General features: G+C 44.3%; 47 protein-coding genes and 2 pseudogenes (1 of these 49 running past the window's edge). 24 read left to right on the forward strand and 25 right to left on the reverse strand.

Annotated features, from left to right (window positions below; translation table 11 throughout):
• Positions 1-218: 218 nt before the first annotated feature.
• Positions 219-632: a hypothetical protein gene (locus tag ACE1CD_RS09145; protein WP_374789948.1), complete on the reverse strand. Its 414-nt coding sequence runs from the start codon at positions 630-632 to the stop codon at positions 219-221.
• 217 nt (positions 633-849) lie between these two features.
• Here ACE1CD_RS09145 and ACE1CD_RS09150 point away from each other — a divergent pair, with 217 nt between their 5' ends.
• Positions 850-1,149 carry a hypothetical protein gene (locus tag ACE1CD_RS09150; protein ID WP_374789950.1) on the forward strand — a complete coding sequence of 100 codons (300 nt, stop codon included), beginning with the start codon at positions 850-852 and terminating at the stop codon, positions 1,147-1,149.
• Positions 1,150-1,322: 173 nt separating this feature from the next.
• The gene (locus ACE1CD_RS09155; RefSeq protein WP_374789952.1) at positions 1,323-1,679 is read left to right on the forward strand and encodes a Spx/MgsR family RNA polymerase-binding regulatory protein; all 357 of its coding nucleotides are present in this window, start codon (positions 1,323-1,325) and stop codon (positions 1,677-1,679) included.
• A 207-nt stretch (positions 1,680-1,886) separates the two neighbouring features.
• On the opposite strand, the gene ACE1CD_RS09160 is transcribed toward ACE1CD_RS09155, so the two are convergent.
• Entirely contained in the window at positions 1,887-3,125 is a 1,239-nt protein-coding gene (locus ACE1CD_RS09160; RefSeq protein ID WP_374823379.1) for an RNA-guided endonuclease InsQ/TnpB family protein, read from the reverse strand.
• Between the two features lie 502 nt (positions 3,126-3,627).
• On the opposite strand from ACE1CD_RS09160, the gene mutL reads away from it, so the two are divergent.
• The gene (mutL, locus tag ACE1CD_RS09165) at positions 3,628-5,352 is read left to right on the forward strand and encodes a DNA mismatch repair endonuclease MutL (RefSeq protein ID WP_374789958.1); all 1,725 of its coding nucleotides are present in this window, start codon (positions 3,628-3,630) and stop codon (positions 5,350-5,352) included.
• A 167-nt stretch (positions 5,353-5,519) separates the two neighbouring features.
• Positions 5,520-6,776: a pentapeptide repeat-containing protein gene (locus ACE1CD_RS09170; protein WP_374789960.1), complete on the forward strand. Its 1,257-nt coding sequence runs from the start codon at positions 5,520-5,522 to the stop codon at positions 6,774-6,776.
• Between the two features lie 27 nt (positions 6,777-6,803).
• Here the strand turns inward: ACE1CD_RS09170 and ACE1CD_RS09175 are convergent, their stop codons facing one another.
• Positions 6,804-7,364, reverse strand: coding sequence for an exonuclease domain-containing protein (locus tag ACE1CD_RS09175; RefSeq protein ID WP_374789962.1), 561 nt, complete (start codon positions 7,362-7,364; stop codon positions 6,804-6,806).
• Positions 7,365-7,379: 15 nt separating this feature from the next.
• A complete protein-coding gene (murF, locus tag ACE1CD_RS09180) occupies positions 7,380-8,747 on the reverse strand; it encodes a UDP-N-acetylmuramoyl-tripeptide--D-alanyl-D-alanine ligase (RefSeq protein WP_374789963.1) in 1,368 nt (455 codons plus the stop codon).
• Positions 8,748-9,293: 546 nt separating this feature from the next.
• On the opposite strand from murF, the gene ACE1CD_RS09185 reads away from it, so the two are divergent.
• Positions 9,294-10,601, forward strand: a complete 1,308-nt coding sequence (locus ACE1CD_RS09185; protein WP_374789965.1) for a hypothetical protein — start codon at positions 9,294-9,296, stop codon at positions 10,599-10,601.
• A gap of 291 nt (positions 10,602-10,892) precedes the next feature.
• Complete coding sequence (rpsU, locus tag ACE1CD_RS09190) at positions 10,893-11,072, forward strand: 30S ribosomal protein S21 (protein ID WP_190471310.1); 180 nt, start codon at positions 10,893-10,895, stop codon at positions 11,070-11,072.
• A 94-nt stretch (positions 11,073-11,166) separates the two neighbouring features.
• Here rpsU and pth read toward each other — a convergent pair whose 3' ends face one another.
• From pth to psbH, 3 genes are all read right to left on the reverse strand, one after another.
• On the reverse strand, positions 11,167-11,814 hold the full coding sequence (gene pth, locus ACE1CD_RS09195; RefSeq protein WP_374789967.1) for an aminoacyl-tRNA hydrolase: 648 nt from the start codon (positions 11,812-11,814) through the stop codon (positions 11,167-11,169).
• Positions 11,815-11,833: 19 nt separating this feature from the next.
• Positions 11,834-12,106, reverse strand: a complete 273-nt coding sequence (locus ACE1CD_RS09200; protein WP_374789969.1) for a TatA/E family twin arginine-targeting protein translocase — start codon at positions 12,104-12,106, stop codon at positions 11,834-11,836.
• A gap of 114 nt (positions 12,107-12,220) precedes the next feature.
• On the reverse strand, positions 12,221-12,424 hold the full coding sequence (psbH, locus tag ACE1CD_RS09205) for a photosystem II reaction center phosphoprotein PsbH (protein WP_374789971.1): 204 nt from the start codon (positions 12,422-12,424) through the stop codon (positions 12,221-12,223).
• Between the two features lie 172 nt (positions 12,425-12,596).
• On the opposite strand from psbH, the gene psbN reads away from it, so the two are divergent.
• Positions 12,597-12,728: a photosystem II reaction center protein PsbN gene (gene psbN, locus ACE1CD_RS09210; RefSeq protein WP_374789973.1), complete on the forward strand. Its 132-nt coding sequence runs from the start codon at positions 12,597-12,599 to the stop codon at positions 12,726-12,728.
• Positions 12,718-12,885, forward strand: a complete 168-nt coding sequence (locus tag ACE1CD_RS09215; RefSeq protein ID WP_374789975.1) for a hypothetical protein — start codon at positions 12,718-12,720, stop codon at positions 12,883-12,885. The genes psbN and ACE1CD_RS09215 overlap by 11 nt, the downstream gene beginning before the upstream one ends.
• Before the next feature lie 105 nt (positions 12,886-12,990).
• On the opposite strand, the gene ACE1CD_RS09220 is transcribed toward ACE1CD_RS09215, so the two are convergent.
• A complete protein-coding gene (locus ACE1CD_RS09220) occupies positions 12,991-14,352 on the reverse strand; it encodes an FAD-binding oxidoreductase (RefSeq protein ID WP_374789977.1) in 1,362 nt (453 codons plus the stop codon).
• Positions 14,353-14,861: 509 nt separating this feature from the next.
• Here ACE1CD_RS09220 and ACE1CD_RS09225 point away from each other — a divergent pair.
• The 4 genes from ACE1CD_RS09225 (at position 14,862) to era (ending at position 20,014) form a co-directional block, all read left to right on the forward strand.
• Positions 14,862-17,528 (forward strand): EAL domain-containing protein, encoded by a 2,667-nt coding sequence (locus tag ACE1CD_RS09225; RefSeq protein ID WP_374789979.1) that lies wholly within the window; start codon positions 14,862-14,864, stop codon positions 17,526-17,528.
• Between the two features lie 253 nt (positions 17,529-17,781).
• Positions 17,782-18,012 carry a hypothetical protein gene (locus ACE1CD_RS09230; protein ID WP_374823382.1) on the forward strand — a complete coding sequence of 77 codons (231 nt, stop codon included), beginning with the start codon at positions 17,782-17,784 and terminating at the stop codon, positions 18,010-18,012.
• Complete coding sequence (locus ACE1CD_RS09235) at positions 17,990-19,027, forward strand: RNA-guided endonuclease InsQ/TnpB family protein (protein ID WP_374823384.1); 1,038 nt, start codon at positions 17,990-17,992, stop codon at positions 19,025-19,027. Before ACE1CD_RS09230 ends, ACE1CD_RS09235 begins: the two co-directional genes overlap by 23 nt.
• Before the next feature lie 33 nt (positions 19,028-19,060).
• Entirely contained in the window at positions 19,061-20,014 is a 954-nt protein-coding gene (gene era, locus ACE1CD_RS09240) for a GTPase Era (protein ID WP_374789983.1), read from the forward strand.
• 505 nt (positions 20,015-20,519) lie between these two features.
• Here era and ACE1CD_RS09245 read toward each other — a convergent pair.
• Positions 20,520-20,744, reverse strand: a complete 225-nt coding sequence (locus ACE1CD_RS09245) for a hypothetical protein (protein WP_374789985.1) — start codon at positions 20,742-20,744, stop codon at positions 20,520-20,522.
• Positions 20,745-20,959: 215 nt separating this feature from the next.
• On the opposite strand from ACE1CD_RS09245, the gene ACE1CD_RS09250 reads away from it, so the two are divergent.
• Both ACE1CD_RS09250 and ACE1CD_RS09255 read left to right on the forward strand, forming a co-directional pair.
• Positions 20,960-24,067: a VIT domain-containing protein gene (locus tag ACE1CD_RS09250; RefSeq protein WP_374823387.1), complete on the forward strand. Its 3,108-nt coding sequence runs from the start codon at positions 20,960-20,962 to the stop codon at positions 24,065-24,067.
• Positions 24,068-24,163: 96 nt separating this feature from the next.
• Positions 24,164-24,655: pseudogene (locus ACE1CD_RS09255) on the forward strand (RNA-guided endonuclease InsQ/TnpB family protein); the annotation flags it as partial.
• A gap of 233 nt (positions 24,656-24,888) precedes the next feature.
• On the opposite strand, the gene ACE1CD_RS09260 reads toward ACE1CD_RS09255, so the two are convergent.
• Entirely contained in the window at positions 24,889-26,226 is a 1,338-nt protein-coding gene (locus ACE1CD_RS09260; RefSeq protein ID WP_374823390.1) for a GTPase, read from the reverse strand.
• Positions 26,227-26,385: 159 nt separating this feature from the next.
• On the opposite strand from ACE1CD_RS09260, the gene ACE1CD_RS09265 reads away from it, so the two are divergent.
• Positions 26,386-28,164, forward strand: a complete 1,779-nt coding sequence (locus ACE1CD_RS09265; RefSeq protein ID WP_374823393.1) for an NB-ARC domain-containing protein — start codon at positions 26,386-26,388, stop codon at positions 28,162-28,164.
• Positions 28,165-28,184: 20 nt separating this feature from the next.
• Here ACE1CD_RS09265 and ACE1CD_RS09270 read toward each other — a convergent pair whose 3' ends face one another.
• The 5 genes from ACE1CD_RS09270 to aroB all read right to left on the reverse strand — a co-directional run bounded on the left by ACE1CD_RS09270 (position 28,185) and on the right by aroB (position 32,388).
• Positions 28,185-28,874 (reverse strand): cyanoexosortase A system-associated protein, encoded by a 690-nt coding sequence (locus ACE1CD_RS09270; protein ID WP_374823396.1) that lies wholly within the window; start codon positions 28,872-28,874, stop codon positions 28,185-28,187.
• A gap of 9 nt (positions 28,875-28,883) precedes the next feature.
• Positions 28,884-29,711 (reverse strand): cyanoexosortase A, encoded by an 828-nt coding sequence (gene crtA, locus ACE1CD_RS09275; RefSeq protein WP_374823399.1) that lies wholly within the window; start codon positions 29,709-29,711, stop codon positions 28,884-28,886.
• A gap of 115 nt (positions 29,712-29,826) precedes the next feature.
• Entirely contained in the window at positions 29,827-30,462 is a 636-nt protein-coding gene (locus ACE1CD_RS09280) for an RES family NAD+ phosphorylase (protein WP_374823402.1), read from the reverse strand.
• A complete protein-coding gene (locus ACE1CD_RS09285) occupies positions 30,463-31,203 on the reverse strand; it encodes a hypothetical protein (protein WP_374790004.1) in 741 nt (246 codons plus the stop codon). It lies immediately after the preceding gene.
• Between the two features lie 75 nt (positions 31,204-31,278).
• Positions 31,279-32,388, reverse strand: a complete 1,110-nt coding sequence (aroB, locus tag ACE1CD_RS09290) for a 3-dehydroquinate synthase (RefSeq protein ID WP_374823405.1) — start codon at positions 32,386-32,388, stop codon at positions 31,279-31,281.
• Between the two features lie 32 nt (positions 32,389-32,420).
• On the opposite strand from aroB, the gene ACE1CD_RS09295 reads away from it, so the two are divergent.
• Positions 32,421-32,516, forward strand: coding sequence for a cytochrome b6-f complex subunit PetL (locus tag ACE1CD_RS09295; RefSeq protein ID WP_190470299.1), 96 nt, complete (start codon positions 32,421-32,423; stop codon positions 32,514-32,516).
• Between the two features lie 159 nt (positions 32,517-32,675).
• Here ACE1CD_RS09295 and ACE1CD_RS09300 read toward each other — a convergent pair whose 3' ends face one another.
• From ACE1CD_RS09300 to ACE1CD_RS09315, 4 genes are all read right to left on the reverse strand, one after another.
• Entirely contained in the window at positions 32,676-34,241 is a 1,566-nt protein-coding gene (locus ACE1CD_RS09300) for a B12-binding domain-containing radical SAM protein (protein ID WP_374790008.1), read from the reverse strand.
• A gap of 52 nt (positions 34,242-34,293) precedes the next feature.
• Positions 34,294-36,642 carry an NAD-dependent epimerase/dehydratase family protein gene (locus ACE1CD_RS09305; RefSeq protein WP_374823408.1) on the reverse strand — a complete coding sequence of 783 codons (2,349 nt, stop codon included), beginning with the start codon at positions 36,640-36,642 and terminating at the stop codon, positions 34,294-34,296.
• A gap of 47 nt (positions 36,643-36,689) precedes the next feature.
• A complete protein-coding gene (hemE, locus tag ACE1CD_RS09310) occupies positions 36,690-37,754 on the reverse strand; it encodes a uroporphyrinogen decarboxylase (protein WP_374823411.1) in 1,065 nt (354 codons plus the stop codon).
• An 85-nt stretch (positions 37,755-37,839) separates the two neighbouring features.
• Positions 37,840-39,114: an RNA-guided endonuclease InsQ/TnpB family protein gene (locus tag ACE1CD_RS09315; protein WP_374823414.1), complete on the reverse strand. Its 1,275-nt coding sequence runs from the start codon at positions 39,112-39,114 to the stop codon at positions 37,840-37,842.
• 28 nt (positions 39,115-39,142) lie between these two features.
• Between ACE1CD_RS09315 and ACE1CD_RS09320 the strand changes: the two are divergent.
• Both ACE1CD_RS09320 and ACE1CD_RS09325 read left to right on the forward strand, forming a co-directional pair.
• Positions 39,143-39,244, forward strand: a pseudogene (locus tag ACE1CD_RS09320) (transposase); the annotation flags it as partial.
• Complete coding sequence (locus ACE1CD_RS09325) at positions 39,216-39,491, forward strand: transposase (protein ID WP_374823446.1); 276 nt, start codon at positions 39,216-39,218, stop codon at positions 39,489-39,491. The pseudogene ACE1CD_RS09320 and the gene ACE1CD_RS09325, both read left to right, overlap by 29 nt.
• 108 nt (positions 39,492-39,599) lie before the next feature.
• Here the strand turns inward: ACE1CD_RS09325 and ACE1CD_RS09330 are convergent, their stop codons facing one another.
• On the reverse strand, positions 39,600-47,093 hold the full coding sequence (locus ACE1CD_RS09330; RefSeq protein WP_374823417.1) for a PAS domain S-box protein: 7,494 nt from the start codon (positions 47,091-47,093) through the stop codon (positions 39,600-39,602).
• A gap of 764 nt (positions 47,094-47,857) precedes the next feature.
• Here ACE1CD_RS09330 and gvpA point away from each other — a divergent pair.
• The 3 genes from gvpA to ACE1CD_RS09345 all read left to right on the forward strand — a co-directional run bounded on the left by gvpA (position 47,858) and on the right by ACE1CD_RS09345 (position 50,697).
• Positions 47,858-48,076 (forward strand): gas vesicle structural protein GvpA, encoded by a 219-nt coding sequence (gvpA, locus tag ACE1CD_RS09335; protein WP_190463961.1) that lies wholly within the window; start codon positions 47,858-47,860, stop codon positions 48,074-48,076.
• A 215-nt stretch (positions 48,077-48,291) separates the two neighbouring features.
• Positions 48,292-48,849, forward strand: a complete 558-nt coding sequence (gene gvpC, locus ACE1CD_RS09340) for a gas vesicle protein GvpC (RefSeq protein ID WP_374790015.1) — start codon at positions 48,292-48,294, stop codon at positions 48,847-48,849.
• A 669-nt stretch (positions 48,850-49,518) separates the two neighbouring features.
• Complete coding sequence (locus tag ACE1CD_RS09345; protein ID WP_374823420.1) at positions 49,519-50,697, forward strand: RNA-guided endonuclease InsQ/TnpB family protein; 1,179 nt, start codon at positions 49,519-49,521, stop codon at positions 50,695-50,697.
• Between the two features lie 57 nt (positions 50,698-50,754).
• On the opposite strand, the gene ACE1CD_RS09350 is transcribed toward ACE1CD_RS09345, so the two are convergent.
• The 3 genes from ACE1CD_RS09350 to ACE1CD_RS09360 form a co-directional block, all read right to left on the reverse strand.
• Positions 50,755-51,957, reverse strand: coding sequence for a hypothetical protein (locus ACE1CD_RS09350; protein ID WP_374823422.1), 1,203 nt, complete (start codon positions 51,955-51,957; stop codon positions 50,755-50,757).
• Positions 51,958-52,047: 90 nt separating this feature from the next.
• Positions 52,048-53,004, reverse strand: a complete 957-nt coding sequence (locus ACE1CD_RS09355) for an LD-carboxypeptidase (protein ID WP_374823425.1) — start codon at positions 53,002-53,004, stop codon at positions 52,048-52,050.
• A 90-nt stretch (positions 53,005-53,094) separates the two neighbouring features.
• Positions 53,095-54,537 (reverse strand): APC family permease, encoded by a 1,443-nt coding sequence (locus ACE1CD_RS09360; protein ID WP_374823428.1) that lies wholly within the window; start codon positions 54,535-54,537, stop codon positions 53,095-53,097.
• A gap of 297 nt (positions 54,538-54,834) precedes the next feature.
• Here ACE1CD_RS09360 and ACE1CD_RS09365 point away from each other — a divergent pair, with 297 nt between their 5' ends.
• Together ACE1CD_RS09365 and ACE1CD_RS09370 are read left to right on the forward strand one after the other, a co-directional pair.
• Complete coding sequence (locus ACE1CD_RS09365) at positions 54,835-55,116, forward strand: protein kinase (RefSeq protein ID WP_374823431.1); 282 nt, start codon at positions 54,835-54,837, stop codon at positions 55,114-55,116.
• A gap of 131 nt (positions 55,117-55,247) precedes the next feature.
• A complete protein-coding gene (locus ACE1CD_RS09370) occupies positions 55,248-55,502 on the forward strand; it encodes a hypothetical protein (RefSeq protein ID WP_374823434.1) in 255 nt (84 codons plus the stop codon).
• A gap of 85 nt (positions 55,503-55,587) precedes the next feature.
• On the opposite strand, the gene ACE1CD_RS09375 is transcribed toward ACE1CD_RS09370, so the two are convergent.
• Together ACE1CD_RS09375 and ACE1CD_RS09380 are read right to left on the reverse strand one after the other, a co-directional pair.
• Positions 55,588-56,976 carry a hypothetical protein gene (locus tag ACE1CD_RS09375; RefSeq protein ID WP_374823437.1) on the reverse strand — a complete coding sequence of 463 codons (1,389 nt, stop codon included), beginning with the start codon at positions 56,974-56,976 and terminating at the stop codon, positions 55,588-55,590.
• Positions 56,977-57,078: 102 nt separating this feature from the next.
• Entirely contained in the window at positions 57,079-57,546 is a 468-nt protein-coding gene (locus tag ACE1CD_RS09380) for a hypothetical protein (protein ID WP_374823440.1), read from the reverse strand.
• 95 nt (positions 57,547-57,641) lie between these two features.
• Here ACE1CD_RS09380 and ACE1CD_RS09385 point away from each other — a divergent pair.
• On the forward strand, positions 57,642-57,671 hold part of the coding region annotated (locus tag ACE1CD_RS09385; RefSeq protein ID WP_374823443.1) for a caspase family protein (this coding region is incomplete at its 3' end). The annotated region continues 3,396 nt past the right edge of the window; 30 of 3,426 annotated nt are visible.

A 57,671-nucleotide genomic window follows, 5' to 3' on the forward strand; every position in this document is an offset into this window, starting at 1 on the left:
AGGGTTGTTAATAGTTTAACTTGGAGTTAACTCTTTTGTCAAACTATATTGATTCGCTACGCTCAATTAATTAGCTGGTCGCAATTCATCTCCCGTTAAGCTAACGCTATAACGGGAGTCTTCTTGCGACATTAAGATAAAAGCCATCCCCAGATACGGGAGAACACCAGTTAAATTCCAATCGGGGCTGAGCCACTTTAGCGAATCCTTCGATCTGATCAAGAACGTCCGCCACTATTCGGTAAAGCTATCGGACGCACCTGCGGCGCAGCAGCAGCACCGTAATTGACTCGACAACCGATATTAAAAATGCTCGATCCGCATTCCAGGGGTACGACTTCACCTCGAAGCATAGCGCTGCAACTTACATAGCCATCATCGTTGGAGTCTTTAATCATACACTCGATCGGTGCCGCGCCAGCACGCTTTGACCAATCTTTCATCCCCATACCCGCAACTATGTGCGACCAAAAGAAATTGAATACAAACACACCAATAATCAGGGAGATAAGTGCAGTACCGATTAAGCCAGCCTTGACTTTCCAATTGGACATAAATTCTCCTACCTTAGCTAGAGGACTAGGTTGTACGGGAGTATATACATTTGGTTGTTCGTTTTGAGCTTCTGTCATAGTGGGTAAATCTCGTGAGCCTAAAGAAATAATTTCGAGGTTTTGAGATGCGATCGCACATCTTGCGCTTAAAAAACCCGCTCTTCTGCACTTATGATAGCTTAAAATCTTAAATAGGCTCAAATCCTTGTTTTTCAAAGATTTTCCTGCACTTATCCCCTGCGTGCGATCGAGCCAAATTACTTAACAAATCCTTCCCACAACAAACCGATGAAATATGTCACGCCACCAAATTATCCAACTTACGTCAGCACAAGTAGCGCGACTCCCAGATTACCTTGAAAAATGGACAAAAATCGCACTGTCTGCTGAGCCAATTAATCGTCAACAAGTAGCCGAAGCAGTTATATCAATTTATGATGCCCTTGGTTTAAAAGCTCCCCAAATACTTATATTTGAGAATATTTACCCGGCTGTGAGCGAAATAGTAAAATTTTTAGATAACCCATTTCAGATGGAAATAGGAAACAAACTAAAGATAACTCAAATCTTCTTCAGGAACGAGGAGAAGCCATAATTTTCTTGCCGAAGACACGATTGCCAAAGTCTCGGTAAAGCCTTAAGATGATCGATCGCATTACCGATCGACCCGATCGCACAACAAATATTATCAAACCCTTGATTCTACTTTCTTCTTCCCCTAACCCCTAACCCCTAACCCCTAACCCCTAACCCCTAACCCCTAACTATATGTCGCTCAAAGTTTACGGAATCCCCAACTGTGGAACCTGCAAAAAAGCCTTAAAATGGCTTGAAGATAACGGCATCGAGTCCGAATTCATCAACACAAAAGAAAATCCACCCACTCGCGAAATGTTGGTTGATTGGGTGAAAGCTTTGGGAGCGAAACCGATGCGAAACACATCCGGACAATCTTATCGATCGTTAGGAGAAGAAAAGAACTCTTGGACAGACGATCGATGGATTGAAGCATTTGCCCTAGATGCGATGCTGATTAAGCGTCCGCTGTTCGTTAAGGATGGCATAGCTGTACTCGTCGGATTCAGAGATAAAGAAGACTCAATCCGCAAAAAGTTGGGTTTATAAATATCTTAAATTCAAAATATTGTGGATATTTTCCACAATATTTTGACATCCTCCCCTACCAAATCAAAAATTATATTGGGGGATTCTCAGCAATGCAGACGATCGGGTAATATCGTGTCCGGTAGCATCCATCGTTTGACATCCTCCCACCACTAATTCGGAGTACCGAATATAGTGGGGGATTCCCAAGAGTCCTTGGTTCGCAGTTCATCGAGCCAACAAGCGAGCAAGAACGTCTCCGTTCTTGAGCCAGAGGTTAGTTTCTCCCTGCGCTTTTGAGCTTTTGGCTCCAGATTCCGTATGCCCTACGGTACTGTTGTTTAAATATTCAGCTAGCAGTTTGAAGCCCTTTGCCAAGATGTTTTTTGCGGCGTTGTGGTCACGGTCTAAGACTGTACCACACTTGTTACATCTATGAGTTCTAGTACTAAGAGCTTTCTTCACCTTTGCACCACAGCACGAACAATCAACAGTCGTGTTGTGTGGTGGTACGGCGATGACTATAACACCATGAACCTTGGCAAAGTATTGAAGCCATTGCGTGAATTGATACCAACTTGCATCGCTAATAAATTTAGCTAAGTGGTGATTCTTCACCATGTTTCGTATCTTCAAGTCTTCATAGACAATTAGGTCGTTAGATCTAACTAGCGCCAAAGCATCCTTACGAGCTTTGTCTTCACGCTGTCTAGTTATCTTGAGATGTTGATTGGCTAAAGCCTTACGTGCCTTATGGTATCTATTGGACTGCTTTTTCCCCTTGACGTGTTTTTTAGAAACCCGACGAGTCAGCATTTTTAATCTTCGTTCAGACTTCTTCAAATAACGAGGGTTCTCTACAGTATTCCCATCGGAATCGGTATAGAACTCTTTGAGTCCTAAATCGATTCCAACCATTTTCCCTTGAAGTTCATGCTCTTCTCTCCTCTCCCAATCCACTAGGAACTGAGCATAGTAGCCGTCAGCACGTCTTATGACTCGAACCCTAGAGATTTGTTGTTCTGAGTACCAGACCAAATCTCTAGAACTCCATAAGTCCATCGTTCCAACTTCAAAACCATCGGTGAAGGTTATCTGTCTTCTGTCGGCAGATAACTTCCATCCGCTGTTTTTGTATTCAACGGAACGACATCCCTTCTTGTATTTTGGGTAGCCTTTCTTTCCGGGCTTGCCCAGCCTACAATTCTCATAAAAACGCCCAATGGCAGACCACGCTCTATCAGCGTGAGCCTGCCTAGCTTGAGAGTTGAGCTTTTTAGCCCAAGGAGTTTCTTTGTTCTTAGCTAGCACCGAGCAAAGCTTTTGGAGGTCGTTTCTAGTGACCCCAATGTTATCTTCCCAATGACGCAAGCAAGTATTTCGGATGAATTGTCCTGTACGGATTACCTCATCAAACTTGTTGTACTGTGACTGGGTTCCTTTTAGCTTAGCTTCGACGACTATCATGATAGGATGATATCACATTTTACCTGCTACGAACACGGGTAGAACTATAATGATTCGCTATCGCTCAATTGTTAGCTGGTCGGCATTCATGAGGTAGGCGATGCCGGAACCACTTCCGGCATTCAAGCCTACCGTCTCACCACTAAACCATTGGCGGTACTCGGCTGCGCCTCGATAGATCCGCCTCGGTTATAGCGGGAGCTTTCTGCCGACATTAAGGTAAGAAGGATTGTCTGCACAGAATTTGTGGTTAAATTTTCACCACAGATGAACACAGATAAACACAGATGAACACAGATGCGATCGCGAAGCAGGTATCGCTCTCTTTTTGACGCTCCCGATGTAACCGGAGATGATATAAAATCAAAACCTGGCTTTAAAGCTTACAGAAAAATCTTTATAGCAACCCCCAAGCATAATGAATCTTTTTAATTCCACCAAACTCTTTATCTTAGCTTCTTTTTTTTGACTTTTAACTTTTAACTTTTGACTTTTTTCACCCATGCCTTCCCCCATCCAATTCCTACCCGCAGAAGTCGTACACCTCATCGCCGCCGGTGAGGTAATTGACTCTCTGGCAGCTGTTGTGCGAGAACTGGTAGAAAACGCCCTCGATGCCAATGCAACGCGCATCACGATTTCCCTTTGGCCGGAACAATGGCGAGTGCTTGTGGCAGATAATGGTTGTGGCATGGAATTAGACGACTTGCGATTGGCCGCAACAGCCCACAGCACCAGCAAAATCCGTCGCTGCGAAGATTTGTGGAAAATTACGAGTCTGGGATTTCGCGGCGAAGCGTTGCACAGTTTAGCGCAACTATCCGAATTGGAAATTTGCAGTCGCACTGCTGACGGTACGCAAGGGTGGCGAATTCTGTATGATGGGTTGGGGGAACCGGCGATCGAACAAGCAATTGCGATCGCACCCGGAACGATCGTCACCGCCGCCAACATCTTCGGAACTTGGACTGTCCGCCGTCAGGGATTACCGCCAGCCGCACAACAGCTCAAAGCCGTCCAAGCGACAATTCACCAAATCGCCCTCTGTCACCCCCACGTTACCTGGCAAGTGCAGCAAAACGATCGCCAATGGTTTACCATCAGTCCTGGCAATACCCCACAACAAATTCTGCCCCAAATTCTGCGCGACATCCATCTAAGCGACTTGCAGCAATTGAAGCTGGAATTGGAGACTCTTCAAGATGAGGGAGGGAATGGCAATTTAGATGCAAATTCTCCTCTACCCCTAAATACCCAATCCTTAGAATTAGTTCTCGGTCTTCCAGACAGGTGTCATCGCCGCCGTCCCGACTGGGTGCGAGTAGCGACAAACGGACGGATGGTGAAGTCGCCGGAACTCGAACAAACCATACTGGCATCATTTCAGCGTACATTACCGCGCGATCGCTACCCCATCTGTTTCCTGCACCTGCAAATTTCGCCCGATCGAATTGACTGGAATCGCCATCCCGCCAAAGCAGAAATCTACCTGCACTCGATAAATTATTGGCAGCAACAAGTTACCCAAGCGATCGATCGAGCTTTGCAAATCAGTGCAGCCAATCTTCCAGAAGCCTCCCGCAGCGAGAGAGTGGGTAAATTGCTGACCGCCGCCGAAAACAAAAGCACTTACAACGTCAATCGTTCCATTTCACCAATTTTATCCCCTAAAAATGATATTGGACTGATGGAACTGCGTGCCGTTAGCCAAATTCACAACACTTATATTGTCGCCGAACATCCAGCCGGAGTTTGGTTAGTAGAGCAACACATCGCCCACGAGCGCGTAATATACGAGCAAATATGTTCCGCTTGGCAGCTCGTACCCATCCAACCGCCGATCGTACTTACCAATTTATCACCTGCCCAAGTCGAACAACTGCAACGCATTAACTTAGAAATCGAAACCTTTGGCGAACAAATGTGGGCAGTACGCACCGTACCCGAACTCCTAGCAAAGCGAGAAGATTGTGCCAACGCTCTCCTCGAACTCAGTTTAGGCAGTGACTTGCAAACCGCGCAAGTCGCCGTTGCCTGTCGCACTGCCATCCGCAACGGCACTCCTCTAACGTTACCGCAAATGCAGACGCTCTTAGAACAATGGCAGTACACACGTCATCCGCGCACTTGTCCTCACGGTCGCCCCATCTATTTAGCTTTAGAGGAATCTGCTTTAGCTCGATTTTTCCGCCGTCATTGGGTAATAGGCAAAAGCCACGGTATTTAAGAAGAGAGAGAGGGGAGTTCAGCTACCGATCGATCGACATCTCGCTCGACATCTGGATCGGTTTCCTTCTTTAGACGCCAGCCATATTAACAGCATCTTGTATAATTGTATGGCAACAATGAGATCCAGCTTAGATTTGGGATTTTAGATTTTACATTCAAAATAAAATGCAACGAAAAATCTTTGCGATCGCATTTCTATTAGCCCCTCTCTACTGGACAGCCCCCTCACAAGCTGCCAAACCAGAACATATCAAACAATTACTGACCACAAATCACTGTCCCAAATGCGATCTCAAAAATGTAGACCTCAGAGGCGGCAACTTTCGAGGTGCTGACCTCACCGGTGCCAACTTAGCCGGTGCTATGCTAGAAGGTGCTGACTTGCGGGGTGCCAAGCTACGCGGTGCCGAACTACAGCAGACCGTCCTCAGAAGCGCCAATCTAGAAGTAGCCGACCTGCAAGAAGCCAAAATGAGAAATGCTATGGTCAGGGGAGCTAACCTCAGAGGCGCAAATTTAAAAAATGCCAGACTCCGAGGTGCCAGACTCAGAGAAGTTGACTTGCGAGAAGCCAACCTCAGTGCTGCCTTTTTAACCGAAGCTGTCCTCATCGAATCTAATCTGAGTATGGCCGATTTAAGAGGTGCCAACCTCACCGCCGCCAAATTAACCAAAGCTAATTTGGAAACTGCCAATTTAGAAAGTGCTAACCTCACAGGTGCGGACTTGAGCGAAGCTTATTTAGGCGAAACCACTCTCAGGAATGCCATCCTCAATAATGCCAACCTCAAAAGTGCTTATATGGCTGCTTGTACCCTCGTTGGCGCGAAGCTGAATGGAGCTATGCTCAATCGTACCGATTTAACAGGAGCTAATCTCAGTCAAGCCGATTTAACTAATGCCAAAGTAGCTAATGCGGATCTGAGTAGAACTATCCTGACAATGGCTAACTTGACCAATGCTAACCTGACAAATTCAAAATTGATTAATGCTTATCTGTTTAATACAAATTTGCAAGGTGCTATCCTCACCAATGCCAACTTGACCAGTGCCAATGTAGAAAATGCCAATCTCAGGAATACTATCTTGAATAGTGCCGACTTGAGTCAGGTTAATTTGAAGTCAGCCAACTTATATCAGACCAATTTGACAGGTGCAATTTTGAGCGATGTTAACTTGAACGAAATTGACATAAGTTTAGTCAAGCTTATGCCCGATCTGTTCAATCACGCAGCACGAATGAATCGAGAGCCCCTGTTAGAGTCAGTTTCTGCCACATCGGAAAATAGCGATCGCACCACAGCAGAACAGCAAAGCAAACCCTCCCTTTCTCCCCCCAGAAGAGCAGGTAGATTTGCAGAAGAATGGAGAAGAAGAAAAAGTCAAAAGTCAAAAGTCAAAAGTCAAAAAGGAAAATATTAATTCCCCCACTCCCCCCTTCCTTCTTCTTTAGCTATAAAACCTTCGTTTCAATAGCAACTCAGAAAATATCGCCGCGATATTCCAAGCATCATCTCCGCCGCGATGATGCGTACCTTCCAGGGGTAGATTCAGTAATTGCAAAGCTTCGTCCATACCAACTTCGATCGGCAAACCATGAATGATTGCAAACAGCGTTTTTACATTAATATGTCTTGTGCCGAAAGGATAGCTAATGTGGCGAGATTCGCACTGTCTTTCCAATTGTCGTCTATCATAGTCGCCATAGCTTGCCCAAACTCGCTGATGCGATAAATATTTTTGTTTGAGCATTGCACAAGCTTCAACAAAGGAAATTCCGGTGTCTACTTGCGCCTGAGTTAATGTAGTCAACTGCGTGCAAAATTCGCTGACAGTGGAGCGTTCCGGTTTCACTAAAATACTTTCTTTTTCCAGTCGTTTCCCGGTAGCTATATCTAATGTGCAAATACCGATTTCGATAATTTCATTTTCTTGACCTGGTGGTGGCGACCCTGACCAGCAAGTCGCTTCGATATCTACAACAATAATTCGGTCTAGTTTCTTAGCCATATTTATGCCATTCGACTAATGACCAATTACCAATTGCCGAAACTCATTCACAACGCGATCGAGTCCCACGGAATGAGAAGCTTTAAAGAGAATGCGATCGCCCTCTTTGACCACTTCTTTCAACCGTTCTACGACATCGGCGTGCGTCTGGTAGCATTCCGATGGCAAAGGCTTGGCTCCTTGGGCGATCGCTTCAGCTTGCGGATCGTCTGCTAAAATCAGCAAAGCGTCGAGATTCAAGTCCCGCGCCTTCGCACCGACTTGGCGGTGCAATTGTGAGGATTTTTCGCCCAATTCTTTCATCGTACCCAGCACCGCAATATGGCGTTGACCCGGTGTCTGCGCCAGCAAGTTTAGCGCCGCCAGCATCGACTCTAACCCGGCATTGTAAGTTTCATCCAAAATTACAATATCGTTAGGCAATTCGTAACGTTTAGCCCTTCCTTCTGGCAAAGTCACCGACAAACCGGCAGTTAACGGTGTGCGATCGATTTGAAGTACTTTAGCTACTGCCAAAGCAGCTAAATAATTTTGTGCGTTATGCCGTCCCGGTAAAGGTAGGGGAAATTCTAATCCCTCCACTCTCAGAGTTTCCAAGTTAATCAGTTCCCCGCGTAAATCTCCCCCTTCTAATCCATAAGTTATTGTTTGCCCTTGCCAGACGGTAGCAGCAGTTTCCATCAGCAAACGATTATCCTGATTGAGAATAGCAACTGCCGTGGGAGAGATTTCGGCGAGTAACTCGCACTTCGCTTGGGCGATCGCTTCCTCAGTGCCCAGTATGCCTATATGTGCCGTACCCACATTCGTAATTACACCGATGGTTGGATGTGCTATTTGTGTCAGTTCCGCAATTTGACCCCTACCCCGCATTGCCATTTCAATCACGGCAAAGTCATATTCTGGCCCCAGTTCCAGCAGCGTTTTGGGTACGCCGATCTCGTTATTGTAGTTTGCCTGGGTTTTGAGAACGCGCCCTTTGGTGGACAAAACTGCCGCAATCAGTTCTTTTGTCGTAGTTTTGCCAAAAGATCCAGTTACGGCGACAATCGGAATGGAAAATCGATCGCGCCACCAGCTGGCGATCTCCTGGTATGCTTTTAAGGTGTCTGCCACTCGCAATTCCGGGAAATCTACTGGCAGCTTGTCATCGATATCCCGCTCTGTAATGATGGCGATCGCTCCTTTTTCAACCGCAGTTCGGACAAATTTATGCCCATCAAAATTTTCTCCCCGCAGCGCCAAGAACACTTCTCCCGGCTTCAGGCTGCGCGTATCCGTTGAAATGCCCGTTGCCAGAGTCGCCAGGGCTTTTTCAGACAAATTTTTGGGCGAAAGAGCCAGAATTTCAGACAATTGGGCAATGGTGGCGCGGCAAGGCATGATAGGCTATCTGAGTGAGTTTCGAGCAACAGCCCGTACCTTAACAGAATCTTTACAAAAAATCCACATTTTTTGTTTGTATCTTAACTTAGTACCTGAGTGTAAAGTAAAATACTGAGCTATTTTTAATATAGTTAGGTGTATAGTGACAACAAACACAGGGGGTTACAGCCCCTTGACTGTTGATTGCAAACCTGAAAATCTTTTATGAATGCCAACTGTTGACTCGATCGCAGCCAGCGGCTCTTAAATTAGGACGATGTTAAATCAACTTATTTAGGTGATGTAAGTCACAGTTAGCTTCTATATTTCATTACTAAGATTGAGGAAAAATGGAAATAAGCGATTATACTCAAACAAGCGAGAAAATCAATCAAAAAGGGTAAGACTGAATCAAGTAACTAAAGAGCAACAGCATCTCTCTAGAGAATGATTTTACTTTTATCCCCTTCAGCGGTCAGTCATAGTGAAATATAGTGTAATTGCTAATTATGGAGGATCTAAGTTCTCTAGTAGCCGAAAAATTTACGGCCAGGTAAGGAAGAGGTGAGCGAAGTGACTGCCTGGAAAGACCCATATACGAGGCAAGTACGCCCGGAAGAGCAACAGTTATACAAACATTTACTCCACTGGGCACAGGTGGAAACCCCAGATCGTGCGATCGAGCGCTTTCGCAGCTTGTTTATTGAGGGTGTGGGGTATCAGGATAGCGAAATTATATCTTTGCTCGATCGAATTGTCAGTTCCAAGCAAGCCGAGCAAGAATTCAAATTTGTGCTCAATCGTTGCTGCCACATTTTAATCAACCGCTGGCAAATGCACCCCCAACACCAAGCAGCAATACCAGAACTGATTGACTTGTTTGAAGAAACGCCCACCAGGACAGGAGGAGCGCATACTGTCCGCTCTCGTTCTGTCAGGCGTTTGCAAGAACTGAATAAGCTTTTTGTTGAGAGCGAACAGTATTTAACCCTGCGACGTTTGGCTCAGGTAATGAGTAAAACCGCAGAAGTGAAAAGCGAAGCAAAAACTAAAACTTTGGGCTCGTTAATTCGTCGGTATCCGTATTTGTACGAGCATTGTCTTTTGAGCGAGGACAGCACTTCCGAACAACAACAAACGATCCGACAAATACAAGCTCAAGCGCAGGCACAATTTGAAGTTGGATTGTCTCAGTACGTCACCTACCAGGTGCGGCGGAGTCAGTTAGCTCGCAAACAACCCCAGAATGCTTCCAGAATAATTATACCACCTGTAAAAAATCCAACTTTACTGAGCGACCAAGAACTTTTCGGTGCTATTAAACAATATGCTGGTAGAGCAGAAGGGAATTATACTTATCGCGACCTAGCCCAAACCTTTCTGACTCACAGTAGCAGAACGCCTTCCTTTCGCTCCTTTAAAAACGATCTCTACTCATATCTGGTTAGCTCGATCGATCCCGAATACGGTAAACGGCAGTTTAATAAAAAACTACATACGCATCTGCAAACTATTCTTTCTCATAATGATTCGCAACAACTGAACGAATTTTTGTTAATTAGAACCTGTAGCCATTTGTTAAACTTTTTAGTGGTTAACAGCCCGCAACAACCTCAACACTTTGTCTTTATAGACCTAGTTGCAAATGTAGGTATCAACATCACAATGGGTTTATTGTTGAAAATAGTGCTGCTGTGTCGGAAAGTCAAGCCTTATTTAGAAAAGCGGTTTTCCATTCTATTTAACCACTACGAGTCTGACTCTGGAGCCGCTGTGATGTGGCTGATTCAAGCTCTAGAAAATTTAAACGTTGCTCTCAGTATCCATTTCGGTTCGGTAGACCTCTCCTACCTTAACCAACTCGGTAGGTAACTAGAGCAGAAAAAGTCAAAAGTCAAAAGTTAAAAGTCAAAAAAAAGAGGCAGAGGGAGAAGGGAGAGGGAGAGTGGGGGAGCGGAAGAATTAATCTTTTCCCTCTTCTCTCTTCCCTCTTCTCTCTTCCCTAACCCCTAACCCCTAACCCCTAACCCCAAGAAGGTTTGACAGAAACGCAACGAAAGGGTAATTTCAAAAATGCTGTTCGTCAAAAGCGTTCAACAGAACCCTTACTGGCGTTAGCATGGTGGGGTAGTTCATTCAGTGTTGTAGAGCGGAGTAGCAAGAATGACCCAAGTGGTCTTAGGGGAAAATGAAGGACTCGAATCGGCTTTACGTCGATTCAAACGTCAAGTTTCAAGAGCGGGTATCTTGGCTGATGTCAAGAATCATCGTCACTTTGAAACGCCGCTGGAGAAGCGCAAACGTAAGGCAACGGCAGCTCGACGCAAGAAGCGAATGAGATAAAGAGTTGTTGTCTGCCTAGCTAAACGACCCTATTGTCACGAGAGTATAGATGTCCGGTTAACCCCAGGGGGGTCAGCCGGACATCGCTCGCGATCTAGTTGTTGGGTGTGTCGATCGCTCCCACCGTGCGGTTATTGTAGAGACTCATAGCCTTTTCAACTCCTTGTTTGAGGCTGAGCTCTACCGACTGCACGACAAGTTGGAGGACATCAGAAATTAGTTGCGTTTCCGTATCTGAAAATTTCCCCAAGACGTGGGAAATAGCATCTTTATCCTGAGTAGCCGCTACATTCGGTTTGCCGATGCCTATTCGCAAACGGGGAAAGTTCTGCGTACCGAGATGAGCGATCGCCGACTTCATACCGTTGTGTCCCCCAGCAGAACCAGATAAGCGCAGACGAATTTTGCCCAAGGGTAAATCCATCTCATCATAAATTACCAGCACCGATTCCGGAGGCAGCTTAAACCAATCCGTCACCGAGCGAATCGCCTGTCCCGAACGATTCATGTAAGTTAGAGGTTTGATCAGACGGATCTTTTCTCCCGTAGGACTGCGACCTTCCCCGAACAATGCCTGAAACTTGCGATTTTCCGATAAAGAAATTTGCCAGCAACGGGAGAGCGCATCGACAGCCGCAAAACCAATATTATGTCGCGTTTGCTCGTATTTCGGTTCTGGATTCCCCAACCCTACAATCAACTGTGGAATCACTAACGCGGGTGCAGATTCTGCCGACTTCATCGCCTCTAACACCTTAACTTTAACTTTGTTTCGTCGAAGTCGCTACATTATTTTCTGAGTTGGCTGTAGCCACTTCCTCAGATTGTGGAGGTGCTGCCGATTTTACCGCTTGCTCTATCTGCTGAGCTTCCCGTTTAAACTCGTTCTCAAAGTCCTTCGACGCTTCCTGAAAACCGCGAATCGCCTTACCCAGACTGCGACCGATTTCTGGTAACTTTTTCGGGCCAAATATCAATAGAGCTAACACCAAAATCACCGCCATTTCCGGCAGACCGATACCAAAGATGTTCACAAGAATACCTCCTGGGGAGCCTGAAAAAATTTAGCAGCCAGTCCTAGCAAAAAAAACCCGGTCAACCCGGGTAAGCTAAAAATCCATCTATTATCTCTGTCGATCGCGAGCAGATTAGCTACCGAGGCTTCTCCAGTCTACCTTGAAAGTATCGAGGATCAGCGAGGAATTGAAGATCTGCAAAATAATCAACAAAAAGACCAAAAATAACACCATGAAAACACCCATCAGCGGCGTGGTGCCCCAACCGGGAGCAACTTTACCATATTCCGAGTTTAGAGGTTTGAGAATATCTCCCAACAAAGTCCTTTGTGCCATGTCTCACCTAAAACGAATCTGAATACTATGTGTGTTGTACCTATGTGTGTTGTACCACAGTGCGGCTGAAGCAGAAACCATGTTACCCCACGACTTACGTCTAGGGTTACTTGGCGATTTTGTTACTTTCCGTAATATTATAAATGAATAAGACTCATAATTTACCAGACTTATGGAACCTGCAACAGTTCTTAGCATTTCCATAGCCGTTGTTGTGATTGCGATCACCGGCTTCTCAATTTATACGGCTTTCGGGCCTCCTTCCAAGGAATTGAGCGATCCGTTTGAAGATCATGAAGACTGAGGATATCGGGCAAAGGGGTAATATTTCTTGCCCTGATGGTTGCTATAGCCCTCAACAGCGATCGATCGCCAATGCCCGATCGCCGATACCCTATGCCCGCAAACTTGGTTGTTCTAATTTTATGAATGGCTTTGGGCTAGAGTATAAATTTTTGTAAAAAAACCTGAAAACATCCGTAACATCGAACTGCTCTCCCAAGCGTGCATCGTCTTCATCTGGGGTAAAAAAAGTGGATTGTCTGGAACATGGCATCAGTCGTCAACTAGCGATCGTGTTCCAGACGTACTCGCATTTTACCTGGATTGAGCAGTTCGTAAGGGTCAACCATTTGCTTAAACTCGAGCTGTTCGACATCAACTTTTTTTCTGCCCCCCAGTTCTAAAATGTAAACGTGGGGATTGGCAATGAAAACGCCTTGTTCTTCGTGATCGCGAATGATTTCGTTGAGGCGTTCTTCTGTGGTGTAGCGAACGAGTTGCAATGCGCCAGGAATTGCCGTACCGCCGACGCGGAAAAATTCTAGGTGCATCATCACTTCGTCGCCAAAGCGATCGTACATATGTTCGACGACCTTCAAACTTTTATCTGCTGGAAATATGCTTTGCAAATACGTTATGGACGCATCGACGTTGCGAGCGTGTAAAGTTGTGTGATTCCAGGTATATTCTGCCAGTTGGAAGCCTTTGCCAGCATCTTGTGCGAGTTTCTGATAGGTGATGCTGCCGCCAGATTCGCGAACTAACTCTGCCAAGGGTTCTAGGCTGGTTTCTGCTACCATCAACAGGGCGGCGTGCGAGCCATCTGGTATGTATTGGCGCAAGGGGGTAAGATAGCTGGGTATTGGCCACGCTGTAATGCAAATCAGTTTTTTAATTATGCCATCGCTGTCAGCCAGGGCTTGTCCGAAGCGAGCTGCTGCCATAAAGCTCTCGAACGTGACGATCGCTTCCGCCCAAGGATATGCTGGCCCCAAGGGAATCTCTAACTCAGTGATGATGCCATTGATCCCCCAGGCGTGATTTACTTTTTGTACATCGTCTCCGCGCAGTTCGATCGCACGCGGCGTGTCTTGCAGGGTGACGACTCGCAAGGCGAGCAGGTTGCCGCGATCGCCCAGCAATCCGTAGTTAATCGAGCCGATGCCACCGCTACCGCCGGCAATAAAACCGCCGATGGTGGCCGTGCGATATGTGGATGGAGCCATCCGCATTTCCCAGCCAATTTCCCTCGCCTTTTTATCCAGCTGCGCCAGCTTGACACCAGTTTCTACCCGTGCTATGCCTGGTTTTACCCAGCAGATATTCTGCATTCGCGTCATATCCAGAATGACGCCGCCGTTGAGGGGTACGCACTGCCCGTAGTTGCCAGTACCGGCACCTCGCACTGTCAGGGGCACTTTAAATTCTACGCAGGCAGCTGCTACGCGCAACACTTCTGCTTCGTTGGCCGGACGGATCGCCAAATCGCCTGTTTTTCCTGCCAGCTGAGCTTGTAAAATAGGGCTAAAAGTGTGGTAATCCTGAGATAACTTAGCTACTTGGGTCGCATCGGTAATAATTTCTATCCCTTCCAGGGCAGCAGTTAGGGCATCCCAGTCCCTTGATTTCATTAATGTTGAGGTCATGTTTTAGTGTTGGTAATTCTACTGTCAAAAATATCAAACCCTTTGCGATTAATTTCATTCCTCCAGAAGATTATCCATCGTTGTTCTGCTCCTCTTGTCTGATAGTTATTCTCTGCGCGATCGGGGAGTCCTATGCCCCAGCCTTTGAGTACTCGCCCAAATGAGTTAAATATTGTACTCAGTGTTTTTGTACTTAGTGTTTTTGTATGTCCGTGGGTCATTTGCTGCTGGGAACCATCAAGTAGCCAAAAACACACTTTAGACGACTTCATTCAGCCTCGAAAAGCAGCAGGTAGGATGGCACTGTTGTTTTTATATCAAATTTTTATCTTTTTCTTGAGATTTTATACAAAGTTTTAAGTATGTTAAATATAATTAAAACTTAATAGTTAAAAATGTAAAATTATATACATTGTCGTCAAAATAAAATCTTTTGCTTCAGAATCTCGTTTTTGAACAAATACACGCAGACAACATCGGAGAGCGCTCAAAAGAGAAGGTTTATCGGAATGTCGCATAGAAAAAATACAAAGACATCACAGCAAGGGATAAAGGCAGGGGAAGGCTCTCTTTACGATCGGGAGAGTTTGCTCAATCGAATTGCCACCCGAATTCGTCGCTCTTTGGAACTGCAAGAAATTTTGACGACAACGGTACAGGAAATCCGATCTTTTTTGGGAACCGAGCGCGTAAAAATATACTTTTTTAATACGGATGGCAGTGGAGAAGTGATTGCGGAAGCTCGTCACGGTAATCGACTGCCTTCGTTGCTGGGCCTGCATTTTCCGGCTACCGATATTCCTCCCCATTCCCGTCAGATGTTTCTGAAAGCTCGCCAAAGGGTGATCGTTGACGTGACTTCCAGGCGCAAAACTACCAGCCAACTGGATTGCCCATCTACCGGAGAAAGCTTGATGGCAGAAGATGTTCGCTATAGCGCGGTCGATCCTTGCCACGTAGAATACCTCAGCGCTATGGGTGTGCATTCTTCTCTAGTTGTGCCGATTTTGCACCAAAATCAACTTTGGGGTTTGTTGGTTTCTCACCATTCCAAACCGCGAAACTTTTCCGAACGAGATTTAAAAATCGTACAGTTGTTAGTGGATCAGGTATCGATCGCGATCGCTCAGTCTAATTTGCTGTCGCGCACTCGCAAACAAGCTCAACAAGAAGCTGTTTGTAACCAAATCAGCCGCTTGCTTCATTCACCGCTTAATATTACAGAAATTCGCCAAAAAGTTCTAGAACAAACAGTCAAAGCTTTACACGGTTCTGGTGGTCGATTGTATCTCACCCCAGATGCCACAGGTCAACCCGCTCAACTTTACACCTGTGGTGAAAAACTTACTGCTGCCTGTATTGAAGAAAGCTTGTTTTGGCAACGAATTATCAACCATTACAAAGACACTTTCCCAGATAAGACTTCTGAATTATTATTTTTGAATACAGAGCTAAAGAATCTCACGGAACACGCCCTAATTAATCAAAATTTTCCCTACATTATTACCGACCTTTACCGAGAACCTCAATTACATTTTTTAGCGCCGGCTTTTGAGGCAACTTCCATTCGTTCTCTCCTGATTGTGCCCCTGCGATATCAGCAACAATCTGTTGGGTGTATGACAATTTTTCGCAATGAGGTCGAGACAGAAACTTTATGGGCTGGGCGTTTGAATTCAGACGATCGCAACTTGCGACCGAGACAGTCTTTTGACGCTTGGCGAGAAATCAAAAAAGGACAAGCCAAAGAGTGGAATGCGGATGAAATCAAGCTAGCACAAGCTTTGGGAGTACACCTATACATGGCGGTGATGCAAAGACGGGTTGAAGATACGATCCGACATCAAGCATCCCACGACCTCCTGACAGGTTTGCCCAATCGGTTACTATTTAACGATCGGCTCTCTCTAGCCCTGGCAAATATTCATCAGCGACGGGAAATGTTGGCTGTGGTGTTTCTAGACTTGGATTGTTTTAAGAATATAAACGATACGCTGGGTCATGCTGTTGGCGATCGGTTGCTGCAAGATGTCGCCACACGACTGAAAAATTCTCTGCGGGAAAGTGACACGATTGCCCGCTGGGGAGGCGATGAATTCACTATATTGCTATCGCCCATTAACAATACAGAGGATGCCTCTCATATTGCTCAGCGAATTCTTGATGTCCTGAGCGTTCCTTATAATTTTAACGAGCAGCAATTCTACGTAAAAGCTAGCATCGGAATTGCCTTGGCTCCCTATGACGGTGAGGATGCGGAAACCCTGCTGAAAAATGCCGATGCTGCTATGTACCGGGCTAAACAACAAGGTCGCAATAATTACCAGCTTTACACACCTGCGATCGGCAACAAAGCTTTTGAGCGAATGCTGCTGGAAAACAATCTCTATAAAGCGATAGAACGGCAAGAGTTTCTGTTGCACTACCAACCGCAATTAGATTTAAATACTGGTGAAATTGTGGGTATGGAAGCTTTGATTCGCTGGCATTCTGCCGAGCGAGGCTTAATTCCTCCCGATTATTTTATCCCTTTAGCAGAAGAAACTGGATTGATCTGTCAGATCGGCGAATGGGTACTGCGAACTGCTTGCGCTCAAAATCGCGCTTGGCAGTTAGCTGGCTTACCTCCTATTCGCATGGCTGTCAATCTTTCGGCTCGTCAGTTCCAACAACGCGATTTAGTCAAAACAATTGCCAAAGTGTTGTCAGAAACAGGTCTGCATCCGGGCTGTCTGGAAATAGAAATTACTGAAAGCATTGCGATCCAGGATGTAGACTTGACTATTTCTGTGTTGCAGTCTTTACAGAGAATGGGAATCCACATTTCGATGGATGATTTTGGGACGGGGTATTCTTCGCTGTGGACTTTGAAACGATTTCCTTTAGATAAGCTGAAGATCGATCGCTCGTTTATCCACGATTTGAGCAGTGACAAAAAAGATGCCGCAATTATCACCTCAGTCGTCGCTTTAGGACACGGGCTAAACTTAAAAGTGATTGCTGAAGGAGTTGAAAACGTAGAACAATTGCAATTTTTGCGCTTGGCCAACTGCGATGGTGTCCAAGGATACTATTTTAGCCGGCCCTTACCTGCTGAAGCAGCAACGCAACTTTACATCGGCAAAACTCGGCCCAATATTGCACAAGATGACTCAGATGACAACCCTCTGAGTTAGCGATCGCAAGTGAAAATTTATCAAAAACTTGGGTTTAAAACCCCGTCCTTCTAGGACGGCTTTATATTAGGTTCTGGCAACAAGCGCAACCATACTTCTAACTAACTCGTTCGCGAGTCATGCCTCTACGTTCTGCTTTTGAGTCTAGTTGTTTAATTTCATATTCTGTCATGCGTATATCAATTCTTTTTGTTTTCATTTTGTCCGGTCAAATGGCTATACACCTAATATAATGAAAACAGGAGGTAGACAAATGCTGGTACTTGAATACAAAATCAAAGCCAAACCGCATCAATATAAGGCAATTGATGAAGCTATCAAGACAGTGCAATTCATCCGTAACAAAGCAATTCGTTATTGGATGGATGCGCCCAAAGATCCCAAAATTAATCGGTTTGCTTTGAATAAGTATTCAACCGAACTACGCTGCGGAGTTCCCCTTTGTAAAAGACCTCAACTCAATGGCTGTGCAAGCGGCTGCTGAGCGTGGTTGGCTTGCAATTTCTCGGTTTTACGAGAACTGTAAAACCAATAAAACCGGGAAGAAAAGTTTTCCACGTTTTCAGAAAGATAACCGTTCAGTAGAGTACAAAACTTCAGGGTGGTCGCTACACAAAACCAAAAGACGCATCACCATTACCGATAAAAAGGGAATCTGTGAACTCAAGCTTTTGGGTAAGTGGGACATCCACACCTATCCAGTTAAGTCCATCAAGCGAGTTCGCTTGGTAAGACGTGCTGACGGGTATTACTGTCAGTTTGCTATTGATGTTGAATGTGTTGATATTCAGCCACCAACAGGTCAAGAAATTGGCTTAGATGTGGGTTTAGAGTCTTTCTATACTGACTCAAACGGACATCACGAGCCCAGTCCAAAATTCTTGAGGAAAGCTGAATCTGGTATCAAACACACACAGCGTCGTATCTACAAAAAAGTCAAAGGTTCATCAGGACGCCGTAAGGCAAGAGCTAGATATTCCAGAAAACATTTAAGAGTAAGTAGGCAGCGTACCGAACACGCTAAGAGATTAGCGCGTCACGTTTGCAAATCTAACGATTTAATAGCCTATGAAGACTTAAAAGTTGGCAATCTACTCAAGAATCACTGTCTAGCTAAATCAATCGCTGATGCTAGCTGGTATCAGTTTAGGCAGTGGATAGAGTATTTTGCAGCCAAGTTTGGAAGGTTAGCTGTTGCTGTTCCACCCCAGTACACCTCTCAAGAATGCAGTCAGTGTAAGGCGATGGTTAAAAAATCCCTCAGCACTAGAACCCATGTTTGTTCGTGTGGGTTGATTCTGCAAAGGGATTGGAATGCGGCTATCAATATTTTGCTCAAAGCAAAATCTACGGTCGGGCAGACTGGAAGTAACGCTAACGGAGATGGGTCCTCTACTCTACTTGGTGCAAACCTGGTAGAGCAAGTTCTGTCTGTGAAGTTAGAATCCCCACGCATGACGGCTGGGGAGTGTCAACCATTTTTTTATCTAAAGCGATAATGAAGATTGGCATATAGTTGAGGCTGGGAGTAGATGAGCGATCGAGATGATATTTTAGATAAGTCGGAGGTATTTGCTATCCCGGTCGCACCAGCGGGATACAAGTCTGGCTTTATCGGCATTATCGGACGTCCGAATGTCGGCAAGTCCACCCTGATGAATCATTTGGTGGGGCAAAAAATTGCGATCGTCTCTCCTGTGGCCCAGACGACCCGCAATCGCTTGCGGGGTATTCTCACCACGCCAGAGGCGCAGATGATTTTTGTCGATACTCCCGGAATTCACAAACCTCACCACCAGTTGGGGCAAGTGTTGGTGCAAAATGCCCAAATTGCCATTCAGTCTGTGGATGTGGTGTTGTTTGTTGTCGATGCTTCTGTAGAAGCTGGTGGTGGCGATCGCTACATCGTCGATCTCTTAAGCACGACTCAAACACCTGTTATTTTGGGGCTCAATAAAATAGACCGACAACATTCCGATTATCAACAAATCGATCGCACTTATCTCGATCTGATCGAACCCCACCAATGGCCTTTAGTCAAATTTTCTGCTCTTAACGGCAATGGTTTGGACGAATTGCTGAAATTATTAGTCGATCGCCTCGAACCTGGCCCTTATTATTATCCCCCCGATCTAGTTACAGATCAACCCGAACGCTTCATCATGGCCGAATTGATTCGCGAACAAATTTTGCTCCTCACTCGCGAAGAAGTTCCCCACTCTGTCGCTGTCATCATTGAGAAAGTTGAAGAAACTCCCACCATCACTCGCGTTTTCGCCGCCATCAATGTCGAACGCGAATCTCAAAAAGGAATTCTCATCGGCAAAGGCGGCACTATGCTCAAAGCAATTGGCAGCGCCGCCCGCGAACAAATGCAAAAATTAATTGCTGGCAAAGTTTACCTGGAGTTGTTCGTCAAAGTAGAACCCAAATGGCGGCAATCTCGCAGCCGTTTGGCCGAATTTGGTTATCGAGTGGAGGAATAAAAAATTTTTATGAAGAAGGGGTTTTTTTGTTGTTTAAAAGCTCGATTAATGGTATTGTATTCTTTATAATGGGAATTTGTCTAAAAAAAAATTTTTAAACGAATTCCCATTATAAAGAAGTATACCCCAAATCTCTACCCTTGTCTAGTACCAATCCCCTCTTCTTTATCGAAAACCTGGGTCTAAAACCCCGCCCTTCTAGCTCTCTCGTTTTTGTGGTGATAATAGGATCTTATTTAACTGTAGGGTGGGTTAGGCACGGGCGAGAAATTGAGTATGGCAACCAATAATTAAATTGCCGTGCCGTAACCCACCATCTCCAAGTATATTGATAAACATTTTTCACCATCAACCTGAAAGAGCCTCATAGCCAACGCGATTAGACATCTCCACAAAAGAATCTCAAGGGCAGGCAGGATGCCTACCCCACAAGAATTTTTGAAGATGTCTATTACAAATTGATGGTGCGTTACAAGTTGCGCCTAACGCACCCTACTTTTCGCGATTAGGTGTTTTCCGAAAGGGTGAGTAGAAATGCCAAATTTTCTTGTGCATTCAAATGGCATTCATCTTTATTTCCCCCGCCAAAGCTTAATGGATTTCTGTTTCGCGGTTTTGTGCCAGCAATTCGTGACAAATAAATTTTCCGCCCGGTTTTAGTCGTTTTACCCGCAGCTGCCAGCACTTGATGTCCCGGCGCAGTCTGCAAATTTACGGTAGTCTGGGCCATCTCCAGTCACCTTCCCAGTGTATCCTACTTTCACTTTGCCAAAAGTTTTTCATAATGTGTTCGATTAGTTCCTAAAAAAAGGACAGCGAAATATTGCCCCCCAAATTTAAACGAACTTTATATCTATCTTGCGGAAGATGAAGAATTGATATTGTATCTACCCTTTGCAAAATCCTCTGGCTAGAATAACCTTAAAGGTATAGAAAATGGGTGATATGGCTAATTTTCCCCCATCAGAAAGCACCGCCCACAATCAGCGTCCGTGCTACTGCCTCAATCCCGCTTGCAAGCACCCGGAAAATCCCAGTAATGCACTTGCGTGCAAAAATTGTAGCTCAAACTTGTTGCTACAAGAGCGCTACCGCGCCATCAAACCGATCGGTCAAGGAGGTTTTGGCAGAACCTTCTTATGTGTGGATGAATCAAAACCATCTCAACCGCGCTGCGTAATTAAGCAGTTTTTTCCCCAACAACAAGGCACAGAGAATCGGGAAAAAGCGACAGAATTATTTCGTCAAGAAGCAACGCAACTCAAAACTCTCGACACCCATCCTCAAATTCCCGAACTGCTGGCTTATTTTGAGGAAAATGACCAACAATATTTGGTGCAAGAATTTATCGATGGTGAAAATTTAGATCGAGAACTACAACAAAAAGGCCCTTTTAGCGAAAGCGAAATTCGCCAATTGCTGCAAAATTTGCTGCCAGTGCTGCAATTTGTCCACAGCCATCACACGATTCACCGCGATATCAAACCCGAAAACATCATTCGCAGTAAAGATGGGCAGCTAGTTTTAGTTGATTTCGGTGCGGCGAAATATACCAGCGAAACAATGTTGGGCAAAACTGGGACTGTAATTGGTTCCGCAGCCTATACCGCCCCAGAACAAGTAAAAGGTAAAGCAATTTTTGCCAGCGATTTATATAGTTTGGGCGTCACTTGTATCCATTTGCTCACGCAAATGCCACCTTTCGATTTGAGCGATACGAGTGAAGATACCTGGGTGTGGCGGCATTATTTGAGGACGCCAATTAGCAACGAATTAGGTAGCATCCTCGACAAAATGCTGGAAAGTGCCACGAAGCGGCGCTATCAATCCGCAGCAGAAGTTATCAAAGATTTGAATGCCAAATCTCTGCCCGCCAAACGAAAATATCCGAAATGGATCGCCGCGAGTGCTTTGGTACTGTTAGGATTGGCGGGAGTGAGGGCTTTGCTATCTCCTGTAGCCCAACAGGTTTCTACTCCCAACTATCCGGTAGTTACTCAACCAGAAAATGACAAAACCACTCCTAAAACAGGAGGTTTGTTTGCCGATGTTAACGGAAAACAGCAAGTTTTCCCGTTGAAACATACCGAAGTGATGGCAAAAGTTTCGGGAAATGTGTCGCGGGTGGAAGTGACGCAAAGTTTTACCAATCCGTTTAAAAATCCCATCGAAGCAGTTTATGTTTTTCCACTTCCGGATGATGCGGCGGTGGATGATATGGAAATTAAAGTAGGCGATCGCATCATTCGAGGACTGATTAAAAAACGCGAAGAAGCGAAACAAATTTATCAGCAAGCCAAAGCACAGGGCAAAATAGCCGGTTTGCTGGAACAAGAACGAGATAATATTTTTACCCAATCTTTAGCTAACATCAAACCTGGAGAAAAAATAGATGTCACGATTCGCTACACCGAGAGTCTAAAATTTACTAAAGGCGATTACGAATTCGTCTTTCCGATGGTTGTGGGGCCACGCTATATTCCCGGAAATACGGTAGATAGTGCGGGGAATACAAATTTAGTTAAAGACGCCTCGAAAATTACTCCCCCGACAGTACCGACCGGACGTTCCGGACAAGATATCGGCGTGACGGTGGAACTTGAGGCGGGAGTGCCGATAAGTAATGTGCGATCGCTCTCTCACCAAATCGCTACCGTACAAGACGGGCGCATTGTGCGAGTTCAGTTAGCCAAACAAAACACAATTCCCAACAAAGATTTGATATTGCGCTATCAAGTCGCCGGCAATCAAACTCAATCCACAGTCCTATCTTCAGCCGATGAAAGAGGCGGTCACTTCGCTACCTATTTAATCCCGGCGGTGCAATATCAAAGCAACGAAATTGTACCCAAAGATGTCGTATTTCTGATGGATACCTCCGGTTCTCAAGAGGGCACACCCATTGTGCAATCGAAGGAATTGATGCGGCGGTTTATCAATGGATTAAATCCCAACGATACCTTTACTATTATTGACTTTGCCGATACCGCTCAGCAATTATCTGCCACACCTTTACCAAATACAGCGTCAAACCGACAAAAAGCGCTCAATTACATCAATCGCATTGATGCTAACGGCGGTACAGAGTTAATGAATGGCATCCAAAAAGTGCTGAGTTTCCCACCTGCGCCGGACGGACGCCTGCGAAGTGTGGTTTTGATCACTGACGGTTTGATCGGCGACGATAATGCCATCATTGCAGAAGTGCAGAAAAACCTGAAACCGGGAAATCGACTTTATAGTTTTGGTGTCGGCCCTTCCGTGAACCGCTTTTTAGTCGATCGCATCGCGGAAGAAGGACGGGGTACGGCCAAAGTTTTAGCGCCCGAAGAACGCCCCGAAAAAGTAGTGGAAAAGTTCTTCCAAGAAATCAACAATCCGGTACTGACGAATATCGAAGTTAGCTGGCAAGGTACGGGTAAAGCACCGGAAATTTATCCTCTCAAACCACCGGATTTGTTTGCGAACGAACCGCTGGTATTGTTTGGCAGAAAAGGCGATCGCACTAAAGGCAACCTCAAAATTACGGGTATTGCTGCTGGTGGCAAACGCTATGAAAAAACCTTGCCGATCGAATTTGATGGCGGCGGAAATGAAGCGATCGCGCAACTTTGGGGACGCGCCCGCATTAAAGATTTAATGAGTAAAATGTACGGCGGCGAAAACCCCAATGGCGTCAAAGCTGTTACCGACACAGCGCTATCTTATCGGTTGCTATCGCAATACACCGCTTTTGTCGCCGTCACTGAAGATGTGCGAGTCGATCCCAAAGATACCAAAAAAGTGCAAGTGCCGGCTGAAACGCCAGACGGTATGAAACCACAAGCACAAGCTAAGCTATCCAATACCAGCTTGGCGAAACCCGCCGCACTACCCGCCGCCCCGCCGCCACCCCCAGCACCCACTCAAGGATCGTCCAACCAAGCGGCAGATCCCAATGCAGTACCCGAGCCAGGCCAAATTTTAGGTAACTTGCTAGCACTCGTGCTGCTTTTGATCTACCTTCGCTGGATGCGACGCAAAGGTTTGAAAAGTGCGGCGTCTGATAAATAACCTTAACAAAATGTAGAGACGTTTCATGAAATGTCTCTACATTTTGAACGGTTTTCAGTGAGAGTGGTTGGGTTGAGTTATCGGGATGGGATGCGAGCCAAAGTACATCAGAAAATCACTAGATGTAGGGAAGATTTTCTTCACAAACTAAGTCGTAAATTAGTTGATGAAAACCAAATCATAGTGGGAGAAAATCTAGCGGTGAGAAACATGGTACGCAACCATAAATTAGCTAAGTCAATAGCTGATGCAGGTTGGGGACAATTTTGTACTATGTTGAAATATAAAGTTGAATGGGAAGGAAAAATCTATATAGAAGTTGATAGATTTTTCCCTAGCTCCAAGACTTGTAATCACTGTCTGCATCAGGTTGGTGAGCTACCTTTAGATATTAGGAATTGGCAATGTCCTAAGTGTGGAACCCTGCATGACCGTGACATCAATGCCGCTATTAATATCCGAGATGAAGGTTTACGAATGTTAGAGGTAGGGCATACCTCGGTAGCTTCTGGAGAAAGAGTAAGACCAAGCAAAAGCACTGCTTTTGTGAGGCATCCTTCTGTGAAGGAAGAATCTCAGCGTCTTTAGACCTGAGAGTGTCAACCTAGATTGCATTAATTTGGAGGGAGCGATCGCTTGCGTGGAAATTAGGCACAAGTGCGATCGCACGTAAGAGTAAGCGGAAACGATCGCACGCTGATTATAGAGGAGGTGCTATTGTATTCCTACAAGTATAGGGGGCTGGAGCGCTCTTTTAGTGGTCTAAATTTTAGCTTTCTCGGCTCTTTTTAGCGATTCAAATACAGCCACTTAAAGACACATTAGGTTGTTTGTAAGTCTCTCTCATAATCCTGGATGATTTTTTTAAATAGTTCCATGCTTGGCTGTACACAGTCTTTTATTTGCTCTCGCAGCATCTCTCCTAGAGCAACGGGGTCTATCTTTTCTCCCTGCCGTTTTTGATTTTGTTTGTAAGTTTGGAGTACCTCAATATAAGCCAGACCAATTAACAGAGTAGAGAAGGCTCCTGATGAAGCAGGAATTATGCCGAGGGTCATAGTATCCGTAAATCCGTCAGAAATTATTTCCTGGGTTAACTCACTTAATACATTCTGTAAAAGCTCTTCATTCATTATCGTTTCGACGCCCGATTCTATTCCCGTTGCCGTTAAAAATAGCTGGGTAATAAGTGATAAATCAAACTCTAATCCAAATATATTGCTTAGGTGAGTAAGCATCATGAATTGGGTTGCAGCGACGCTTGCCTTTGGGCCAATAAAGGGAATCGTCTGGGAACTTGCCATTGCCAGCGGAAATGTAGTTACCACATAAGCCATGAGCCATATTTTAGCAGTACGTTTCTCCTTTTTAATAGCCTTATTAAATGCTATTTTAGCCACCTCTGGTAGGAGTTTTGTAGTTGTACTAACTAATTCTTCTAGCCCGTCGCTTTTAAATCCTTCTTCACTGGCTTTTCCGTTTCTATCTAGAAGAATCCCATTTATTATCTTGGGATCTTCTTTAACTCTAATAATTTCACATTCATAATCTGTCTCCTTTTTTAAAAAATCTATGAAACGACTGCTCTCTTCTTGTGAACCTTTTGTTAAAACTAGAATCACGGGTATTTCTTTCTTTTTTAGCTTTTTGATTGATTCTTTTTCGATTTCTTCTAACCGATCGCTTGTCTCATTTATACAGTACCAAACAATGTGAATATGCTCATTGGGATGCAGCTTTTCTTGTTGTTTAATTCGCCAGTAAAAATCTGCTTTTTTATTATTTTCATTTGGCCATATATTATCTAGTACAGATATTATATTATCTAGTACAGATTTATTAGTCATAGTAAAACCAGGGCTGTCATAAATGTTTATATCTCCATCTTTAGTGTGTTTTTGGATTTTATCAGTAACTGATTTGCCTGTACCTGTCTTTGCGTGGTTTTCGCCAAATATCGCGTTAATGAGTGAGCTTTTACCAACCCCACTTTTTCCAATTACCAAAATATTACATTGCGAAAGATTTCGGTTTTGCTTTTCTGTGTTGCTCATAATTGCTGTTTTGAAAACTAGAATTTTGCAAGAAGGTCTGGGTGGCTGGGTACTCATCCAGAACCACAGGGCGGTTTGAAAAGCGATCGCAGCACAATTTCTCACCCATGCTTATACCCAACTGAAATATATGAAGTTCAGTTTCCTTTGCAGCAACCGACTGACTTCAATTTCAATTAAAATCCCCGCCCTCAAGCACCCACCAGTCCAAATCCGGCTCAGTTCCCTCTAGCGAAATGAACTATAAATCATCCAAAATAGATATTGACAATTTTGGTAACAGGTAATCTAGTGCGAAGCCTCAAACCATCTACGCAGGGATTGGCAAGGATTAGGCAAGCCAGACAGCGAATCACACTGGAAAGGGGATGGGCTATAGATCGCCCACAATGGCTAGAACAAGCCAGTCAGTATCTCCCTCTGGAGAAAAATGGGAAAGGCATGATGTCAGCAAGCGTCGGAATTAGCACTTGGAAGCGCTTCTTAGCTGGTAAACCCATAAAAGCTACCAATTTCAAAGCGTTTTGCCAAGTTTTGGGACTGAACTGGCAAGAGATTGTTGATGCTGACACAGTAATTTGCCCTCAAGGTGGAACCGAACACGAGGAGGCAAGCATTACCCATCACGCGCCTAAACAGGAAGTTGGAGAGAACTTAATCCAAAATTCAAAATCCTCTCTTGCGAAGGTGGGCATCGTGACGGGAACCGCCAAGACGCCCACTTCGCGCAAAATCCAAAATCGGGTTGACTGGGGAGAAGCAATGGATGTCTCCGTTTTCTACGGACGCACAGAGGAACTCGCGACGCTGAAACAATGGATAGTACAAGACAACTGCCGACTGGTAGGGTTGTTGGGTATGGGAGGGATAGGCAAAACCTCTCTATCTGTGAAATTCGCTCAACAAGTTCAGCATGAATTTAAATGTGCGATCTGGCGAAGTCTGCAAAATGCCCCACCCGTCAATGACATTCTCGCCACCCTCATCCAAATCCTATCCAACCAGCAGGAAACACCAGCCAATCTACCTGAAAACACAAGCTTTAGAATTACGCGACTGATTGAATACTTGCGTTTCTCGCGCTGCTTGATAATTCTCGATAACGCCGAATCTATTATGCAAGCAGGCGCGGTTGCTTTCCAGTATCGCCCTGGCTATGAAGGATATGGAGAATTAATCAAACGGGTGGGAGAAACATTTCATCGCAGTTGCTTGATACTCACCAGTTGTGAAAAACCGCAAGAATTAGCAGCATTGGAAGGCGAAAGCCTACCCGTTCGCGTATTAAAACTAACAGGTTTGCACGAAAAAGAAGCACGGGCAATTTTTCAAGCCAAGGGAACTTTCACTGGCACACCAGAAGAATGGAAAGAATTAATTCAACACTATGTCGGTAATCCCCTAGCCTTAAATATGGTGGCTTCAGCCATTCGAGATGTCTTTGGCTCTAGCATTTCTGATTTTGTCAAACCTTTAAAAGCGGAAGCGTGGGATTTTACCGATATTAGCCAACTTTTAGAACGCCAATTCAATCGGCTTACTGACTTAGAACTAGAAGTGATTTACTGGCTGGCGCTCGACCGGGAAGCGCTTGAATTTTCAGATTTAAAAGATGAGATTATCTCTCCCCAATTAAAACAACAATTACCGGAAATTTTGAAGTGTCTGACCAGAAAATCGCTCCTTGAGATAAATAACGGACTCTTCACTCTGCAACCTATGGTTATGGGGTATGTAACTAACCTATTAATAGCTAAGATATATGAAGAGATAGAAACTATAAGTATTAATCTATTAAACAGCCACGCACTGTACAAAGCTCAAGCTAAAGATTCTGTCAGGGATACTCAGATTCGCCTCATCCTTAAGCCAATTAACGATAGATTAATCCATAGGTTTAGAGGCAAAAGCAATCTAGAAAAGCAGTTCGATAAAATTCTGTCAGATTGGCAAACAAAATATCCCCTAACGCCTGGTTATATAGCTGATAATATGATCAATTTGTTGAATCTACTCAAGTCTGATGGAAAGGAGAAGATATAAATTACCTGAAAGCTGCTGTATCAACGATTTGAAAAACGCGGACTCCACCACTTGTACCAAGCAATCCAAGCCTTCTCTAAAATTTCATAACTTTTCTGCGGAGAAGAATTATTTACAGGTACAGACATTTGCGTCCAAAGACAACGTTCGTCTCGCAGTTTGGCCGAATCTAATAACCATAAAAAGAAGCGATCGAACCGCAAATCGTACATATATCGGTTGCGCCTAAACTGCTCGTAGGTAAACGTACTACCGCCACTCGGATTTATACAAGCACTCAGGTACGCTTTTTTTTCGTAAACAAACATAGCATAAAAGCCTACGTTTTTAGCGTTAATTATACTAGGTTTAATATTACGAAAAGATGAAATAGCCGTGTACTTTTCTATCCAAGCTTCCAGATTGCCAAACGGTTCTATATCCTTTTGACTCTTCACTAAATAGCGCATTTCTATATCCAAGGTCAACCCATTTTGAACATAGCGATATTTCCGCCCAGCTATATACTCAGAATTATCAACCATTTGATTGACTAGGGGATTGCTTGCCAAACGCTGCCATTCCGGTAATGAGACAGCGGCTGGTAAATCAAAGCTGATGATATTTCGTTCTTTTACGGTGGGATAAAAGATTGATTTGCCCAGCACAAATACGACGCCACCAAAAGCGATCGCCAAAAGCGAAATTCGGAAATTTTCCCAGCGTTTCATGCTTTTTGTTTAGATTTTTATATTTGCTGTTCTCAATACTGTAAAATGGCAGAATACCCCAAACATAAATACGGCCAGCATAGAAAAAATCAACGAACCATCTCCTGTATGCCAATACTCAAAAGCTGACTGATTGGATAATGCTGCTAGTATAGCCATGAGAGCAACCCGCATCCCGTTGACAACAAATGCTAAAATAATAGATGCGATCGGCACTAATATTCTGTGCAACAACTGATGACCAAACATCACCAAACAAATAAAAGACAATCCCAATAGTTGCAGAATAATACCAAAGCCATCACAACCAGCACCTACCTTTATACCTCCCGTTGGCAGCGTCACCATAACTCCCTGACTGAATACTTGAAATCCTAAAATCCACAACAGAAAACTAGCAAATTTAGCCGTTAACAAAGACAGGTCGATAAAGATGGATAGCACTCCCGGCGGTACAGCGATAAAAGCAAGCAGAAAAATTTCCTGCCAATATTGCTTCCATCCCTTCACACCAGAAGCAAGTAGACTTAGACCTAAAATTGAGATGAAAGGAGAAACGCGCAGAAAAAGGTCATAACCATACAAGTGCATACTCTTGAAAACCACAAAACCAATCAGCAATGCACCAAAAATGGTAGAAAAAACTTCGCTTTCTAAATTTAAAGAATCCCGTTTTCTCCAAATTAACGCAGATACCGCCACCCAAAACAATAAACTGGTGCCCAAGAGGTCAGTATTGTCGCTTCTCCAACTCAAATGAAGATGAAGAGTAATTAAACTGGCTGCTATAGCTAACAGCCAGTACTTGGGATCTTTGACAAGTTTCAGGTTGTGCATCGTTGTAGCGATAATCCTGAGTTTGAAAGGTTGTATCTCCAGAATGGGAGTTAAATTATTATGCAATTTATGGTAACATTTTATTTTTATATTGGCGACAGCATTTGAAAAAACTTTAATACGGAATAACAATCATATTGTTAGATGCAGCAGCTTCTCGAATAAGAGGACGTAAGAGATCGTTGTCCAGCCGAATAATCTGACTGTTGTTACAACTGAGTCCGTCGCTAGCACGTTCGTACAGGGCTAGTGCTTCTGCATCGTTGTGTGCATTAAAATAGATAAGGCCATCAATTTTGGTATAAATATCCTCATTTTCATAAAAATATCGCGACCATTCTTGGCTGAAAGTGCGATCGGCAACTTTTGCCAGCGCCGCAACCGATCCGGCTTTCATCGCACCCGAACCGCGTAAATCCAGTAACTGTAAATCGCGGGTAAGATTTGGAATAGCAACATACCAATCTTTTGATTTTACGTTAATAATTCCCGTGTCGCCAAAAACCTCAACCAAACAATTTTGTAAATCAAAAGCAGCATAATATATACCCCTTTCTGGGTCATTAGCGGGTTTATTGGTGGGATTGACTCGATGATGATCGAAGCGAGACAGAGGCCCAAAATAGCGAAAAGTCAGTGCTGTTGTGCCGCGATCGGTATTAAAAATTCTAACTATCTCTGTGCCAGTAGCTAAAGTGTAAATAGATGGAGAAGGAGGGCGCTGAGGCGGTGGGGGATCGATGCGTACCACTTAGATAACCTCTACACCTCTTGCTTCGCCGATAACTCGTTCTATTTGCCCTTGCTTGAGTGCATCTATTGGAGTTAGATTATCCAAAAATGGATTAGGTCGCATCAACCAGCTAAGTTTAGCAAGCGGCTCAACATTGAGAGCTTTTAAAACATCTGGCAAACCTACAATAACACCATCAGGAGATTCAGAGTCAAACTGACACACCGGAAACAACAATTCTTCCCCATCGGTAACTGCCAGTAAATGAGAATTTTTTAGCATTTCATCGATTATTTGAACGTCTTTAGCAAGTTGATCGGCTACCTGTGAAGCAGTCAACGCACCATCCAGCAAAACTCGTTTTTGTTTTAAATATTGAGCGAGGGAGGAAAACTCTACTGCAAGGCGTTCCCACTTGCTGAATTGACGATCGTCAGACAGCTTGTTAGCCAATTCCTCTTCATCTTCCAAACTACTTAGCGGTTTAAGAGCTTGTTCCAGCGCATTGGCAATAAGTTCCAGCTCATCAGCACGCTGATTTACCAAATACTGCATCAAACTTGCTGTTTTCTCTATTCGCTCTATTCCCCGCAGTTCATATTTCTTGATTTCGGTGACGTTAGAGCTGGTTGCTACTTCAGAAAGTGTAAATTCAAAGCGCCCAGTTATAGTAACTTTTGTATCCCAGATTTGGGGCGCAAATATATCTGCCGAAACTTGGGCAGGCGGAGAGATAGATTGTTTAATTTCGCTAGTCATAACCAGCCTTTTTACTAGATACCTCTATCTTAAAGGAGTAGTAATAGAGTGGGCAGGATGCCCACCCCACAATACCTACTGCATTTGCCAAAGTACTTGCCGCAACACATCTGGCGGGACTCGATCGGTCACAGTTGCACCACCAATTTGTGTAGGTAAAACAAATCGCACCTTACCCGACTCGACTTTTTTATCAGTTTGCAGGGAATTGATAATTTCCTCAACATCCAAACCAGTAGGTAACTTTGTCGGTAATCCAGCTTTTTTAATTAGCTCATTTTGACGTTCCGCTGCTGCTTTATTCCAAGAGCGGATATCAACAGCGATCTGACCTGCCGCTACCATACCAATAGCCACCGCTTCACCGTGATTGACCGACTTGTAACCTGTTAAACTTTCTACCGCATGACCGATCGTATGTCCGTAATTCAGCAGCGCCCGCAAACCCGATTCTTTTTCATCTTTTCCTACCACAATTGCCTTCGCTTGGCAAGAATGTTTGAGGATAATTTGCAAGATTTCCTCCTCTAAGTAGCGCAGTTGATCGAGGCGCGAAGATTGCTCTAACTTGGCGAACAAATCGGCATCCCAAATCACGCCGTACTTAATCACTTCCGCGATACCAGCGCGAAACTCCCTTGGCGGGAGCGTTTTCAGCACATCCGGGTCAATTAAAACCAAGCGCGGCTGATGGAATGCGCCAATCAGATTTTTGCCTTTGGGATGGTTAACGCCAGTTTTACCGCCAATCGCCGCATCAACCATCGCCAGCAAGCTGGTGGGGACTTGCACGAAGTTAATACCGCGCAACCAAGAAGCAGCCGCAAAGCCTGTCATATCCCCAATCACGCCGCCCCCCAAGGCTACCATTGTGGAGGAGCGTTCCAGGCGATTTTCCAAAGCGAGGTTATAGATTTTTTGGAGAGAAGTCAGGGTTTTGTACTGTTCTCCCGCCGGCAGAATGCAACTGGCGACCTCAAACCCAGCAGCAGTGAGAGATGCGATCGCTCTTTCCCCATAACGCTTGAAAATAGCCGGATTGGAGACAACCAAAACTTTTTTGCCCAGATTCAGCGGTTTGCTTTCTTCGCCACTCATCCAAGCACCGAGTTTGTCTAAGCTACCAGAGGCGATCGCAATTTCGTAAGAATTCTGCGGTAAATTAACATGAATAACGGATTGCATTGTCTAAACCATCACTGAATCGAGGAACAAAAATGTCTGGAGTCGTAGCTTACGTTTTATACTTGGGTGCTGCCTACGCAGTCGCAGTAGGCTTGTTTTTAACTCTCAGAGCCGTTAAGCTCATTTAGGCAGCAGGGGCTAGGGCGTCGGGGTTAGGGGGAGAGTGGGGGAGTGGGGGAGTGGGGGAATAGGAGAATTAATATTTTTCCTTTTTCCATCTTCCCTTCTCTCTCCTCCCTCTCTCTGCATCTGACTTTTGACTTTTGACTTTTGACTTTTGACTTTTCCTAACCCCTAACCCCTACCCTTGCCAATTTTTTCTCTTCTCCCAGATATTCAGTCAATTGAGCTTCTATCTGCTTCCGCACAATCTGGCGATATTCCAGAAAATGTTCGTTGTGGGCGCACACAGTCAAGTAATGATCCCAAACGCCTGGATTGTGCTTGATGATACCAAACAAGTGATGCCAGAACTTCCAGCGAGTGTTGCGTTTCACACCCTGACGCCAGATTACAATACACAGCGCACGTAAATCTACCCAACTGGGGAATTTAAATTTTGGTTTTGCTTTCGTCGCACCCAGCATCAAGAAACAGCGATAAGTTCGATCCAAAAAGCGATCGGCATCGTATAATTCCCAAAAAGCTTCGATATATTCCCTACCAATCTCTTCCAAAGGCCGAGTTGGGATAAAATTCATCAAATTAGTTTGGTTAATACTGCTATCCTTGTGACGTAAGCGCCCCTCCTTTTCCAATCTGTTCCACAGCGCCGTATTCGGCAAAGCTTGCAACATCCCGAACATCACTGTAGGAATAGCTGCTGCTTCCGCAAACTGGACAATCCGCGTCCCCGCAGCAGATTTCTCACCATCAAAACCAATAATAAACCCAGCCATCGGGCGCAATCCAGCTTTGGCAATCAGCTGCACAGCCTCAATCAGAGGATTTCTCATGTTCTGAAATTTCTTCGTCAGCTGCAAACTATCCTCATCCGGCGTTTCAATTCCCAGAAACACCCCATTAAAATAGCACTCCACCATCAATTCCATCAGTTCCGGGTCTTGCGCCAAATCGATCGAAGCTTCTGTATTAAACGCAAACGGATAATCGTGTTCTGCTTGCCAAACTTTTAACTCCTTCAACAATAACTTCACATTCCGCTTATTGCCGATGAAGTTATCATCCACCATAAACACACTTCGACGCCACCCCAGTTCGTAGAGATAATCCAATTCAGCCAGGAGTTGCTGTGGTGTCTTAGTTCTAGGCTTGCGACCGTATAGCACAATAATGTCGCAAAACTCGCACTGAAAAGGACAACCTCGCGAAAATTGTACCGACATCGAATCGTAAGCATCGAATTCCAGCAAATCAAAACGGGGAATCGGCGTCTCCGTTACAGATGGTTTCTCTCCGTTCGCGTGAAAAATCCCCCTCGTCTGACCCCGTTGAATCGCCTCGACAAACATCGGCAGAGTAATTTCCCCTTCATCTAAAATCAGATAATCTGCGCCCGCCTCTTCTGCTTCTTCAGGTAAACTGGTGGGATAAGGGCCACCCACAGCAACTCGTTTGCCCCGTCTTTTGGCTTCCTGGATTTGGGCGATAAAGTCTTCTTTCTGCACAATCATCGCAGAGAGAATTACTAAATCTGCCCATTGCCACTCTGCCTCTGTGACCGATCGAATATTGCGATCGACCAGTTTAAATTCCCATTCTTGTGGTAAAATAGCAGCCACCGTAATCAAACCTAAAGGCGGCAGTAACACTTTGCGATCGACTAATTCTAAAATCTTTTCGTAAGACCAAAATGTTTTCGGAAACAGAGGATAAAGCAGTAAAACCCGCATTTAATGTTACTCCGTAGGATGTCTAATTGACTTAAGCCTAGCGCCTAATAGTTTAACTCTCATTTCCCGATTCCGATTCTCGGTCATCTAGATCCAGTCTGTAGTTCTTAACTCGCGCCAGCCTTTGTCCGCTTTCGACCGCAATACCGCTGCTTTTGAGAACATCGCTGAAAGTTGCACAGTAAACTGGCAAACCAAAAGTTGCTGGATTAACTGCATTTTGATAAGTAAAATGCCGATATTCCAAACAAAACCTATCCCACGGACTCATCTGAATTTTAAAGATAACGATAAAAAGATTAGCTAACCAAACAGATAAAGGCAAACGAAACAAAATTGGTTGATTCAGATAAGCGCAAGCCTCCTCCACTACTTGATTTACCGTTACTGCCGGATTTCCCAACACGAACTGCCGATACTCTTTTTTCTCCGGGGGATTCTCTATCAAGTATCCTACTACGTCGGCAATATCTTGGGAATGAATAAAGTGGAAGCTAGCATCTGCTTTGAAAAAGCGAATCAGCTTAATCCATTTTGTGATCCCGGGTAAGCCAGATGAAATATGAGAATAGGGATGTTGTGCATCGCCTCCTAAAACTAAGGTAGGAAACACAGCAGTTATGCGATCGTATATTGGCAAGCGCGATGCTTGACGCAGAAAATCGTGCTTGGAACGAATGTAACTTGTCCCCAGTTCTCTTGCTTCTTTGAGCAGTTGATTGTTGCGATCTAGGATACTGGCAGTGGAAAAGTAAATTATTTGCTGACATACTTGTCGATCGAGCAAATTCAGCAATTGAATATTTTTGTAGATATTGACATCTAGCACTTCCTGATCTGTACCGCCCCAAGACGTAGCAATCAGCACTGCACAATCGATCGTTTTGAGCAGCTTTGCATGGCGCGGAATCTGTCGTACATCGCCTCTGACGATGTTAATACCCGGACGAGCATTACAGTCAAAGCGCAGTTTGGCTGGATCTCTTACCAGCAAGTATAGTTCGTGTTCTGTCTCCCGAATCAGTTTTTCTACCAGGTATTGACCGATGCAGCCACTCGCACCGGTGATAAAAATTCGCTTGCCTTTATTCGTGGGTGATGATGGCTGGGGTGTGCGCGGAGAAGGTGCCGTTTCGCGGCTACCCAAATTAGTAGAAGCGTAAATTTCTGCTGGAGTTTTTGACTCTAAACTATCCGTTATTTCTGGTCTTTTACGCTCTTCTAAAAGGCTTTGTGAGGAGTTTGACTTTGTGCTTTCGTCTATTTCCGCTCTGTTAGCCTCTTCTCCAGAAATATGTGCAGCGTTTGACTCTGAATTATTCTCTAATTCTCTAATGTTAGGCTCTTCTACAGAAATTTCGGAATTGCTTAATTCAGCAGTTTCTTCAATTGCTAAGCGATCCCTTTCTGCTTGTAACTCCACTGGCGATAGCGATGATGTGACAGTCTCTTGCACTGCAATGCGATCGTCTTCTTCGATTAATTCCACTGGAGACATTGATGATGTTGCAGTCTCTTGCACTGTAATGCGATCGTCTTCTGCGATTAACTCCACTGGAGACATTGATGATGTGACAGTCTCTGACACTGCAATGCGATCGTCTTCTTCGATTAATTCCACTGGAGACATTGATGATGTGACAGTCTCTGACACTGCAATGCGATCGTCTTCTGCGATTAATTCCACTGGAGACATTGATGATGTTGCAGTCTCTTGCACTGTAATGCGATCGTCTTCTGCGATTAATTCCACTGGAGACATTGATGATGTTGCAGTCTCTTGCACTGCAATGCGATCGTCTTCTGCAATTAACTCCACTGGAGACATTGATGATGTTGCAGTCTCTTGCACTGCAATGCGATCGTCTTCTTCTTCGGCAATAACTTCAACCAAGATTATTTCCCGATCGGCTTCTACTTGCGGCTGATTTTCTTCTGTTGCGGAAACATCAGTCAAGTTTAATTCTCGACTCACCTGTGCGACTGAAATCTCAGCTTCTCGATCGGGAAGTGAAGAATATTCCAATTCTAAAATCGGCTGTATTCGTGGCTTAATTTCGTCTGTTTCTGGCACTTCGCTAGAGTTTGATTCCCGACTCACCTGTGCGGGTGAATTTTCAGTTTCTGCTTGAGATATTGCCATCGAGTTTGATTCTAAACTCGGTGGGATTTGTGGTTGAATTTCGGCTTCCACAGGAAGATTTGGCGAGTTCGATCGCATACTCGCCTGTGCTTGGAACCAATCTTCCGTTTCCAGTGCAAGTTCAGGAGAGTTCGATCGCATACTCTCCTGTGTTTCGGGGTGATCTTCCTTTGACTGTGGTAGCACAGGAGAGTTAGATTCTAGACTCTCCTTAGCTTTTGGGCTGTTGGGCTCTTCTGCTAGGGAATCTCCTATCACTCACACCTCTCACGTTTTAGCTTCTGGCCCAATTTTAGTACAGGGATTCAAGCGCGGACGGTTAGTAATTTATCAGCTTGCTTAGCAGTTTCAAAGAAGTGAGCCACATTTTCTTCTGGAGTACTGGGTAGAACGCCGTGACCCAGATTCAGGATGTGACCACGCTGGCCTGCTTTGCGAATTGTGTCGAGGATACGATCGCGGATAAAATCCTTGGAACCGTATAAAACACAAGGGTCAATATTGCCCTGTACCCCGACATCTGCGCCCAGCCTTGTCCTTGCCTCGGCCATGTCTACCGTCCAGTCTACACTAACAATATTGACGCCGGACTTGGCCATGCGTTCGAGTATGCCAGCGCTGCCGTTAATGTACAGGATCAGAGGCGTGTCTGGGTGGGTTGCTTTTACTTGTTCTACCACTCGCCGTTGATAGGGCATGGCAAAAACTTCGTAGTCTTGGGGGCTGAGTTGACCTGCCCACGAGTCGAACATTTGTACGACTTGGGCACCGCAGTCAATCTGGTAGCGCACGTAAACGGCGATCGCATCTGCGAGTTTACCCAAGAATTGATGTAGCATGGCTGGTTCGGAGAAAGCCATACTCTTAATAATGGTGTAATCTTTGGACGATTTGCCTTCAATCGCATACGCCGCCAGCGTCCAAGGCGCACCGACGAAACCGAGTACCGTTGCTTTGTGACCGACTTCCTGCCGCAATGTCTGCAAAATTTCCCGAATAAAGGGCAAAGATTCCTCTGGTTGCAGGGGATGCAGTTCGTTAATCTGTGCTTGGGTGCGGATGGCCGGCTCAATGATCGGCCCTTTGCTTTCTACAATGTCGAAAGGAATCCCAATTCCGGGTAGGGGCGTCAAGATATCCGAAAAGAGGATAACTCCATCGGGTTCAAATGCCCGGAACGGTTGCAAAGAGATTTCTATTGCCAGTTCTGGGTTTTCCGAGCGATCGCGAAATGAGGGATACTTATCCCGCAGGTCGCGATAAACCTTCATGTAGCGACCCGCTTGTCGCATCATCCACACGGGTGGGCGGTCTAACACTTCGCCACGAGCTGCCCGCAATAAATATGGTATTTGGCTTGACTCAGCCATGTAAACTACTTTCCCAATCAGTTTTTTGAGTGCATTTGCTAGCTTACCATTCCGGGATTGCCTTGTATGAACTACTCCGCCCAAATCAAAGATTTGGACGAAGTTTCTGACGCTTCACAGAGGCAGCTTGCTTGAACCCACCGCAGTAGGTAGAAGTAGAGGCTCCCTCTCCACGTTTTTCGAGGCTAGTTCCTAACCCCGTGCGAACATATTCTGCACACACCTGAGCCGAAGCAAAATCTCTATCACAGGTATAGCTGCATTTTTCGCAATTATGGACTCGTTCTGATAAAGTTTTAGGCTTAATGTGATGACATTTTGGACATTGTTGAGACGGTTTAACTTTTTGGGTAGGAACTTCTACAAATATTCCACCTGCTTCGTTAACTTTATACTCAATCGCTGACCGTAACATCCCGAAAGATACATCCAAAATTGACTTATTTAATCCTTTCTTGTACTTCCGATTTTTACCTTTACCTGCACGATTCATGTTTTTAACATTTAACTTTTCGGTAGCAACCATGCTATTACCGCTTACAATATGTGCTGCTACCTTGTGAATAAAATTTTGCCGTTGATTAGCTACTTTACGGACTAGCTTGTTAACTTTGCTCTGTGCTTTCCTCCATCTTTTTGATGCTTTAATCTTTTTCTTATAGTTAGGCGCTCGTTTCCGGCGTTTGTAACGGTTGGCTTGTTTGATTTTGGTTTGTACCTGCTTTAAATATCTTGGGTTGTCGATCACTAATTGCTCATACTCGCCATCACCTAAATGAACCGCCCCCATTACTGCAACATTACAACCAAAATCCAAACCAATTAACCCATTACCCGTTTCCCTTTGTACATCGCAAGCAACTGTGATTGAGGCGTACCATTTACCATTGCGATAAACAATAGTTAAAGTAGTAGGATTGCTCCAAGCTCTCGCTTTTCCCCTCATTTGGATATGTCCCAAATTGGAAATATCGAGATAACCATTAACACCTGTTGTGTGTGCTTTCCATCCAGCAGTACAGGGATAAGTCCACCCCGAATAATGTCTTAAAGATTTATAACGAGGGTATTTTCCTAATCCATGAAAAAATCGCTTTGTAGCAAAATCAACTCGTTTAATAGTTGCTTGTAATGCGTGGGAACCTAATTGTTTAAACTCTGGTAATACTTGGCGGATCACCTTAACTGCACGTTGTTGGTCAAAATAGCTAACACTTTTCTTATCTCTTTTATACGCAATCTGGCGGTCACTCAATGCTTGGTTATAAAGCCAGCAATGTAGTTTACGCCACTCAAACAATTTTACGGCTTGAGCTTGATTTGGATATAAGCGAAATGTTGTGCGTCGTGTTGCTATCATATTACTAATTTAGCATTGTCGTGCAAAGATGTCAACCAACTTAAACTCTTACAGGCATTGCGTTTACAAGATCAACTTACATATAATGTTCGTGACTAAATATCGACGTAAGGTCATTACTTCAGAAATACTTACTCGGATGGAGGAGATATTTTCTAGAATATGTATTAGACAAAAATATTGCGGTAATTGAATTTGGTGAAGAGTCAGATTGTGTCCATCTTTTAATAGACATTTCTCCTGATGTATCGCCATCAAAATTGGTCAACCATTTAAAAATAATTTCTAGTCGTTTAATTAGAAATAAATTTGCAAAACATATTAATAAGTTTTATGGAAAACCTGTTTTTTGGACAGGTGTTCCCAAGTGTAATTAGTGCAGCAGGTGGAGCGCCATTAGAAATATTAAAAACTTATATCCAGAACCAGGAAGAACCAGATTGATGCGTGTTTTAATATCCTGAGCGCCGCATTCCTCCCCCAAATCAAAGATTTGGAGGAGGAATGCGCGGCGGAAGACAGTTCAAAAAGCCTTGAATAGTAGTTACCAATTGCTTCAACTTGACTGGTTTGGTAAGGTATTCATCGACGCCGGCGGCAAAACAGCGATCGCGATCGCCATCCATCGCAAGTGCAGTCAAAGCAACGATCGGTATATGGGCTAAGTTTGGATTGCGGCGGATTTTCTGTGTTGCTTCCAGTCCATCCATTTCTGGCATTTGAATATCCATCAGAATCAATTCGGGCTTTTCCGACTCAGCCAACTGGATCGCTTCCAGACCATTTTTCGCTAAAAGAAGGCGATAGCCTTTGGCTGTTAGGTAGCTGGCGATCGTATTGATATTGACTTCGTTGTCCTCTGCCAGCAAGATTAAGGGGGATGCCTCTTGTTCGGGCTGACTGAGTTCGGGGTAAAGTTCGGCTTGGGTTTCCGGTGCGGATAAAGATGGTGCAGCCACAATGCAAGGTAGTTCGATCGTGAAGCAACTTCCCACCCCCAGTTCGCTGGTGACCCCCACCTGTCCGCCGTGAAGTTCGACGATACGTTTGACCAAAACTAGACCCAAGCCAGTGCCTGTATATTGACGGTTGAGAGCGCTATCGATTTGGATAAACGGCTGAAACAGTTTGTTGATATTTTCTGGTGCAATACCGATACCCGTATCGATGACAGCAATTTGCAAGCAGTTAGGGGATGTAATCTTGGCGGAATCAGAGTTAGTATTGTCCTGTTTAAGGCTGACTTCTAGGGTGATGCGTCCTGCTGCTGGCGTGAACTTGACAGCATTGTTGAGGAGGTTGATCAAGACTTGGCGGATGCGCCGTTCGTCGATCGATAAGTCAGGCAGATTGGCTGGTAGTTTAACCTCTAGTTGGATATTTTTTTTGAGAGCTTGTTGTTTGATAAATGTTAAACTCGACTGACACAGTGGCGCGATCGCAGTCCGAATAAAGTTTAGCTCTATCTGACCCGATTCTATTTTGGCCACATCTAGAATATCGTTAATTACTTCCAGCAAATGAGAACCACTGCGAGCGATCGTTTGTAAGGCTCTGATCTGTCGCTCGTTGAGACTGCCAAAAACTAGATCTTGCAGTCCTTCGGCCATACCTAGAATCGCATTGAGGGGGGTGCGAAGTTCGTGGCTCATATTGGCCAGAAATTCATCTTTGAGGCGGGTAGCGCGAGCGAGATTTTCGTTGGTTTGTTTGAGCTGGAGTTCGTATTGTTTGCGATCGCTAATATCCATTACCACACAAACGCAACTGCTGTCGGTTTCGGAGAGTAGGGCCACTCCAACTAGGACAGAGACTCGGCTACCATCTTGACGATAGTACTCTTTTTCCCACGGGTCGATCGTCCGGTAGCGTTCCAAATCTGCCATCGCGTTGCGATCGTTGGCAAGATATTCGAGAGGGGTGAGATTTATCCAATTAATCCGATCGGTATTTAGGTCTGCTCGCGTGTAGCCAATAATCTCTAAAAAGCGATCGTTTGCATCAAAAATTTGGCCGCTAAAATCGGTAAACATCATCCCCACAATATTGGATGCAAATACCTGGCGGAAGCGATTTTCACTGGTTTGTAGGGCGATTTCTGCCTGTTTGAGATCGCTGATGTCGGATAGAATTCCCTGCACGCCAATCACTTGCCCTTCAGCACTGTGAATGGGTGTGGCGCTGGTTCTTACCCAGACATAGTGGTGGTCTCGATGGCGATGTCGGAATTCTACATTATTCGATGTTTTGCCTAGTTGGATATGCTGTTTGCGATCGTTTTCTATGAATGGGAGATCGTCTGGATGCACGAGATCTGTAAACGGCTTACCGATCCATTCATTGGTGTCCCAACCAAACAATTTTTTAAACTGAGGAGAGAGATAAATAAGCGTTTTATTAATATCGCACAACCAGATCGTATCGTTAGCTCCTTCTACCAAACTTCGGTATTTAGCTTCGCTCTTTGCTAATTCGGCCTCAATTTGTTTGCGATCGCTGATATCAGCCATATATCCGACTATTTCGACCGGATTTCCCTCCCGATCGCGAACTAAGCGAAATTCATCCCGCACCCAGCGGTAGGTGCCATCTTTGTGCAGAAAACGGTATTCAGAAATATTGTGTCCCCGCTCGAACACGTGGGAAAGTTCGGCAAATATTCGCGGAGCATCTTCTGGGTTAATATGGTCTGCCCAGAATTCAGAAGAGGACAGGAATTCTTCTGAGGTATAACCCATCAGCGTGCGGATATTATCGCTGATAAATGTAGCGCCATAGTTGGGATTGAGTTGGCAGGTATAGATCGCCGCCGGGGTAGAAGACAGGACAAATTGCAATCGATTTTTCAATCGTTCATTTTCCCGTTCTGCTTGTTTGCGATCGCTGATATCCAGCACTACACAAATAGTTCGATCGATCGTACCCGGAAGCAGTGCCGCCCCAATCAAGACAGAGATCCGGCTGCCATCCTTGCGATAGTATTCCTTTTCCCAAGGGGTAATATAGCCATACTGGATCAGGTGTTCCATCGCTATAATATCGGCTGGTATATGTTCCTCTGGTGTCATCGCATCCCAATGGATCGCACCGGCATTCAGTTCTTCTCTGGTGTAGCCAATCATTTGTAAGAAGAAATCGTTGGCAGCAGTGATATTTCCCTGAAAATCCGCAAATATCATACCGACGACACTAGAATCAAACATCCTACGGAAGCGCATTTCACTTTCTTGCAAAGCAATTTCCGCCTGTTTCATTTCTGTGATATCGGAGACAACTCCAAGGATTTGCCGATCGGTAGTTGGGAGATCTTCGACAAGAATGCCCCATACGGCAAGCCAGCGAATTTCGCCATCTAATCGCCGAATCCGATATTCAATGCGATACGGTGCTTTTGTCTCAAAAGTACGGGAGATAGACTCTAGCACCCGGTCGGTGTCTTCTGGATGCAGCATAGCGATAAATGTTTCTCGATCGCCAGAGAAAGTACCGGGTACAAAGCCAAAAATTTCTTGTGTGCGATCGGACCAAATCAGTTTGCCAGTTGTCAAACTACAACTCCAAGTACCCATTTCGGCAGCATCTAAAGCCAGTTGCAGCCGCAATCTTTCTGCTTTGAGGATTTCCTCTGCTTGTTTGCGATCGCTGATATCTTTGCTGAAACTGTAATTCCCCACAAAATTGCCAATTTCGTCATAAGCAGCAATCATGGTAACTTGCTGATAGAAGCTCGATCCATCTTGGCGAATACCCCTAACTTCTACTTCCGCTTTATTAGTTTTAAGCATTTCTCGATAAGCTGCTTCCATCATGGCAATGTCATCTGGATGGACGGTTTGAAACCATTGCATACCGATCGTTTCGTTAGGTTTGTAGCCGCACAATTTCGCATAGGCAGGATTGGCTGACACATAGCGTCTATCAATATCTAGCCGCGAAATACCCTCCACCGCATTTTGCAAAGCTTCATTGAGATTTTGTAATTTAGCTTCGATCTGTTTATTTTCCGTGATGTCTGTCAGAGTGCCAATATAGCCAATCAATCTGCCATCAGGATCGATTTCTTCAACCACCTGAACGTAGAACCAATGAACAGTACCATCGGGGCGCAAATGTCTGCCTTCACCGCAGTTAAAAATTTGATTGCCTTTGTGAGATTGTGTATATCCTTGCCTGTATTGTTCTAATAACCGATCGCGATCTTGAGGATGCAGGCTATCGATCCAACCTCTGCCCAAGGCAGATTCTGTCGGTCTGCCTGTCATCTCGCTCCAGCGATCGCTAACATAGACACAGTTGAATGGTGTATCAAATCGGAAAATGGCTACTGGCGCAGCAGCCGCTAAGGTAGCATAGCGACGTTCGCTTTCTCGCAGGGCTATTTCTGCCTGTTTGCGGGCGGTAATGTCGCTGTCCGATCCAATCATACGAACGACTTGTCCGGATTCATCCCGTAATGCTTGGGCGCGATCTAAAACCCACATATAAGAGCCATTTTTGCGACGTACCCGATATTCCACTTCAAAGAATTCGGTTTTGCCGACAAAATGCTCGTCAACAGCAGCCATAACGCGCTCGAAGTCATCCGGGTGAATTCGACTCAGACACTCATCGAGTGTATTGCCAATTTCCTCACTGGTAAAGCCGCGCATTTCTTTCCAGCGATCGGAGAAGAAGATCCGATCGGTTTTGAGATCCCAATCCCAAATACCATCGTTTGAGCCTTTGAGTGCCAAATGCCACCGTTCTTCGCTGGCTTGCAAAGCAGCAGTGCGATCGGCAACCAAACTTTCTAAATTCTGATTTAATTGTTGCAGAGTTTTTGCTGCTAGATCTCGTTCGATGGCAATTCCAGCAATATTTGCGATCCGGATAATATTTTCTAACTCTTGGGTTTGGGGTGTACAAATCCGGCGATAATAAATTGCAAATACTCCCAGAATACGACTGTCACTGCCAATTATCGGGATCGACCAGCAGGCTTTCAATCCATATTCCAAAGGCAAATTTCGATAGTTTTTTGTGAGTGGATCGGTGGCAATATCGGAGACGATGACGGGTTCCCGACGAAAAGCTGCCGTGCCGCAGCTACCAACGCCTTCACCGATGGAGATGCCATCGATCGCCCGCAGGTAGGCTTCTGGCAATTGAGGAGCTGCTTTGCAACGCAATTTGCCATCGCGATCGCACAGCATAATCGAACAGAGAGAATCGACTATTTGCAATTCCACAGTACCGAGCAGGGCATCTAAAATCACTGATAGCGGCTCTGCTTTGGCAATGCGCTCCAAAATGCTGTTTTGCAATTTCAGCATTGTCTGGGCTTGCTTGCGTAAGGTAATGTCTGCACTGGTACCGATAATGCGATAAATACGGGATGAATTATCTCGGATGGGATTGAGCGTGGTAAGCCACCAGGTTGGTGTGTTGTTGGAGACCACACATTGTTCGTAGGAAATGGCAGAGCCTGTGCGAACGCAGTTAATATAATGAAAATTTTCTTCTGGTGAATTTGCGTCTATTTCTTCTATTAATTTACCCCATAACCTGGCGGCGATTGGGTTGAAGGCAATGTGTCGAAATTCTCCATTTTCTAACACATCAACCGTAAAAATTGCCTGTTCGACTCCTTCATAAATACTTCGCAAAAACTGTTCGCTTTCCTGTAATGCTTGTGCGGTTTGCTTGAGTGCAGTCAGATCGTGAGTTGTCACTACAACCCCAGTAATAGTGCCATCAAGCTCGAAATAGGGATTGTAGGTGATTCTGATAAACTGACGGCTGCCGTTTTGATAATGAAACCATTCTTCGTATTGCTGGACTTCACCTGCCAGACAGAGATCGAGGCGAGGTTGAACGCTCGTGCTGAAAATGCTTTCGCCACACAGTTCTGTAACGGAATGGCCGACAATTTCTGGCGAGGATTTCTGATTTTGCTCTAAGTAAAGATGGTTGACGAAACGATAAATATAGTTGCGATCGAGCAGAGCAATGCCATCAGTGGCGCTGGCAATCATCCGTTCGTACTGACGCAAAACTGACTCGGCAACTTTGCGATCGGTGATATCTGTATGGGTTCCAATTACCCGCAGGGGTTTACCGTCTGCTGTCCGCTCGATGACCTTACCGCGATCGAGAATCCACTTGTAGCTGCCATCTTGGCATTGAATGCGATGTTCGTTTCGATAAGTGGGGGTTTGACCTCTTAAATGCTTGTTCAAATCGGCATAACAGCTAGCTTTGTCATCGGGGTGTACGCGGCTGTCCCATTCTGCCAGAGTATTGCCCACTTCAGCATCGCTGTAACCGAGCATGGCTTTCCATTGTCTGGAAAAGAAAACTCGATCTGTCTGAATGTTCCAATCCCATACACCATCTCCCGATCCTTCTAGAGCAAATTGCCAGCGAGCTTCGCTTTCTCGGAGGCGAGCTTGAGCTTGCTTTCGTTGGCTCAGTTCTTCCTGTAACTGTTGGTGGATGGTGGCTTGCTGGAGGGCGATCGCCAGATGTAGCGATAATGCTTGTAACAGTTCTACTTCCGATTGTTGCCAGTTGCGGGCGTGCTGGCTTTCAGTCGCATTGAGCAAACCCCACAACTCGTCCCCACACATGAGCGGCACCAAAATTTTAGCTCGAATTTGGAGGCGGATTGTCATGTCCCGATGGCAGTCTGACATTTCGGTCGTGTAGATATCTGATACGACACGAATCTTGCCCTGACGATAAATTTCGGCCATATCCTCTTTAAAGCAGGTGTCCCGAACTCGTTCGCCGATCGTCGATCGGGGTGAATCGGTGGATTCTGCGACGGCAATACTTTCCCAATCAGCGATAAATTGCCAAATGGTGACGCGATCGCAGCCGAGTACCTGCCTGATCTGAGCTACGGTTGTCTCCAAAATTGTTTGTAGGCTTAGGGACGATCGGATTTGTGCGGCGAGATCGGCAATTAATTTCTCTTGTTGTACTTTGGCATTGAGTGCAGCTGTCCTGGCTTCGACCTGCTGTTCTAGTTCAACGGTACGATTTTTCAGCAGTGTGATTTTCTCGGCTTCCAGTTGCGCTACCTTTACTCCCAAAACTTCAGCTAAGTTATAGAGTTCTAGGGGATGGAGGATTTGCAGCAAACTGCTCTGAGTGACAATTCCCAATAGTTCTCCGCGCTTTCCGGTCACCGCTAATCGATGGATGAAGTGCTGCTCCACAATTTGTTGCACTGTCCGGAGCGAGTCGTCCGGCTTGACAGTAAAAACGGGCGTACTCATAACTGTCTTTGCTTGACAAGTCTGCAAGTTCAAGCCCAATGCTTGAAATTGCACTAGATCTCGTTCGGTTATAATCCCGATGGGAATTAGTAGGGTTTCCGTAGCATTACTGATAGATTCGACAATTATTACGCAACTGATACGGTGGTCTGCCATTGTTTGGGCGATCGTCAGTAGGGAGGAATCGGCTTTGGCGCTAATCACTTTGCCGGTCATCACTTCAGCTACCTGACGCAACCGCAACAGGTCGATCGGTCGGGAAGTTTGCTGCAAAGTCTGATGAGTTAAGAGTCCCACTGGGCGATTCCGCTCGTCTACGATCGGCAAATGGCGAATCTTGTACTGTTGGAGCAAATTAATCGCCAAAAATAAATCTTTGAAGTCAGACTCGCGCAGGGTAATGACGGGATGTGCCATCACCTGGCGGATTGCCCGATCGAGGGGTTGTTGCTGGGCGATCGATCGCACAACATCCCGCTCGGTCCAGATGCCGATAATCTGTTCGTTTTCCGCTACCAATACGCAGCTCGATCGCGCCTCTAGATAAAGGTCATTTTTTTGGCTGTCTTCCGTTCTGGTCGTTTGGCAGAACGATCGTGCGCCGCTCATTTGCGCGATCGCATCTATGACTGTCGTATCGGGTGAAACCACTAAGGGATTGCGGACGATCGCAGACTTTAGTGGTGGCGGTATAACATCTGTGACGCAAGTAGACATAAATTTATATGGTTTTCTGGTTTAGTTTTTCCTCAAACACTTGCTGCTTGTTTGGGCTAACCTATGTTTGAGCGGTATTATAATCCGAACAAAGTAAATGGCCAGTCTCAATCTTGTGCCAATTGGTAAAGCCAAAAAGCAATACGTTTATTCGCTTTTATTTATTTTTTCTGATTCAATACAGCTTTATTTTTATTCCCAGCAAGTTTGGTGTCCATAGCCTGTTAATTTTGGCAATTGTCTCAATTTGGTTCGATCGATGTCCCAGTTTGGGTTGGTAGCCTTAAGCACTGATGCTTAATTCATTATAAAGAGCTTACGAAGAGTGTTTCCACAGTCCTGCCCGTTTCCCCACCCACTCAGAAACCTCGGCACAGTCAAAACTACTCAATGACCGAATTACTGACAGCAGCAGGATTACTACTTTTACTTATGTAACAAACAATTTTGTAAGTAATAAACAAAATTGTTGTAGCTGTTTTGGTTCATAGCATATTTAAACATAAAAGTAAATAGGAGCGAGGGGGCCATCAGGAAATACACAGTATTTTCCAAAAATAGCTTCTGTAAGAACACGGAAAAAACTAAATCAATCAAAAATAGATAGTAGGATTACAGACAACAAATTTACATTTGTTTAGAATAGATTTTTACCTCCCCCTTTACAACCCAAAATAAAGTTGATAGATTCATATTGTCAGGTGGCAAGGCAAACGCTAAGCCCCCAGAAAACAACAACAACAATGAGTAAAAGGTAAAAAACAATGGCTGTCGAAAAAACCAACTCTTCTTCTAGCTTGGCTGAAGTTATCGATCGCATTCTTGACAAAGGTATTGTTGTAGACGCTTGGGCTCGCGTTTCGCTAGTTGGTATTGAATTACTCGCGATCGAAGCTCGTGTTGTCATCGCTTCTGTTGAAACATATTTGAAGTATGCTGAAGCAGTTGGTCTAACTCAATCTGCTGCGATGCCTGCTGCGTAAAAATTGAGATAATTCTACAATCTGACGATTGAGAACATCTTAAATTTTTCACAAACTTCTGCTTTTGTTTAACTCTCTCAAATTCGAGATGCCGCGTTATACGAGCTGGATGCAACAAAACAGAAGTTTAATATAACCACAGTCGCTCTGAATTTTAAAATGAGCGATTGTGGTTTATTCACTCACGGATACTTACTCTTATTGAGGAGAACTTCATGATATCCTTAATGGCAAGAATCCGGCAGGAGCATCGTTCTATAGCTGAGGAAGTAACTCAACTATTCAGAGATACTCAAACATTTCTGTCGGATACCGCTACAACCAGACAAGATCGAGCTAAACAGCAAGCAAAAGAACTGTTTGAATTTCACCAAGATTTACAGAAAGAAAATCGCGACTTCTTAACAGATACCCATCAGGAACGGATGGAGCAAGCGAAAAAACAAGCTGAAGATCTGTTTAAATTTCACCAAGATTTACAGAAAGAAAATCGCGACTTCTTAACAGATACCCATCAGCAACGGATGACTAACGCTAAGGAACAAAGCCAGCAGCTAGGTCAATTCCGTCGGGATCTGTTTATTAGCATTTTTGGAATTCCTAGCTCTAGTCTTTCCTCAAAGCAACCTCCGAATTCATCAAAGCAGTCCACAAGTTCGCCAAATAATTCATCAAAACTGCCAACGAATTCACCTTCACCAAAACCGCCACCAAATCCATCAACACCTCCAGCCGCAAAAGTTGCTGAGGCGGAGTCTCAATCTAAAATATAAAACCCCGTCTACTAACTGTATACGGGACAGTTTGATTTAGGGACAAGGGAAATACAATCTTGTCTCCTAAGTTTTTCCATTTTAGGCTGGTAGCCAGACTCCCAATCTCCTAGTTACTTTTGCTAGTCAGAATGGGAACTGCAATCGAAAAGATAAAACCCCCCTATCTGCTAGCAAATTTCGCTAGTAAGACTGGGGGGTAAGCAATCAAAAAACAACAATGAGTTTAGGTTTTCAACCACGACATTCTGTGTGCTTACTGAAATTCCTAAAACTCAGCTTAGCAGCACAATTCCCGCCCTCACGGATTCGGGCTTCCTGCTTCTTAGGGAGAATTGTTTCTTAACCCTCCACAGGCAGCAACGATTTGTCTAACCGCCGTTGCCAGGTATTTAGATTTTTAATGTTGGATTTTTTTAATCTTATTAATAGTATATCTTATCAATTTCATAAGTGCAACATTACTAGACAAGTATTTATACGTAACTTTTATTTGAGCGAAGGTTGGCGATCGAATAAATCTGAAATATGGTTAGATGCTTTGTTTAAACGAGTCGATCCCTAACTTTATATCCAGTCAGTAACTTACCCAAGTTTAGCAGAAAAATGAAAATAATTTTCTTCTAAAGATTATGCTAAAATTCTAGCGTAATGAGGCGAAAAAAAACAATGCTATTGTACGAATTTAAGCTGAAAGGCAAAGCCAAACAATATGGCTTAATTGATGAAGCGATTAGAACTGGCTTGTTTATCAGAAACAAGTGCATTAGATATTGGTTGGACAACTCCAAGGTTGGCAAGTACGAGCTAAGTGCCTATTGTAAAATCTTGGCATCTGAATTCAGCTTTGCTAAAAAACTGAATTCAATGGCAAGACAAGCATCGGCAGATAGAGCTTGGGCGGCGATTTCACGGTTTTATGATAATTGTAAAAAAAAGATCGATCTCAAGAAAGAATTTCCTAATTTTAAGAAGCGGGCTCATTCAGTTGAATATAAAACAACTGGTTGGAAGCTATCAGAAAACAGGAAGTATTTAATCTTAACTGATGGCTTTGAAATTGGCCAACTTAAACTGATCGGAACCCAGGATTTGCATTGCTATCAATTATCAGATATCAAGCGCATCAGGTTAGTCAGACGGGCAGATGGATATTACGCCCAGTTCTGTATCGCGTGTAATCGTGAAATCAAAACCGAACCAACCAAAAGGATGATTGGGCTTGATGTTGGTCTGACTCATTTCTATACAGATTCAGACGGCAATCAGGTAGATAACCCTAGATACTTGCATCGTTCGGAAAAAGCATTAAAACGATTACAAAGAAGAGTATCTAGAAAGTTTCGTGCTGGTCAAAAACCGTCTAAAAATTACATCAAAGCCAAACAAAAATTAGCTAAAAAACACCTGAAAGTTAGTAGGCAACGTAAAGATTGGGCGTGTAAACTAGCCCAATGCGTAATTCAGTCCAACGACTTGATTGCTTATGAAGACTTGCAGGTGAGAAATATGGCTAGAAATCACAAACTAGCTCAGAGCAATAGCGATGTAAGTTGGTATCAGTTCCGAGTTTGGTTGGAGTATTTTGGCAGGGTGTACGGGAAGATAACTGTAGCCGTTCCACCTCAATACACCAGCGTTAACTGCTCGAATTGCGGCAATGAAGTCAAGAAAACGCTTAGCGCTAGAACTCATAAATGTAGTTGTGGATTGGTGTTGCATCGAGAAACGAATGCCGCAATTAATATCTTGATGAAAGCATTAAGTGTGGTAGGGCATACCGGAACTTGGGCAAAAGATGCCCTCAACGCTTGGGGAGAGTTGTCTCTCTATCTAGAGAGCGGGTAAGGGTTGAGGGTCGCCCCTCCAACAGGTTGAAAAGCGCTGGGAGGGGATAACAGGATATTATTTAACTACGCAAACTCCAGCAACGGATACCGCACATCGCTGACTGTTTCTACCGGGAGTACCAGCTTGTAAGTTACGAGTGCTGGTATTGTAAGTGTATTCTCCCGCTGGGTAATTGCGGTTTGAATTGGCGCAATACCTGTAAATTTGATTGGATTCTTCAAAAGAAACTACAACCAAAGAACTTGTTGCCGCCGGACAGGTATCCAGCACTCGCAATCCCAATTCATCTTCCAAAATTTGTCTTCTGGAATCGTTGAGTGAAGATGAACCTCCGGCAACAGTTGTGCCTTGTTTTAAATTGCCGCTGACAGCATCATAAGTGTATTCTCCGGCTGGATAAACGCGGTTGGCGTTGGCGCAATATCTGTAAGTTTGAGTAGATTCGGGAAAAGAAACGACTACCAAAGAATTAGTTGCGGGAGGACAGTTATCCAGCACTCGCAATCCGAATTCATTTTCTAATATGCGTCGTTTGGCATCGTTAGTTGAAGAAGAACCTTGGGCAACAGGAGCGCCTGTTTTAATCTCGCCGCTAATAGCATCGTAGGTATATTCTCCGGCGCGATAAACGCGATTGGGACTGGCACAATACCTGTAAGTTTGTGTGGATTCGACAAAGGAAACGACAACTAAAGAACTGGTGGCGGGAGGACAGTTATCCAGCACTCGCAATCCAAATTCATCTGCCAGAAGTTGTCGCCGTTTATCTGCGTTTGGAGAAGCTGGATTTTGGGCAACTGAGTTATCGGAAATTCCAGAAACGGAAAGGGTGTATCTTCCCCGCGTGTTATTCTGACCTAATACTAAAAGTCGATATTCTCCATTAGCGGGTACTCGGTAACGCAGGGAATTCTGGGTATCGTCGTAAGCAACTTGGCGTTCGTTTTGCGATGAAATTAAAACTAATACTGGTGCGAGATTGCCTTCTTCAACATCGACGGAAATTTGGATCGTATCTCCTTGCTGGGCGTTAAAGGTATATTCTTCTCCAGTAGCTGTTTGAATGGGAGAACCTGTTCTTGTTTGGTTTCTAAATCGGAAGGTGGGAGAGTTAGCGCGGATGACTCCATTAACGCTATCTCCATCATTGAGTCTTTCTGCTGCACCGACAATATCACCGATCGCTATTACCATCATCCCTGCGATCGCAACACTTGCAGCTATTTTCTGGAAAAACTGACGATCGATCTTCATCATGCCCCCTCACCTGTTTTTGAAACTTTGCTGGTTGTTTCGACAGATTATGACAGATTATAGATATCTACGGTTCCTGGAGCATCCCAAGTATTACGTAAAACTAAGCATACCTCGATCGCCATCTAATTCTACTGGAACTCCCATCGGTAAGCAGGCGTTGGGGCCGTCGTGACCGAAGGGCAAGTCTGATACGATGGGTATGCCAAGGTCGGATAAGCGATCGCGCAACACTTCCTCTATACTGAAACTGGGAATTCCCTCTGGAGCCTCGCAACGACTAAATCTTCCCAAGGCAATTCCTTTCACTTTCTGGAATATTCCCATCATCCGCCATTGGGTTAATTGTCTGTCAATCCGATAAGGAAATTCTGTGACATCTTCTAAGGCTAAAATTACTTCCTCTAATTCTGGTTGCAACGGCGTTCCCAATAAGTGTGTTGCTACTGTTAGGTTAGCTGGTAATAAAATGCCGCTAACTTTTCCGCCACCCCATCCTAGACCTTGTAACGGTTGTAAACTGCGTCCTTCCACCAAATCAAATAATCTTTGAATTGACCAATCCGGTTCTGATGCTATCGTGGTGAGTAAGGGGCCGTGAACGCCTGCAATTCCAATTTGACAAAGACTCCAAAGCAATGCAGTTACATCCGAAAAACCAATTAACCACTTTTCGATTTTGGATTTTGGATTTTGGATTTTGGATTGGGAAATTTCCCCTTCATCGATTGTTATGTTAGGATATTCTGAAACAGTCCATCTCCAATCTTCCAACAATCTAGTACTTCCGTAACCGCCTCTGGCACAGAGGATTCCCTTGACTTCTGGATTATGCCATGCTTCTTGTAGTTGGCGGCGACGATGTTCGTCTTTGCCGGCGAGGTAGCCCCATTTTTCTTGCACGTTGGTAACTTCTACACGATAGCCGCGATCGCGCCAGATTTGCACCCCTTTTTCCAATGCTTCTATTTCCCGTAATGCACCGCTGGGTGTAACTACGTGCAGCAAGTCACCTGGTTTTAGCGGCAAAGGCAGTTGGCATGATTTCATGATTGTGACGATCGAAATAAACAAACTCTCTAACTTCAAAAGAGTTTAGCTTTAAGCTGACGCAAGAGCTTATCTCAGTTAATTCAAACTTCAGCTAATTTCCAGATACTCTGTTGGCTGTTCCTGTTGCTGATTTAAGGTACTATTCTTGCGACCGTAGGTGAAATATACTAACAAGCCAAGTCCCATCCACGCCAGTAATAGCAACCAAATATCGATAGAAAGAGCGACCATTTGTAGGGCAGATGTAATTACTCCTAAAATCGGCACTAAAGGAACGAGGGGTGTTTTAAAAGGTCTGGGCAAATCCGGTTGGCTACGGCGTAAAATTGGTACGGCAAGGGAGACAATTAAAAATGCGAATAAAACTGCCATCGAACTCAATTCTCCCAACAAGCCGATCGGCAACAATCCGGCGCAGATGGCGGCGACAATTCCCGATGTAATAGTGGCGATGTGCGGTGTTCTGAATTGGGGATGAACTGCTGCTAATAGAGGTGGTAACAATCCATCTTTGGCCATAGCGTAACAAACTCTCGATTGTCCCAACAGCGATACTAAAATTACCGAACTCAAACCTGCGATCGCTCCGATTTTAATTGTTGGCGGCAACCAGGGCAATTGCTCTTTTATCGCATTTACGCCTACAGCAATGGGGTCGGGTACATTCAGTTGTTGATAAGGTACAATTCCCGTCAACACCAGCGATACTCCTACATAAAGGATAGTGCAAATGAGCAAGGAACTCATAATTGCGATCGGCATATCTCTTTGGGGATTTCGCGCTTCTTGTGCTGCACTTGCAACTGCATCGAAACCTGTATAAGCAAAAAAAACCACCCCTGTACCGCGCAAAATTCCACTCCACCCAAAGCTGCCGAATTCTCCGGTATTAGGCGGTATAAAAGGGGTCAAATTTTGGTTATTGATGTGAGCGAATCCCAAAAAGATAAACATTAAAATAACCGTTATTTTAATGATGACGATCGCATTATTAAATTTTGCCGTTTTGCGAATTCCTACAGTTAGCAATACCGTCATTAGCACCACTATAAACATCGCCGGTAAATTGAGCGGCGGATTGCAAAACTGTGGCGGAATTACAATTCCTACATCTTTTAGCAAGCTGACTAAATATCCCGACCAGCCAACTGCAACCGTGGAAGTGCAAAAGATATATCCTAAAATTAAATCCCATCCAACTATCCACGCTACAACTTCGCCCAAAGTAGCATAAGCGTAAGTGTAAGCGCTGCCAGCAATGGGAATCATGGTTGCAAATTCCGCATAGCACAGTGCCGAAAATGCACAGCCAACACCTGCCATCGTAAATGATATGACAACTCCTGGCCCAGCGTGATTGGCAGCTGCCTGTCCCGTTAGCACAAAAATCCCCGCACCGATGAGTATACCAATACTCAGTGCGATGAGATGGAATAAACCGAGCGATCGATCCAATCCATGACCGTTTTCTGCCGCAGCTTCTTGGACTAATCTGTCTACCGATTTTTTATTAAATAATTCATTCACCATTGGTCACTAGATTTTGGATGAGAGGATTTGGGATTTTGGATTGACTGGGCCTTAAAAGGACAGGAGATCTAATTCGTCAAAAATTTTTTTCAGGAGTAGCTTAACATATATATATCCAGATTTTGCAGCAGAGTCAGAAATCGGGTTTTTTCAGACTTAAGCAACTAACACATTAAATAAATATCGGCAATAACGCTTGTGAGGTAGCGTCTCGCCTGCCAAAGAGTGAGTACTCTCCCACTCCCCACTCCCCAGATTGTGCCAAAATAATCTCAATATCGAACAACTCACCGTGCGATGCGTTGGAAAAGAGGGGACAAGTTGCAAGATGGCAAGTATACCATCCGGGAAGTGCTGGGAGATGGCGGTTTTGGCATCACTTATCGCGTCAGAGAGCAAAATGGTAAGCAGTTCGCGGTCAAAACTCTCAACGAGACGGCGCAGGCGAGAGGCGACTTCGATAAGTTGCAGCAAGATTTTCTCAACGAGGCGCTGCGACAGGCGAAGTTCAATCATCCTCATATCGTGAAAGTTGATAAGGTTTTTCAGGAATCTGTACAATTTTTGGCAATTGAATAATTTCTTTCATTTATGGAGTTAATTTCAAATTTTGGGAATATTTATTTAGATAGTCATTTTATAGTCTTCTCTTCTCTCGCGTCGAGACTTTTAAAGTGTAACATATAAAGCTTTCCGAAAATTATTAAGATTTGTCAACAAAAGATTTTCCACGAAACATTGAGCTTTCTGGGTTTTCGATACCTGACACTGAGAAGAAAGAAGAAAAAGCTGCTAGAAACTGCCGGATTTTAACAATTAAAATGTCAAACATAGACGAACAGGCAATTAGAGCAAAATTAGAACAAGGCATCAACAAAAATCAACAGCATATTTTCCGCCATAAAGAAGGACATTTATTAACCCAAGTTGCTAGTTATAAGATTAGTCTGATTCTTTGTACGTAGTTGGGCTTTAGCCCCCTTATGCCAGGTATAATAAGAGGGCTAGAAGCCCAACTACGTACCTTTATGGGCGGATCGGATCTGTGCGTTACCTCGATCGCGGCCAAAAGCGAATCACCAACCAAGTCAGCGCCCCTGCTAAAATTGTTATACCCAAGTTATAGACAAATGTTGTAGTAGGTGATACCCAAGGTTGCGGAACGTGCAAAGAATTGGCGACAATGTGTGTAACGGGATCGTCAAAGCCTTCCGGCGGCAAATCTCCAAATAAGGTTATAGCACCAAATCCTACTCCTAAAATAGCGACGGCATTTTGGAAAATGCTACCCCGTTCTGCTTCGTCAACTTCCACTCGACTGCGAAGCGTGTTAATTGCACTATCTATTAAACTCAAACCTAGCTTTAAATTGTCAGAATCTTTTGTGATTTGGAGGAGGTATTTATTTTCAGCTAAAGCGCTAAATTCCTGCATGAATTCCAGTTCGCTATTTGCACCCGCTTTTTTAGCGATCGTTTCCCATCGTTTTTTATAATTGCCCAAGTTTATATCAATAGCGTGAATTTGAAAATCTAGATATGTTAGTTCTATAGAGTAGGGATTTAACGTTTCCTGTACTTGCTCTAACTGTTGACCAATTTGTTTTAAATTTAATTCTCTTTGATTGCCTTTTCGATAAAATTTTATACTATTTTGTATAATTGCTAAATACTTTTTCAGGGATTGTTTCAAAAGCCTGCTTTGACCGTAACACCAGAGGATTTTGTGGCGATAGTAAAATAAACGCATCCAATCATAATAAAACTTTGCCCCCTTTCTAGCAGCATCTTCATGAGGATAGAAAATAATAATAACGTGGATATTTTCTTGAATATCTTGAATGCTTGTTGCCGATGTCGCGCTTTCGGAAATCTTCACCCTGTACCGCGACAGTTCAAATATATTTGCACCTAAAAATAGCCCTTTACCTTCCAAGTCTTGTTCCCAACTTAAACCTGGCATTAACGCTTGATAACAAGCTTTGGCAACATTTTCTATGCTATAATTGTCAGCGTTGGACACTTGAGCGGAAATCAACCAAGTTTGGCCAATTGTAGCCACTTGATTGTTCAATCTTTTTTGCTCGATATCAACTTTCAGAGCTGCAAAACATTCTGCTGGTTGAGGATCGGTTTGATTGTTAACAGAACAATCTACCAACAAACCATAAGTATCCCCCAGACGCACCGGATAGTAATAACCTTCAACAGAATAGGGTTCATCGTTAGCGGCAAACCTTTTAGTTTTTGGCTTAACTAAAAGTTCGACATATTCTGCTTCAAAATCGCTATCAAACTGAAACAGAATTGGGCGAACGCTTTCCGGAAGTTTTTTCAGAAAAACTTCCCGATTTTTTTCCATTTCTTCATGTGTATCGCCCGCCCCATTTCTCAGGTCATACAGAAATAAATCTAGCGTCGGATAGATGATGTCAGTCATTCGATTTTGGATTTTGGATTAAAAAAATTCCTCCCGATAACCCAGATAAACACAAACTATCTGCGTTTATCTGCGTTTATCTGCGGTTAAAAATCTATCAATCTATTTCTTCGCGCCAATGAATTGTTTTAATTGCTCGAAACGGCCTAACTTTTTGGTCAATTCCACAGGGTCGGGATTACTCAAAATACTGATGACCATGTTGTTAATTTCATTGCTTTCAAAATCCGATTCATCCGCCTCTGGATCGAAGCCGCGGTTAACTATTGCGAACATCGGTGAGATAATTTTTTCTACTTCAAATTGAGTCGGAATAAATTCTTTCGGAATATTGCCATTCACATTATCCAGTTGCGATTTAGCAGATTGATATAATTGATTTAAGTTTGGGTTTGCTGCTATTACCGCCATCAAAGTTGGTTCGATATCAGATTCCCAAGCATCCGGGTCGAGGGAAAGTTGTGCAGCGACATCGGATAAAGTTGATTGTTCATCTTCGCTTAAGGGAGATTCTAAATCCTTAAGCGCTAACATTAGAGCCAGTAAAGAATTGTTAACAACGGCGTTCATAGGTTTACACAAAGCAGTATTTTTACGTAAGTTATATATTAACTCAAGTTGCGGCGATTAAGTAGGGTGCGTTAGAGCGCTAAAATTAATGATTATTGCTAAATTTCTGTATTCTGACGCACCTG

Source organism: Aerosakkonema sp. BLCC-F183 (assembly GCF_041929145.1).
Lineage (GTDB): Bacteria > Cyanobacteriota > Cyanobacteriia > Cyanobacteriales > Aerosakkonemataceae > Aerosakkonema.

Bases quoted from the DNA above. Each gene is read 5' to 3' on its own strand.
- ACE1CD_RS09145 (WP_374789948.1), bottom strand. From the start codon at position 632: ATGACAGAAGCTCAAAACGAACAACCAAATGTATATACTCCCGTACAA.
- ACE1CD_RS09150 (WP_374789950.1), top strand. From the start codon at position 850: ATGTCACGCCACCAAATTATCCAACTTACGTCAGCACAAGTAGCGCGA.
- ACE1CD_RS09155 (WP_374789952.1), top strand. From the start codon at position 1,323: ATGTCGCTCAAAGTTTACGGAATCCCCAACTGTGGAACCTGCAAAAAA.
- ACE1CD_RS09160 (WP_374823379.1), bottom strand. From the start codon at position 3,125: ATGATAGTCGTCGAAGCTAAGCTAAAAGGAACCCAGTCACAGTACAAC.
- mutL (WP_374789958.1), top strand. From the start codon at position 3,628: ATGCCTTCCCCCATCCAATTCCTACCCGCAGAAGTCGTACACCTCATC.
- ACE1CD_RS09170 (WP_374789960.1), top strand. From the start codon at position 5,520: ATGCAACGAAAAATCTTTGCGATCGCATTTCTATTAGCCCCTCTCTAC.
- ACE1CD_RS09175 (WP_374789962.1), bottom strand. From the start codon at position 7,364: ATGGCTAAGAAACTAGACCGAATTATTGTTGTAGATATCGAAGCGACT.
- murF (WP_374789963.1), bottom strand. From the start codon at position 8,747: ATGCCTTGCCGCGCCACCATTGCCCAATTGTCTGAAATTCTGGCTCTT.
- rpsU (WP_190471310.1), top strand. From the start codon at position 10,893: ATGACCCAAGTGGTCTTAGGGGAAAATGAAGGACTCGAATCGGCTTTA.
- pth (WP_374789967.1), bottom strand. From the start codon at position 11,814: ATGAAGTCGGCAGAATCTGCACCCGCGTTAGTGATTCCACAGTTGATT.
- psbH (WP_374789971.1), bottom strand. From the start codon at position 12,424: ATGGCACAAAGGACTTTGTTGGGAGATATTCTCAAACCTCTAAACTCG.
- psbN (WP_374789973.1), top strand. From the start codon at position 12,597: ATGGAACCTGCAACAGTTCTTAGCATTTCCATAGCCGTTGTTGTGATT.
- ACE1CD_RS09215 (WP_374789975.1), top strand. From the start codon at position 12,718: ATGAAGACTGAGGATATCGGGCAAAGGGGTAATATTTCTTGCCCTGAT.
- ACE1CD_RS09220 (WP_374789977.1), bottom strand. From the start codon at position 14,352: ATGACCTCAACATTAATGAAATCAAGGGACTGGGATGCCCTAACTGCT.
- ACE1CD_RS09225 (WP_374789979.1), top strand. From the start codon at position 14,862: ATGTCGCATAGAAAAAATACAAAGACATCACAGCAAGGGATAAAGGCA.
- ACE1CD_RS09230 (WP_374823382.1), top strand. From the start codon at position 17,782: ATGCTGGTACTTGAATACAAAATCAAAGCCAAACCGCATCAATATAAG.
- ACE1CD_RS09235 (WP_374823384.1), top strand. From the start codon at position 17,990: ATGGCTGTGCAAGCGGCTGCTGAGCGTGGTTGGCTTGCAATTTCTCGG.
- era (WP_374789983.1), top strand. From the start codon at position 19,061: ATGAGCGATCGAGATGATATTTTAGATAAGTCGGAGGTATTTGCTATC.
- ACE1CD_RS09245 (WP_374789985.1), bottom strand. From the start codon at position 20,744: ATGGCCCAGACTACCGTAAATTTGCAGACTGCGCCGGGACATCAAGTG.
- ACE1CD_RS09250 (WP_374823387.1), top strand. From the start codon at position 20,960: ATGGCTAATTTTCCCCCATCAGAAAGCACCGCCCACAATCAGCGTCCG.
- ACE1CD_RS09270 (WP_374823396.1), bottom strand. From the start codon at position 28,874: ATGAAACGCTGGGAAAATTTCCGAATTTCGCTTTTGGCGATCGCTTTT.
- crtA (WP_374823399.1), bottom strand. From the start codon at position 29,711: ATGCACAACCTGAAACTTGTCAAAGATCCCAAGTACTGGCTGTTAGCT.
- ACE1CD_RS09285 (WP_374790004.1), bottom strand. From the start codon at position 31,203: ATGACTAGCGAAATTAAACAATCTATCTCTCCGCCTGCCCAAGTTTCG.
- aroB (WP_374823405.1), bottom strand. From the start codon at position 32,388: ATGCAATCCGTTATTCATGTTAATTTACCGCAGAATTCTTACGAAATT.
- ACE1CD_RS09295 (WP_190470299.1), top strand. From the start codon at position 32,421: ATGTCTGGAGTCGTAGCTTACGTTTTATACTTGGGTGCTGCCTACGCA.
- ACE1CD_RS09300 (WP_374790008.1), bottom strand. From the start codon at position 34,241: ATGCGGGTTTTACTGCTTTATCCTCTGTTTCCGAAAACATTTTGGTCT.
- hemE (WP_374823411.1), bottom strand. From the start codon at position 37,754: ATGGCTGAGTCAAGCCAAATACCATATTTATTGCGGGCAGCTCGTGGC.
- ACE1CD_RS09315 (WP_374823414.1), bottom strand. From the start codon at position 39,114: ATGATAGCAACACGACGCACAACATTTCGCTTATATCCAAATCAAGCT.
- ACE1CD_RS09330 (WP_374823417.1), bottom strand. From the start codon at position 47,093: ATGTCTACTTGCGTCACAGATGTTATACCGCCACCACTAAAGTCTGCG.
- gvpA (WP_190463961.1), top strand. From the start codon at position 47,858: ATGGCTGTCGAAAAAACCAACTCTTCTTCTAGCTTGGCTGAAGTTATC.
- gvpC (WP_374790015.1), top strand. From the start codon at position 48,292: ATGATATCCTTAATGGCAAGAATCCGGCAGGAGCATCGTTCTATAGCT.
- ACE1CD_RS09345 (WP_374823420.1), top strand. From the start codon at position 49,519: ATGCTATTGTACGAATTTAAGCTGAAAGGCAAAGCCAAACAATATGGC.
- ACE1CD_RS09350 (WP_374823422.1), bottom strand. From the start codon at position 51,957: ATGATGAAGATCGATCGTCAGTTTTTCCAGAAAATAGCTGCAAGTGTT.
- ACE1CD_RS09355 (WP_374823425.1), bottom strand. From the start codon at position 53,004: ATGAAATCATGCCAACTGCCTTTGCCGCTAAAACCAGGTGACTTGCTG.
- ACE1CD_RS09360 (WP_374823428.1), bottom strand. From the start codon at position 54,537: ATGGTGAATGAATTATTTAATAAAAAATCGGTAGACAGATTAGTCCAA.
- ACE1CD_RS09365 (WP_374823431.1), top strand. From the start codon at position 54,835: ATGCGTTGGAAAAGAGGGGACAAGTTGCAAGATGGCAAGTATACCATC.
- ACE1CD_RS09375 (WP_374823437.1), bottom strand. From the start codon at position 56,976: ATGACTGACATCATCTATCCGACGCTAGATTTATTTCTGTATGACCTG.
- ACE1CD_RS09380 (WP_374823440.1), bottom strand. From the start codon at position 57,546: ATGAACGCCGTTGTTAACAATTCTTTACTGGCTCTAATGTTAGCGCTT.